Raw genomic sequence first — 56998 nt, 5'->3', positions numbered from 1 at the left:
CCGCATTGACGAAATGGCCATCATTGGCATCTCCAGCGCCGACAACCTCCCGGCCTCGGTGCTGTTTCTCAAAAACGGAGCCAACGACTACCTCGCAAAAGCGTTTCAGACAGAAGAATTCTACTGCCGGGTGTCATTAAACATCGACACCATCATCCAATTTCAGACCATCAAAAGCCTGGCCAATACCGATTTTCTGACCCGGCTCTCCAATCGGCGGCATTTGTTTGAATCGGCTGCGGCCGCAACCGAGGCCGCCCGCGACACCGGGGCACCCGTGTGCGTCGCCATGATCGACATAGACCATTTCAAGGGTATCAACGACACCTACGGCCACGCCGCAGGCGATCTGGTGCTGACCCGCCTGGCCGCCGACTTGGAGCAGACGTTTGATGACGGCCATATCATCGGCCGCATCGGCGGTGAGGAATTCTGCGTGGTCAGCCCCGGGCATGGCACGGCGCAAATAGGGGAGCGCTACGAAACGCTGCGCGCGGCCGTTGCGGCCACCAAGGTGGAATCGCCGGCCGGCGGCATTGGCTTTACCATCAGCATCGGCTTGCACGCCGGGTCGGCCGAGCCCTTTGAAACCATGCTCAAAGCAGCGGACAACAAACTTTATGCCGCCAAGGCCAGCGGCAGAAACAAAATCGTCGGCTAGGGTGTGCCGGGAGCGCCGGCAAAAGAAGCATCGGGCGAGGTAGGCCGCGCCTGGCGGCAACGGGCAGAGCGGACGGCTACAACGGCAGGCCGAGCTGTTTGGGACGGCGCTTTTCGGCAATGAGGCGTTTGAGCTTTTTGGGGGAGACGCCGATTCGATAGGACCAGACCGGACAGGTGCCTTTTTCGGTGCAACGCCGAATAGCCTCGCGGTCGCCCACGGTGCAGCGCAGGCAGAAACGCCGGATCACCCGCACCACCCGTACGCCGAAACCTTGCGGAATCTCCTTGTGGCGCAGCAGATAAAACGGGCAGTCCCGGTCGGTACAAGCCGTAACAAGGTTTCGCTGGCCGCCCATGCAGGCCGTCAGGCAATACCGTCGCACGGACTCGATGGCGGAACACAGTTTGACAGCCTCGCCCTGGCGCATGAAACCTCTTTAAACGGCGGCCGGGATACGGCTGCCGCGTTGATGTGGCCTTTCCATAGTCTGGTCAGGCAGCCCTGGCAACTGCTTGTCACGCCGTTTTTTTGCCGCAAATGGGGTCTACCAGCCGCCCAGACCGGGCAAAGCCTCCAGGACCACCAGCCCGCCGATGGCGGCGATAAGCCCCGCTCCCACCAACGGCAGCCACCGGACCAGCGAACCCAGTTCCTTTCGTCCATAAAGCACGTTGGCTCCCTTGAGACAGGCCAGTCCGACCAGCGTCAGCACCCCGGCCAGTCCCAGACCAAACGCCGCCACCAAGGCCAGCCCCAACTGTACCCGGCCCAGGGCAATGGCCCCGAGCATGAGCGCCAAGGCCGAAGGACACGGCACAAGCCCACCTGCCACGCCAAGGGTGAGCAAGGAGCGCCAGCCCAGATCCCCGGCAGCGGCCCCGCCATGGCTGTGGGCAAGGCCGCCGTGGCTGTGGGCGACTGCGCCATGGCTGTGTCCAGGGCCGCCGTGGCTGTGGTCGTGCCCGGCCCGGACCTGAGTCAGGCCGCGCCGCACGAGTATCCCGCCAAGGCCAAGCATACCCAGCCCCGAAGCCAGGGTCAGCCAGGGCAAAAGCCGATCCTGGGCCACCCGCCCGGCGGCCAGAAAAGCAACCATCCCCAAGACGAACACGCCAAGGGTGTGGGTGATCGTCACCGTGACCCCCAGCCAGACCGCCTGCCGCCACGTGCCCCGGGAACCGACCAGATAGGCCCCGACCAGGGCCTTGCCGTGGCCAGGAGTCAGGGCATGGGCCGCGCCCCAGGCCGCAGCCAGACCCAGGGCGGCCATTAAGGCCGCCGGAGACTGGAGCGGCTGCTGGAGAAATTCCCGCAAGACCGTCCCGTCGGGCAGTGCCGGCAGCCGCAGCCCCCCGCTGGTGTCGCCACGGGCCGCGACAAGAAGGACGCTGCCGTAGCCGGCAAACGCCGCCCCAAGAAGCGCCCGCCCCGCTCCCCGCCAGCCGCCGGCCAGACAGGGAAGCCAGGCGGCCGCCAAGGCTGTCAGGGCAAAGCCGGCCGCCGCCAGGCCGGGCACGAACTGCCAGCCGGCTTGGGACGCTGCCCAATCCCCGCCGCTGCGCCAGCCCAGGGCCAGTCCCACGGCCACGGCGCAGGCCGCAGTCAGGGCCGGGGCAACACGCGGCGAGACAATGATAAGCGCGCCCACCACCACCAGACCGCCTGCGTTGGCCAGGGCGGCGAGCCACGGCAGGGGCCAGCGCAGCCCGGCCAGACTGCCGGCGACCAGGGCCAGGGGAAGCAAAAGCACAGCCAGTCGGCCGGCGCGATTACCGCCCTGGGCGGCCAGAAAGGCCACCGCCAGCACCGCCCAAAAATGCTCGGCCGAGGACAGCGGATGGAGCAGCCCGGCATAGAAATCGCCCACGTCGCTGCTGACCATATGGGCCAGGGCCGGGTCCGGCAGGACGCCGCAGGCGAATATGGCAAGCACCAGTGGCGGGAGCAGGCCTTGGACCATGGCTATACCCCCAGGAGCACGGCGGTTCGGGCTATGGTAAAATAGGCGCCGGCCGAGCCGACCAGATAGGCCGGGGCGTAGCCCAGCCAGTGCGGCCAGCCCACGGCCAGCCGGGCCACCGAAGCACTTACGGCGAGCAAAACGCCCACAAAGGCAAGCTGACCGATCTCCACCCCAAGGTTAAAGCCGACAAGCATCGTGACCAGAGCGTCGCGGGACAGCCCCAGCCCGGTCAATCCCCCGGCAAAGCCCAGACCATGGAGCAGGCCAAAGGTAAAGGCGGCCAGATACGGCCGACGGATGGCCAGGCTGGTCTGGCCGCGCCGCATCCGCACGATTTCCGGGCCAAGGAAAAGAATACTGAGGCCCACCACGGCATTGACCGGCTCCACCGGCACAACGACCAGCCCCAGAGTGGCGGCGGCCAGGGTGAGGCTGTGGGCCAGGGTAAAGGCGGTGACGGTTTTAACGAGCATGAGCCGGGTTTGGGCCAGACAGAGCAGACCCAGGACAAAGAGCAGATGGTCGGGGCCGTAGAGAATGTGGCGCACGCCAAGCTGCACGGCATCGGCCAAATCGGCTCCGGCTGCCGTCTGGCCGCCAAGGACCAGCCGGTCATGGTTGGGCGTGACCACAGCACTCCATTCCGTCCCGTCCCGATTAAAAAGCCGCACCACCACGCCGGCCGTGGTGGCGTCGTGGCCGGCAACATATAGCGTTTTGCCGACCAGCCCGCCCGGGACCGCCACCCGCCAGGACTCCAGATGCCAGTCCGGCCACTGGATAAGCAGCGGTGGTGTCACTTGGCGCACGTCCTCGGGGAAGCGCAGGGCAAAAGGCAGACGCTGGCCCTCGAAAAGTGGTGTGCGCCACAGCACGTCGTAGCGCTCCGGGGCTGTCTCGCGCAGTTCCAGCACAGCCGGCCGGGTCTCATGGGCTACGGCTGCCGCTGGCCGGATCAAACAGAGGGCAGCCGCAACGACCAGAGCGAGCAGCCAGCCCGGCCGCACCCGCTTCATGGAGGGCTCCCGGCCAGTGAAGGCGGCAGTTCGACTGTGTAGTGCGCCCGCATGGCCGCATACGCCTGCTGTGCGTCTTGTTCCTGGCGAGCCAGTTTCCAGGCCTGCTCCACCTGCTCGCGCACGGCCGCAAACGGCGGTACCGGTCCGGTCGTTGCCGCTTCAATAAAAATGAGATGCCAGCCGCCCGGACCGGGCACCGGCCCCTGCCAGGAGCCGGCCGGCAGGCGGGTTGCGGCTGCGGCAAAGGGCTGGCCCAAAAGGGCCGCCACCTCGGGCGGCGTTTGCGCTTCCAGGCGGTCGGGACATTCACTCAAATCGCCAAGGCCCAGAGCGGCAGAATCGGCGCTCCCCCGGCCGGCCAGGGCGTCCCGGGCCAGGATGGCCTCTTCCTTGGCCCGGCCGGCGCGCACCCGGTCGGAAAAAAAGATCTGGCGAAAGGTCAGTTCCGACACCGGGGCGAAACTGTCCCGGTCAGATTCGTAAAATTCCTGCAACTGGGCCTCGGTCGGCGGCGCACCCGCCTCCCCGCCGCTTTGGGACGCGACAAGTGCGGCCAAGCGGCGGCGCACCAGGATGTCTTGCTGTTCCAGCCCGGCGCGCAACGCCTCGCGCACATAGATTTCCTCGCGCACCTGCGCATCCACCAGCCGACGCAGTTCCGTTGGCGTTGGCGCGCGGCCCCACTGCATCTGCCACAGCCCGGCAAGCTGGCGCAGATCGTCCTCGGTCAGGCTGATACGGCCCGAACCGGCGTCCGGCAGCGGCGCAGGCGGACCCTTGAGGCCGGCAAGGCAAAAGAGTGCTGCGCCCAGGATAAGAAAATGCACCAGGGGTTCGCGAAGCAGCCGGGCAAGCAAGGTGGCAACGGCGTTAGGACGGTCCATGGCCGACAGATGGCCCGGCAAAGGGCGCTTTGGCAAGCCCGGCCCGGATATCGGGCAGCCCGCCCCTCCCCGCCGCTGCCGGCGTCAGGAACAGACCGTTGCGTCTTCAGTCGCCAGAAAGGGTGTCACCCGGCACTGGAAAGAGAAGAAATAGGGGTAGTTGTCCTTGATGTGGTCCAGATAATGGAGCCATTGCAGCAGGATCTGGGCATAAATACGCTTTAAATCCAGGCGCAGATGTTCGCGGTCGCAATCCGGCACGGCGTCCAGATGAGGCCGGTGGGCCAGCTCCTCTTTGAGATGAAAGACGGCCTGCAACAGCGACGTGAAGGTTTCGTGCTCCAGGACATTGGGATTTTCCAACAGGCGCACCAGGAATTCCGAATTTTGCGCCAGCAACGTATTGAGCGCCGGCAGATCGATGGCAGCCATGTCCACATCGTAATGGTAGTTTTTAAGGGTCTCTTGGGCTTTCTTGAAATTCTCCTTGGTCCAGCGCAGGGACACGTCCAGGTTTTCGCGCAACACAGCAACGCCGCCGTCGGCGCGGATGAGCCGGCGCACCAGGGCGGAACCGACCTGACTGAAAAAAAGTCCGATGATCATGTCGAGCTTTTCGGCCCGCAGCCGTTTCTCCCGCCGCCCCAGAAACATTTCCACGGCCGCAGCGAGAATGCCGAAAAACGTGCCGCCGCCGGAGAGGATCAGTCCCATGGCCAAAAGCTTGCCCAGGGGCGTGACCGGATGGATGTCGCCGTAGCCGACGGTGGTGACCGTGACCACGCTAAAATAGAGCGCATCCAGGGCGCTTAGGCTCTCCACGCGCATAAAGGTCAAGGTGCCGACCAGCACCACGCCGAAAAAAACGCTGGCAAAGACGTAAAGGCGGGTGCGTTCCATGGTGCGTTGTCTCCGGGGGACTTCCTGAAGCGGGAGGAGGAGCCCCTCCCGCCGTGTCGTTAAGTCTGGTTATGGTTCGGCTACCCCGGTTCACTATCGGCCAGCCAGCCAACGCCTATAACACATTGAAATTTTTCTTATCAAGGGGGTCCGGGGGGGATTATCCCCCCCGGCCGCCGGAGGCATCTTCTGCCTTCTCTTCTCCACTCTACCCTTCTCTACTCGCGCTTCTCGCTATATCTCCCGGCTGGCGTCCTTGGCCCGGATCTCGGCGCGTTTGATCTTGCCGCTGATGGTCTTGGGCAATTCCGGCACGAAATCGATGATGCGCGGGTATTTATACGGCGCGGTTTCCTTTTTGACGTGGTTTTGCAGTTCCTTGACCAGTTCGGGCGAGCCTTCGTAGCCCTGGGCCAGGACAACGGTCGCTTTGACAGCCTGGCCGCGTACGGCGTCGGGCACGCCGGTCACCGCGGCTTCGACTACGGCCTTGTGGGTGATAAGGGCGCTTTCCACCTCAAAGGGTCCGATGCGGTAGCCGCTGGATTTGATGAGATCGTCGGTGCGTCCGAGGAACCAGTAATAGCCGTCTTCATCCATCCAGGCCTTGTCGCCGGTGTGGTAGTAGCCGTCCACCATGGCGTTGGCGGTCTTTTCCGGCTCCAGCAGATAACCGGTGAAAAGGCCGAGGTTCTTGCCCTCTTCGAGCTTCAAGCAGATTTCGCCCTCGACGCCGGCCGGGCAGACTTTGCCTTCTTCGTCCAGGATGGCCACGTTCCAGCCCGGGGTCGGCCGGCCGATGGAGCCGGGTTTGGGCTTCATGCAGGGGAAGGTGGCAATCTGCAGACAGGTCTCGGTCTGGCCGTAGCCCTCGTAGATGGGCAGGCCGGTGATTTCGAGCCAGGAGCTGAACACGCTGTCGTTTAACAGTTCGCCGGCGGTGGTGCAGTAGCGCAGGGCCGCGAGATCGTATTTCTTGAGATCCTCGCGGATGAGAAAGCGGTAGACCGTGGGCGGGGCGCAAAAGGTCGTGACCTTATGCTTGCTTATGATGTCCAGCAGCTCGGCCGGCACGAACTTGCCGCGAAAATCCCAGGTAAAGACCGTGGCCCCGGCCATCCACTGGCCGTAAAACTTGCCCCACACGGCCTTGCCCCAGCCGGTGTCGGCCAGGGTCAGATGCACGTCGCCCGGCTCCAGATTGTGCCAGTAGACGCCGGTGGTCAGATGCCCCAGCGGATAGCCGTGGTTGTGCTCCACCATCTTGGGCATGCCGGTGGTGCCTGAGGAAAAGAAAATGAGCAGGGGGTCGGCTCCGCCCGGGGTGTCGCCGGTGCGCGGGAAATCTTCGGCCGCCGCCGCCCGGATGGTTTCGTAGTCCAGCCAGCCGGCCGGCAGGGCGGACGCGCCCACCTGGACGCATACGGTCAGCGTCGGGCAGGCCGCCCGGGCAGCCTCCACCCGATCCACCACGGAATCTTCGGCCACAACGGCTTTGATGCCGGCGTAGTTGACCCGGAAATCAATGTCGTGGGGGGTGAGCAGGTTGGGCGAGGGCACGGGCACGGCCCCGAGCTTGTGCAGAGCCAGCATGGTCACCCACCACTCCACCCGGCGGTAGAGGATGACCATGACCTTATCGCCCTTCTCCAGGCCTGCGGCCTTGAAGGCATTGGCCATACGGGCGGATTCTTTGCTGAAATAGGCCAGATCGAAGTCGCGGCGGGTTCCGTCCGGGCCGATATGGATCATGGCCGGCCGGGTCGGATCGGCGGCGGCTTCGGCGTCGAGAAAATCAAAGGCGAAATTATAGTTCTCGGGCACGGAGACGGCAAAGGTCTCCAGCAGCTCACGGTAGGTCTTGGGTCGCAGTTTGGCGACGGGCATCGCGGTCTCCGGGTGGCAAGGGGTTTAGATGATGACGTCTAAAAACTCGGCCGGTTGATTATCCAGCCCGCGCATGGCGTGGGGGGTGCGGGAGGAAAAATAGAGGCTGTCGTGGGGGACAAGCGTCAGGACGTCGTCGCCCAGGCGCACTTCCAACCGACCGCGCAGCATATAAATGAATTCTTCGCCCAGATGCCGGTTGAATTCCAGCTCGGACTCTTCCTTGGGCGGCACCGTGACCAGAAACGGCTCCATGTGCGGCTTGTGGAAACGATAGGCCAGGGCCTGGTACTTGTACGCCTTGCGCCGGTCCACATTAAGCCCCTGGCCGTCCAGCACCAGGGAATAGGCCTGCAAATGGGCGTCGTCGCCGGTCAAAATCGCCGTCAGATCGGCCCCGCACACCTTGGCGACTTCATAAAGGTAGCTGACGGGAATTTCCTTGCCGCCGGTTTCATAATCCACGACGTCCTGGGGCGATACGCCGGTGGCCAGCGCCACGGCCTCGGCGGTCAGCCCTGTGGCCTCGCGCAGGCCGCGAAGGCGCATGGCGATCTCCTGAACCGGCCCGATCTCCTTGCTCATGGGGTTCCCCTTGCCTGGTGCGTTTGAGTTGTGAAATGGTTTCCCACGTCTTTTCGCATGGAAGGCGGCCTTGTCAAATGCTTCTTTCCGAGTTGGAGCGTCGGGAAAAACGGCTGGAATTCCGACCCGTCATATGCTAGGCGGTCACTTTTATCGGGGCTGTCATCTCTTTGGCCCCAACCCATCCTATTTTTTCACGAGGTAGCCATGAGCGTTCACAAGCTTGGGGATCGTATTCGCACCTATCGGGAACGGCAGGAACTCTCCCGGGAGGATCTTTCCGGGCGCACCGGCCTTTCCGTTGAGTTTCTCACCGCCCTGGAAGAAGAGGACGTCACCCCGTCGCTTGGCCCGCTCCTGAAAATTTCCCTGGCCCTGGGCCAGCGCCTGGGCACGTTTATGGACGATGCCGTGGACAGCGACATCTGCGTGACCTGCCAGGCAGAACGCGGCGAAGACGACGCCGTGTTACGCAAAGCCCGGGGCAAACGCGCGGCCTTTCGCTACCATTCCCTGGGCGCGGACAAGACCGACCGCCACATGGAGCCGTTTTTCATTGAAATCTATCCCGAGGACGAGCCGACCGACGAAAAACCGTTGTCCTCCCACGAGGGCGAGGAATTTATCGTGGTCGTCTCCGGCGAACTGGAAGTGATCGTCGGGCCGGACCGCCATGTCCTGGCTGCCGGCGATTCCGTCTATTTCAACTCGGTGGTGCCCCACTACGTGGGCTGTGGCAACGCGGCCAAGACCGACATTTACGCGGTCCTCTACATCCCGCAATAAATAAGGAGCCGCCCATGTCCTTCGTGCCTCCCTTGCGCGACCTCACCCTGGGGCAGCTCTTAAACGAGACGGCTTCCAAATTCCCGGACCAGGACGCCGTGGTCTATGTGGACCGCGACTATCGGCTCACCTGGCAGCAGTTCGACGAACTGACCGACGAGCTGGCCAAGGGGCTTATGGCCCTTGGCATTCAAAAGGGCGAAAAAGTCGGGGTCTGGGCCACCAACGTGCCCTTTTGGGTGGCGCTGATGTTTGCCACGGCCAAGATGGGAGCAATACTGCTTACCGTCAACACGGCGTACAAGCGCAATGAGCTGAAATATCTGCTCACCAACTCCGAAGCCGACAACATCTTTATCATCAACGGCTTCCGCGATTCCGATTATATCGAAATCCTCTACGATCTGGCCCCGGAACTGCGCTCCATGCAGCGCGGGGCGATCAAAAGCGAAACCTTCCCGCACTTAAAGCGCGTCTGTTTTCTGGGCGTGGAAAAGCATCGGGGCATGTACTCCATCCCCGAAATCATCGGGCTGGCCCGCACCGTCACCGATGCGGAGTATAAAGCCCGGCAGGACTCCATCTCCTGCCACGATGTGGTCAATATGCAGTACACCTCGGGAACGACCGGCTTTCCCAAAGGTGTTATGCTCAGTCACCACAACATCCTCAATAACGGCTATTCCATCGGCCAGCGCCAGCGCTTCACCAACAAGGACAAGCTGCTCATCCACGTGCCGCTGTTCCACTGCTTTGGCTGCGTGCTCGGTGTCATGGCCTGCCTCAACCACGGCACCACCATGGTTTTTACCGAGGTCTTCGATCCGGTCAAATCCATGATGTCCATTGAACAGGAAAAATGCACGGCCGTTTACGGCGTGCCCACCATGTTCATTGCCATGCTGGAGCATTCGCTGTTTCCGAAATTCGACTTCTCCTCGCTTCGCACCGGCATCATGGCCGGTTCGGTCTGCCCGGTGCAGACCATGCGGGCCGTGACCGAGAAGATGTACATGAAGCAGATCACAAGCGTGTACGGTCTGACCGAAAGCTCGCCCGGTATGACCCAGTCCGACGTGGACGACCCGTACCACTACCGGGTCGAGAGCGTGGGCAAGGCCTTCCCCCATGTCGAGGTCAAGGTGCTCGATCCCGAAACGAACGAGGAAGTGGCGCGCGGCAAGCAGGGCGAAGTCTGCTGCCGGGGGTATAACGCCATGAAGGGCTATTACAACAACCCCGAAGCCACGGCCAAGTGCATCGACGCGGGCGGCTGGCTGCATTCCGGCGATCTGGGCGTCATGGACGAGAACGGCTTCGTGGTCATCACCGGCCGCATCAAGGACATGATCATCCGGGGCGGCGAGAACATCTATCCGCGCGAAATCGAGGAATTCCTCTACACCATGCCGGGCATTGCCGACGTGCAGGTGGCGGGCATTCCCAGCCGCAAATACGGCGAGGAAGTGGGCGCGTTTATCATCCTGCGCAAAGACGTGGAGCTTGCTCCGGAAGACGTGCGCGACTTCTGCCGCGGCCAGATCGCCTGGCACAAGATTCCGAAATACATCGCTTTCGTCACTGAGTTTCCGCTGACCACCAGCGGCAAGGTGCAAAAATACAAGCTGCGGGAACTGGGCGGCAAGCTCTTCCCCGAAGCCATGCGTTAAGCGCTCCCGGGTCCAGGCGAGGCAATCGCCTGGACCCTTTTTTCTTCTGCGCCGCGCTCTCTTTCTCCGCCTGCCGCCGCCACGTCGCCCCACATCCCCCTGCCGCCCATCGCAGCAGTCCGGGATGACTCCGATGCACGTCTCCGTGCGCCGCCTTTGTGCCCCTTCTGGCCGTTCGACCGGCATTATTTCCCGCAGCCTTGATCCTGATCAATGCCGTCTGCCCCGCGTGGGGGCAAACTCGCAACTAAAGCAGGCGGCCCGTTCAATCCGTCCCGCACGCCGCCACCTTCCGACACCGGATGGAAGCCGATCATGCCGGCCGGCACTGCCATCCGGTCAAACAACGGAGAAAAGCCATGTGGAACATGCTGCAACGCATCTCAAAGAATCTGGTGCTGGCGATCCCGGCGGCCATGCTCGTCGGATTTGCCTGGGGGCTTTTGGGCGACACGTCCTGGATGCGCGCCCTCATTTTGCCGTTCACGTTTCTCATGGTCTATCCCATGATGGTAACGCTTAAGATTCGTGAGGTTTTTTCCGGCGGCGACGGCAAAGCACAATTTCTGAGGCAGTGCATCAATTTCGGTCTCATCCCTTTTTTGGCGTTCGGCGTGGCCCAATTGTTTTTCCCGGACCGCCCGACCCTGGTTCTCGGCCTGCTGCTGGCCGGACTGGTGCCCACCAGCGGCATGACCATCTCCTGGACAGGCTTTGCCGGCGGCAAGGTGGCGGCAGCGGTCAAGATGACGGTCATAGGCTTGATCTTAGGATCGCTGGCCACCCCGTTTTACGTCAAGGCCCTGCTTGGTGAGGCCATCACGGTCAATGTTTCCGGGGTCATGGGCCAGATTGCGCTAATCGTTTTTCTGCCCATGGCGGCCGGCTATGCCACCCAGCGTTTTTTGGTGGCCCGCCATGGCCAGCAGGCCTTTGCCACCCGCATCGGACCGCGTTTCCCGGCCCTGTCCACCCTGGGCGTCCTTGGCATCGTGCTGATTGCCCTGGCCATGAAGGCGCAAACCATTGTCCAGGCCCCTGGCCTGCTGGCTGAAATCCTGGTTCCCCTCTGTCTGCTCTACGGTGCCAATTACCTGATTTCCACCATCCTGGCCCGGTGGCTGCTGCCGCGCGGGGAAGCCATCGCCATGGTCTACGGCACGGTCATGCGCAACCTGTCCATTGCGCTGGCCGTGGCCATGAACGCTTTCGGGACCAGCGGCTCCGAGGCGGCGCTGGTGGTGGCCCTGGCCTATGTCATCCAAGTCCAATCAGCAGCCTGGTACGTCAAGCTGACGGATCGGGTTTTCGGGCAGGCGCCTCTGGCCGCACCCGCCCCGGCCGTTGTCGCCGAGGCGATTAGCCGATAACACCGCCCTATTGCGGGGGTCCGGGGGGATCATCCCCCCGGCGGGGTCCGGGGCAGCACCCCGGTTCCCCCCCCCCCGCCCCGGCGTTGACCACGCCACCGACCTTGGGTCATAACGCGGGCCATGCGCATCACCAATTCTGCCGGGGCCGCCTTGCCGGCGGTGCTCGTTTCGCTGGCCCCGTGCGTCGTCGCCGTCTCCGGCGGCGTGGACAGCCTCTTGCTGGCCGTGGTGGCCGGACGGACCCTTGGCCAGGACGTTATCATGGCCCATGCAGCCGGCCCGTCCGTGCCGCCCGAGGACTCGGCCCGGGTGGGCGAGACCGCTGCCGCCGAAGGCTGGAATCTACGTCTGGTCACAGCCGGCGAGATGGATGACCCCAACTACGTCAACAATCCTGTGGATCGTTGTTTTTATTGCAAAAGCAACCTCTACGGCGTGCTCGGCGGGCTGGCGGCCACGGCCTTTGCGGGCCGCGCGGCAACGGTCGTCTCCGGGGCCAATGCCGACGATCTGTCGGATTACCGGCCCGGCATGGAGGCGGCCAAACGGTTTGGCGTGCGCCACCCCATGCTCGAAGCCGGCATGGCCAAGGCCGATGTGCGGGCCGTTGCCCGGGAACTGGGTCTGCCCTTTGCCGATATTCCGGCCTCGCCGTGCCTTTCCAGCCGCATTTTCACCGGCACGCCGGTGACGGCCGCACGCCTTGCGGCCGTGGCCGCTGCCGAGGCCAGGATTCGCCGGGAGACGGGCTTCTCCCTGGTGCGCTGCCGGGTGGAAGGCTGCGCCATGCGGGTGGAGCTTGCCCCCGACGTCCTGGCCGATGCCGCCCTGCTCGCCGCCGTAGCGCCCGTCATCGCCGCCCTGAATCGGGACATCCCCAACCAGTGCCCGGACATAACCGGCGTCAGCCTTGACCCGCGCGGCTATCAGCGCGGCCGAGCCTTTACGAGAACCTGATGGACGTTTTATTCGATCATTGCCGCACGGAACGCATCGGCCTGCCCGAAACAGTTTTTTGCCAGGGTAAACCCCTGGAAACGCTCACCCGACTCATGCGTGAGCAGGCAGCACCGGGTGCCACGCCGCTCCTTTTTACGCGCCTTTTCCCAGATATTTTCGAGGCGTTGCCGGCGGACGCCCGGGATCTGGTGGATTACCACCCGCTGTCCAAAACAGCCCTCGGCGGCACATTGCCGCAGCGTGAGCGGGGACGCGTGGCCGTGGTCTCGGCCGGCACCTGCGACGGCCCGGTGGCCCATGAGGCGGCCCGCACCCTGGCCTATCTTGGCATCCAGCATACCATCTACGAAGACAGCGGCGTGGCCGGCGTGTGGCGGCTGGCCTCGCGGCTGGAGGCCATCAACACCCATGACGTCATTATCGTGGTGGCCGGCATGGACGCCGCCCTGGCCACGGTGCTCGGCGGGCTGACACCCAAGCCGGTGGTGGCCGTGCCCACCTCTGTGGGCTATGGCGTGGCCGAGGGCGGCCGGGCGGCACTTCATGCCATGCTTTCCAGCTGCGCCCCGGGCGTGTGTGTCCTTAATATCGACAACGGTTACGGCGCGGCCTGCGCCGCCGCCCGCATCATCGGAGCAATTTGTGGCTGACAACGTTTTGGTGCTGCGAACGCCCTCCGGGATCAGCGGCGACATGCTCGTGTCCGGGCTGGCCGTGTTGTGCGAACTTGACGCGGCTGCATTTGAAGAAGTGCTTTCGCGTCTTGGCGTGGCAGAGCTGTGCTGCGCGGCCCGGGTCGTGCCCCGCAGCCACGCCGGCATTGCCGGCGTGGGACTTGATGTCGTGCTGCCCCAGGTCCATGCGCACCGCCATCTTGGCGATATCCTGGAAATCATCGAAAAAAGCGCCCTGGCCGAACCGGCCAAGGACATGGCTGCCACGGCTTTTCGCCTCCTGGCCGCAGCCGAGGGGGCGGTGCATGGCACCAGTCCCGAAGACGTGCACTTTCACGAAGTCGGTGCCCTGGACAGCCTGCTTGACGTGTGTGTCGCCTGCGAACTCTTTGTGCGCCTGGCTCCGGCGCGCTTTATCTGCTCGCCCCTGCCGGTATGCGACGGCACGGTCCAGTGCGCCCACGGCATCCTGGCCACGCCGGCTCCGGCCGTGCTCCATCTGCTGGCCGGCCTGCCGGTCTACGGCATCCAAAGCCATGGCGAGACCGTCACCCCCACGGCAGCGGCGCTGTTACGGGCCATGGACGCGACCTTTGGCCTGTGGCCGGCGGTGACGCTGACCCGGCATGTCCGGGCCTACGGCGGCCGGGTGCTGCCTGGCGTCCCCAACGGCGCGCTTTTCGCCCTGGGCCGGGCCTTTGACCTGGCCGCAACGGTCTCACCCGAGCAAACCGCAACCGGAGCCGGTCACACGCCTCCCCACGACCCCCATGCGGTCGGAGACAATCCATGCCTGCATACCCACGAATAATCCTTGCCCTGCTGCTGGCGGCACTGGTTTTTCCGGGCTGCGCCAAGCGCCCGGCCAAGGCTCCGGCCGAGGCCGCCGCCCCGGAAGCTGCGGCGCCGTTGTCGCCCGAGGCCGCCATCAAGCCGGCACCGTCCGACAGCTTGCCGGCGGCCGTGCCGCCAACAGTGCCGGACAGCGAGGTCGCAGCCTCCCCGGCCACGCCACCCGCCCTGTCCGGCATGCCCGAACAGGCCACCAAGCAGGCCCTGGAACCCAAAATAGCCCGCACGGCCGCCCTGACCCCGCCCCGTTCGGAACCGGTCGCCCCGTCGCCCCAAGCGGCAACCCCTCCACCGGCCCCGACCAAGGGCACGGCGGCATCGGTCCCCCCGGCTCCCGAGGCCCAGACGGCCAAGGCAGCCAAAACCAAAACCGCTGGTCGATCCGTGGCCGTGGTCGGCGATTCGTTGGCCGTAGGCGTCGGCATGACCATGGAACAGCGCCTTCAAAAAACCGAAGGCCTTGGCTGCCTGCCCCTGGGCAAGGTTTCAACCGGCCTTATTTCCAAAAAATACGACTGGGACAAGGCTCTCGCCGAGCTGCTGGCCAAGGAGCCCATTAGCGCCGTGGTGGTGGTGCTGGGCGGCAACGACGCCAACAACGCCATCGCCGGCAAGGGTGCCGGCACGCCGGAATGGCACACCGCCTACGTCGCCAAAGCCGAACGCTTCTTGCGCATCGCCGAGGCGGCCCAGGTCAAGGTGCTGTGGGTGGGGCTGCCGGCCATGAAAGAGGCGGCCTATGCCAGGCGGGTGGAAGCGGTCAATGCGGCGGCAAAATCCGCCTGCTCAAAAGTGACCGGCTGCGTCTATATGGAGGCCGCAGACATTTTTACCGATGCTTCGGGCAACTACGTCCAGGCCAAGGACATTGGCGGCAAGACTGTGTCGCTTCGGGCCGGCGACGGCGTGCACATGACCATGACCGGCTACGATCTGCTCTGCCGCCGGGTGCTCGACAAGCTGGAACTGCCCGGTGCCCGGCCCCGGCAGGAGTAGGAACCTGTGCGCGGCGGTGGGGAGCGTCCCTTCCGCTTTGCCTGGAAAAAAACGGCTGGGAGTATTCCTGGGTGGCGACAGACCAGGAACGGAGGTTTGCGATGCAACGACGCATGCAGCAATCTGACATTTTGCGCGCCCTGGTGGAGGACATCCAGCAACAGCCGGATCAACCCATCACGTCGGTGGTCACGGGTTCCTGCTTAACGGCCGTGACCTCGCGAAATCTTGGTCTGGCCTCGCTGATTTCCCACTTCGCGCCGGGGCAGATCGGCTCCCAGGCAGCAACCGGCCCGGCCAGCGTCCACGCCGCAGCCAGGCTGCTCCTTGATGCGGCCACGACCAACACCGACGAAGCTTCCCTGGCCGTTGCCGCCGGCAACTCGTTGCTGCCCCTGCCGGCCGCAGCCACGTCCATGTCGGGCCAGGAGCTGCTGCTGACCTTCGGGCGCGGCCGAAACGTGGCCGTGGTCGGCCATTTCCCCTTCGTGGAAAAGCTGCGGGAGTCCTGTGCCGGATTCTGGGTGCTGGAAAAGCATCCCCGCCCGGGTGACACACCGGCCGAGGAGGCCGGCGGCGTTCTGCCCCGGGCCGATGTCGTGGCCATCACCGCCACCACGCTCTTAAACGGCTCCCTGGCCGGCCTGCTGGCCCTGTGCCGTCCCGACGCCCTGGTTATCCTGCTCGGCCCGACCACGCCCTTTGCCGCCAGTCTCTTTGATTGCGGCATCGATGTCCTGGCCGGCTGTGAAACGCCTGACCCCGAGGCCGCCCTGGCCGGCATCCGGGCCGGAAGCTGCTTTAAAAAACTGTCCGGCGTGCGCCAGCGCACCTGGATGCGCCCTGGGCTTTCGACCTGACCCCATCCAGCCCTGCCACTGCCGGTCAGCCGTCCCGGCTCGCCCGCCGCAAAATCACATAGCCCAACGCCCCGGCCAGAGTGGAAGTGACCAGAATCGCCACTTTGGCCTGGGCTTCGATGGCCGGTTGGTCGCCAAAGGCCAGACCGTCGATGAAGATGGACATGGTGAAGCCGATACCGGCCAGGACCGAGGCTCCGTAATAATGGGCCAGCCGCAAGTCCTGGGGCAAAGCGGCCAGTCCCAGCCGAAACATGGCGAAACAGGCCAGAAAAATACCTGCCTGCTTGCCGATAAAAAGTCCCAGAAAAATCCCCAGCGACACCGGTTCACCCAGTGACGCCCCGGCCTGTCCGGTGAACACCACCCCGGCATTGGCCAAGGCGAAAAGGGGCATGATGCCATAGGACACCCAGGGGTGCAGGGCGTGTTCGATGCGCGGCAAGGGGGCGCTGGCCCGGGAACAAGCCGTTTCCAGATCTTCCAACGCGCCCTGCATGGTTTTGTTCGCCAATAAGACCTGCCCCGGCTCCATGGAGGCGGCAAAGCAGTCCAGCAAACGGCGGGCCTTGTGCAGAAAGGCCCCGGCCGGGATGCGGGTGCGGGCCGGGATGGTCATGGCCGCCAGCACGCCGGCCACGGTGGCATGGACCCCGGATTTGAGAAAAGCCAGCCACATGATCGTGCCCAAAATGGTATACACAGCGGGATGGCGCGCGCCGACGGCATTGGCGATAAGCATGGCCGCAAACAGGCCGCCGCCCACCACCAAGGAAAGAAAGGAGATATCGCCGGAATAAAACAGGGCGATGACCAGCACGGCCCCGATGTCGTCCACTATGGCCACGGCCGCCAAAAAGACCTTAAGCCCCACCGGCACGCGATTGCCGAGTAACGACAGGATGCCCAAAGCAAAAGCGATGTCCGTGGCCATGGGCACGCCCCAACCGGCCATGGTCGGCTGGCCTTGGTTCACCAGGGCATAGAGCAGCGCCGGGACGACCATGCCGCCCACGGCAGCGGCCACTGGCAACACGGCCTGGCCCACGGTGTTGAGTTCGCCAACCAGGATTTCGCGCTTGATCTCAAGCCCCACCATGAAAAAAAACACCGCCATAAGACCGTCGTTGATCCAGTGGAGCAAGGTCTTTGATAGTGTCATGTCACCGAAACCGAAGCTGACCGGCGTCTCCCACAGGGCGAAATAGGCCGGGGCCAGGGGGGAATTAGCCCAGACGAGAGCAATGATGGTGCAGGCGATGAGCACCAGCCCCCCCGAGGCCTGGATGTGACTGAAACGCCGAAACGGCGAGAGGGCCTGCTCCAGCAGGGGGATAGGCCGGGAATCGTTTTGCATCTGATTCTCCATGCAGCTCCTCCGTATTCCAGACGACGCAAGGTCCGGCAAAGCTGTTTGTTGTACTTGAATCGGCAGGCTTCCCGAAGGGCTGTGCCGATACCGGTGTACGTCAAGGCACTTTCTGCGGCAAGACCATGTCGTCAAAACCATTTCCCAGTGAATATTGCCAGCCGCTCCAGCGCGGTATTGACGCTGCAGCATGACAAAGCGTAACTACGATTGGACAATCGACCGCCATAGCCAGGCCCGAGCGTTCCTTTCCCGCAGTGCCTGCCCGGGACAGCCTTGGCGCCAACCCTTGTCCGCTCCGAGGTGCGCCCATGACCTGTGTTGCGACATTTCGTGGTTTGGCGTTTGCAGGGTTCATCCTTGCCTGTCTCGCGCTTTGGGCCTTGCCTTGTCCGGCTGCGAGCATCAATATCGTTCTGGACGCCTCGGGCAGCATGGCCGCCCGATTGCCGTCTGGAGAACGCAAGATCGAGGCAGCCAAAAAAGCCGTGGCCGAGGTTTTAGCCGCTCTGCCTGACGCGGACGTCGTGGCCCTACGCGTTTACGGACACCAATCGGAAACCGCCCGACACGACTGCCAGGATGCGGCCGTTCTGGTGCCCTTCGGCCCTGCCTCCCAGACCAGACAGGCGGCGGCCAAAGCGTTGCCGGGTCTGGCCCCGCGCGGCTATACGCCCATTACCTTTGTCCTTGGTCTGGCTGCCGCCGATTTTTCAGCCCTTCCCGCCCCCTCCCGCCGCATTGTCCTGGTGTCCGACGGCAAGGAAACCTGCCCCGGCGATCCCTGCGCCCTGGCTACCGCCCTGGCCAAGGCCGACGCGAATCTGGTGATTCACGTCATTGGCTTTGACGTGGACGCCGCCGCCCGCTCCCAACTCCAGTGCATCGCCCAGGCAACGGGCGGTTCCTACTTCGCGGCCGGCAACGCTGCTGATCTGGCCGCCGCCCTGGCCAAGGCCGCCGTCGCAGATCCTTCCAAACCGACCGCAACCGCCCGGACCATCGCCCTGCCTCGCAACGATCCTGGTGTCCTGACCCTGGTCGGAGCCAATCTGTCCGGCCATGCCGTCAGCAACGCGACAACCGGGGAGCACGTCGCCACCCTGTCCCAGACAGGGTCATCGGTATCCCTCCCGCCCGGCATCTACGCCGTGACCGTTGGCAAAGCGGTCTGGAAAAGCGTCGCGGTCAAGCCGGGCCAGACCACCACCCTGCGTTTGGCCCGTCTCGGGGTGCAAGGGGCTTTGAGCGCAGGCCATCCCATCATTGACCCGGAAACCCTCGAAGAAGTGGCGGTGGTAAGCGCCACGACCTCCAGCACGGCGCTCATGCCCGGTCGCTACCAGGTGGGCTTTGGCCAGACGTTCTGGCCGGTGGAGCTTGAAGAGGGCCAACAGCTCACCCTCAACCCCGGGCGGGCGAGCGTGCCGGGTGCGCCGATTGGCGGCTGGGCCATTGTTGCGGCTAACGGCGCGCCGGTTGCCGTGGTCAGCGCCGTCCAGAGCACGGCGGCCCTGCCGCCGGGGGACTATATCCTGGAAACCCCGGCCGGCAAGGTGCCGTTTTCCCTCAAGGAAGGTGAAAAGCTGGAGTTGCGTTAGCTCCACCGCCCCGGCCCGGCGCGTCAGCCGAACCGACCATTGCGCCCGGCCCGAGCTTGGGCTATGGAACAGGGAGGAACACCTTAGCCCTATATGTCCCATCTCCCCATCGCTCCCGACGCCCCCTGGCTGGCTCCACTGGCCGGTTTTTCCGATTTGCCCTTTCGGCTGCTGTGCCGGGAACTCGGGGCAGCGGTCGCTGTCACTGAAATGGTGAGCGCCAAAGGGCTTTTCTACGATTCGCGCAACACCCGTCGCTTGCTGGACACCTGCCCGGCCGATAGTCCCCTGGTGGTGCAGCTTTTCGGTGCCGAACCAGACCCGCTTGCGCGGGCTGCGGCCTCCCTGGCCGGGACGGGATATACCTATTTTGATCTCAATTGCGGCTGTTCGGTGCGCAAGGTGGTCAAAACCAGGGCCGGGGCGGCCCTTCTGAGCGCGCCAGACCGGCTGGTGGCCTGTGCAGCGGCCATGGTCCAAGTGGCTGGTCCGGGACGGGTCGGGGTGAAGCTGCGTCTGGGGCCAAAGCCGCCGGCGCGGGTGGATCTGGAGGTGGCCGGACGGCTGGCCGAAGCCGGAGTCGCCTGGCTCACGCTCCACCCCCGCTACGCCAGCCAGGGGTTTGCCGGTGTCGCCGACCACGACGCCCTGGCCGCCTTTGTGGCCGCCTCGCCTGTGCCGGTCCTGGCCAGCGGCGACCTGATGTCTGCCGCCGATGGGCAGCGTGTCCTGGCGCATACGGGCGCATCCGGCGTCATGTACGCCCGGGGGGCCATGGCCGACCCGCGAATTTTTGCCCATCATGCGGCCCGTTATCCGGGTGCCGCCGCCCTCCCCGGGCCTGTGCCGCCGGTGTGCGAGGTTATCCGCCGCCACGCCGCCCTGTGCCGGGAATACGCCGACGACCGGCAGGCGCTCCTGCGTATGCGCACGGCCGTGCCGCGGTATCTGCGCGATCTGCCGGGCTGCCGGGCGCTGCGGGCCAGATTGTGCCGGGTGGACTCCTGGGAGGAACTTGGTCAGATCATCGACGAGGCCGAGGGTCTCTCTCATGCCCCGACCCCTGTCGCCGGAGAAATGTCATGAAACTGATGCGTGCCAAGACCGCCGGATTTTGCATGGGCGTGGACCTTGCGCTTAAAAAGCTCGCCGCCCTCATCGAAACACCGGGCGGCGCAAGGGCTGGCGAGACGTCCAGAACCATCGTCACCTTCGGCCCCATCATCCACAATCCGCAAGTGCTGGAGGAATACGCCGCCAAGGGCGTGCATGTGATCGACACCCCGGAGGCTATTCCGGCCAGCGCCACCGTGGTCATCCGCGCCCACGGTATCCCCGAACCGACGCGTCAGGCCATTGCCGCCCGGGGAGCCGAAATCATCGACGCCACCTGCCCCAAGGTGAAAAAGGCCCAGACCCTCATTTTCGCCCAGGCCCGCCATGGCAAGGTGCTGCTTCTTTTCGGCGAGGAGGATCATCCCGAAGTCAAGGGACTGCTCAGCTACGCCACGGCCGGCGCCTGCGTTTTTAACTCTATGGATGAACTGGATGAATTGAGTCTGCCCCACGGGCCGACTTATTTTCTGGCCGCCCAGACCACCCAGGATGAGCAGGAATTCCTGCGCATCCGCGATTATCTCAAAAACCGCTTCGGCTCGGAATTGACCGTTTTGGCCACCATCTGCAACGCCACCATGAATCGGCAACAGGAAGCCATGGATCTGGCTGCGGCCGTGGATTTTCTGGTGGTGATCGGCGGGCGCGAATCCGGCAACACCAGACGGCTGGCCCAGGTGGCCCGAACCGCCGGCACGCCCTGCGTGCATGTGGAAACTGCTGATGAGCTTTCCCCAGGAATGTTTGCAGACTATCACACAATCGGCTTGACAGCCGGGGCTTCAACACCGAAGAAAATAATTGACCGCATTCAGCAGGTGCTGGAATCATACTAGGATGCCGCCGCGAAGGCCCGGGATTTCCCGAGCCGCACCGGCCCCGTTGATCACGCGGATTTAACGTTGAACCCGTCCCGTCCCCTTTGGGGCGGGTCCGTGGCTCGACTTGCGGAGACCCCAATGGCCCAGACCAACATTCTCCTTGAAGCCGGCACCAACGAATTGGAAATCGTGGAGTTTTTCATTGATGAACCCTCGGTTTCCACGTTCACTGCCAATGCTCCCGAAGCCTCGGGCCACTATCGTGGCTATTATGGGGTCAACGTGGCCAAGGTTTTGGAGATCATCCGCCTGCCCAAGGTCACGGGCATGCCCGAAGTGTCGCACCCAAGCGTCATGGGCGCGTTTAATCTGCGCAACCACATCATCCCCCTGGTGGATTTGAGCATCTGGCTGGACAAGGTGCGCCAGGACACCGAGTCGCCCAAGGTCATCGTCACGGAATTTAACAACGTCACCACGTCCTTTCTCGTTTCCGGCGTCACCCGCATCCACCGCATGAGCTGGGAAGCCGTGGAACCGCCCAACCGCTACGTTTCCAAAATGAGCGGCGACTGCATCACCGGCGTGGTCAAGCTCGAAGACCGCATTGTCTTTTTGCTCGACCTGGAAAAAATCGTGGCCGACCTCAATCCCAGCCTCGGCCTGCGCCTGGATATGAGCATCGAATGGAACTCGGCCAGCCGCTACCGGGCGCTTGTGGCCGATGACTCCGTGCTGGTGCGCGAAATGCTCAAAGATCTGCTCAACAAGGCCGGGTTCGACGTCACCGCCGTGCAAAACGGCCGGGAAGCCTGGGATCTGCTGGCCCAGATCAAGGAAAAATCCGACACCGAGAACCAGCCGTTGTCAAATTTCGTCCACGTCATGGTGGCCGATATCGAAATGCCGGCCATGGACGGGCACAACCTGACCAAACGCATCAAGGACGACCCGGTGCTGCGCGAACTGCCGGTCATCCTGTTTTCCTCGCTCATTACCGACAAGCTGCGCCACAAGGGCGAAGCCGTCGGTGCCGACGACCAGATCTCCAAGCCCGACGTCAGCCAGCTCGCCATGCGGGCCAAGGTGCTCATCGAACGCAAGATCGGCGAACGCAGCGCGGCCTGAAGCCGGGACACGTCGCCGCCGGACGCCTGATGCTCCCCTGGGGGAGGTCCGGGCGTCCGGCGGCCGACGTTTTCCAGTGCCCTCCGACGCCCTATGAATGGGCAGCGACGACAAGACCCAAGCGTTGGGCGGCCGACGTTTTCCGGAGCCGCCCGGAATCTTTTCTCTTTCTCTGTAACCGTCAGTCAGGCACGGGAGACTTTCCCGGCATGCCCCTGGTCCCGACGCGGGCGGGCCGCGTTGCTGCGCCCGGCCCGCTTTGGCAAGCGGCCATATCTCTGGGGCGGACAAGGCGGTTTCCATGCCCCCCGCGACCTCCCCGACGCTTTTTGTCCCCAACCAGCCCATTTCCCCCTATATCACCGACTGGCACCAGGCCTTTGCCGCCCTGGACCCGGCCGTCTCGGCCCCGGCGGAAATCTGGTTTGACCGGGGGCCGTACCCGCCGGTGGTCGAACGCGTGCGCCTGCCTTGCTGCCCCGATGCCCGCGACCGGCGTCTTGTCGAATTGCATCTTTCGGCTCTGATCAACAACGTCTTGTGCACGGCCGGTGCAAAACGCGTCAGCATCCAGGCCCGGGCTGGGTTCGATGCCCGTCTCCTGGCCGCCGTTCGCGGGAATCTGCTCCTGCGCCCGGACACGTTTTCCAACATGTCCCTGTCTTTCCTCCACGGTCTGATTGAATCCGTTTTGGGTACAGCCCTGAGCATCGATGCCGAGAGCGAACAGATTCAAGCCTTGCGCCTTCTGGATCGAGCCGTTGCCCAAATCCCGAACCCGTCTGCCTCTGAGAAACCGCTGCGACCCGGCACGGCCCTGGCTGTGAATATCGGCCAGCACCTGACGCGTTGGGGACTGGTGCGTTTTGCGGCCGATGGCGGTGCCACTGTCCTTGGCCTGTCGCGCCGGGAAACCAGCCCCGACGGCACGCCGCGCTGCCTGACCGACGAAATCCGTGAGATTTTGGCCGCCATCCGCAGCAGTCTTGGCGCAGCAGCCGCGACGGTCTCGGCCGTGGGCATCAGCCTTGCGGTCACGGTGCTGGACGGGATCGTGCGGCCGGTGCCCGACTTCGGGCTCTTTGCCACCTGCCCGGAGTTGTCCTGCAATCAGGCGACGGACTTGCTGGTTGCGGCCGGTCAGGAGGCGTTTCCAGGACGCCCCGTGTCGGTCGTCAATGACGCCAAGGCCCAAGCCCTCTATGCCTTCCACGATGCCGGCGGAGGCCTGGCGGCTGGCGGCCGCCACCTTTTGGCCGTACGCCTGGGAGCCTGTCCCTGCGTCCATTGCCTGGACGGAAACGGTCATAGTGTCCCGGCCTTTGACGAATACGGCTGGCTGGTCACCGCTGCCTGCGCGCCGCAGTCCGGGGGACCGCTTTTTTCCACCCTGCGCTTTCCCCTTTCCCACTACGGCGTGGCTGCCGCCGCCCATGAACTGGGGCTGCTTGCCACACACCATCTCGACATCGAAGAAGCCATCCCGTTTTTCCATAAGCGCCTTCTCGGCAACGACCCTCTGGCCTGCCATGAGGCGGCCGCCGTGTACGGCATCCTCGGGGCGCATCTGGCCATGCTGGCCGCAGAAATCCATCGCCGCCGGCCCATCGGGGCGGTTGTGGTGCTCGGCTCCCAAACCAACCGCCTGGACGCGCCGGTTTTTGCGGCCATGCGCGACGGTTATGCCGCCTTTGCCGCCAAGCGCCCCCTGGTTCCCGACCAGGCCAGGCTCGTTCTGGTGAAGGACGCCTCGGCCCGGGCCGGACTGATCGGAGCGGCCCGGCTCGCCCTGGCGCGCGCGCAGACCGCCGCGGCGGCCTGATTCCGCTGCCGCCCTGGCGGCCCCTTGGCCGTCCCACCCCTGTTCCGTCACCACCCCCGCCCCACCACCTGGCCCATCGCCACCTTTTGACACGTCTCCCGGTTTGTGCTTAGGTGAACCCCCTTTTTCATGAAACTCGCACGCGCTTTGGAGGCGTATTGTATGACTGATTCCCCCACGCCGCAGCACGGCTCGGCCAAGGCTTCCGACATTCCCACGGTGTTGCGCGCCCCTGTGCAGTATTGGCGGCAATCCCTGGCTGCGGCTGCCGTCATCCTGGTGGCCGCCGGCGGCTACGCCCTGTATGGCGTCTATCAGAAAGGCCAGGTTGAAAAGGCCGAGGCTGCCCTTGGCGAAATCATCACCACCAAGACCGGGACTGACCGCATCGCCGCCCTGGACAGTCTGGCCAAAACCGCGCCGGCCGAAGCCAAAGCCGGCATCTATCTGGAAGTGGCCAAAACCGCCCAGGGGCTTGGCGACTTCGCCAAAGCCGCCAGCGCTTTTGAAGCCGTGGCCACCTCTGCCCCGGCAGGCATGAAGACCATCGCCGCCCTGGGGCAGGCCGCCGCCCTGTCGCGCGCCGGCCAGGACGCCAAAGCTGTGGATGTCCTCGATGCCCTGGCCGGTTCCGCCCCCAAGGCCTTTGCCATGACCATCGACCGCCAGTTGGCTGTCACCGCCGAAGCGGCCCAGCAGTGGCAAAAAGCCCTGGCTGCCTACGAGCGCATGAAGGCCAACGGCAATGTCCAAAATGCCAGCTTCATCGACGCTCGCATCGCCGACTTAAAGGCCAAGACTGCCGGCGCGACCAAGGCCAACGGCTAGAGCACCCCCGGGGCACACTGCCCCGGGATTCTACCGGACTGTACCCTCCCGCCCTGTCGGGAACGACGGACGCCGTCAACGGCGTCCATTGCGTGTTGGAGGTTTGAGACGTGGGCAAGGAACTCCTCAGTGCGGCAGCCGGTGAAACCCTGCTGCTGCTTGGCAACGAGGCTATCGCCCGAGGCGCGCTGGAAGGCGGCGTCCGGTTTGTGACCTGCTACCCGGGCACCCCGTCCTCGGAAGTCCCGGATACGTTTTTCCGTTTAAGCCAGGGTGCGCCGTACTATTTCGAGTATTCGGTCAACGAAAAAGTCGCCCTGGAAGTGGGCGGCGGCGCGGCCCTGGCCGGGCTGCCCACACTGGTGACCATGAAGCACGTCGGCGTCAACGTGGCCGCCGACCCGCTGATGACCCTGGCCTATGTTTCGGCTCCGGGCGGTTTGGTGCTGCTTTCGGCCGACGATCCGGGCTGCCATTCCTCGCAAAACGAGCAGGACAACCGCATATACGCCCGTTTGGGCGGCCTGCCCTGCTTTGAGCCGGCAACCGCCCAGGAATGCAAGGACATGGCCCGGGACGCACTGCTGTTGTCCCGCCGCATCGAAAACCCGGTGCTCCTGCGCACCACCACCCGGGTCAACCATGTGCGCGGTCCGGTCGTTGTGGGCGAGATGCCGACCACCCCGGCCGAAAAACCCTTCCACAAAGATCCGGCCCGGTTCGTGCCGCTGCCGGCCTCGGCCCGGGTCATGCACACCCGGCTGCGCGCGCTCTTGGACGGGCTGGTCGCCGAAGCCGACGCCTCCCCCTATAACGTTACCTCCGGCGCTGGCGACGTGGGCTTTATCACCTCGGGCGTCAGCCGCAACTACTTGGCCGACGTCCTTGCCGAAGACGGCCTGACCGGCACGGTGCAGGTGCTGGAACTGGGGATGACCTATCCCCTGCCCGAAAACCGCATCGCCGATTTTTTAGCCTCTTGCAAAAAAGTGCTCATTGTCGAGGAACTCGAACCGGTGCTGGAAACCGAGATCCGCGCCCTGGCCCAGACCCGCGGCATTGCCGTGGAAATCTGCGGCAAAAGCGCCCATCTGCCCCGGCGCGGCGAGTTCTCCACGGCCAATGTCCGCCAAGCCGTGCGCGCCTTCCTCGGCCGCCCCGCCGCCGTGGTCGATACCCTGACCGTGCCGGCCGATCTGCCCCGGCGTCCGCCCAACCTCTGCGCCGGCTGCCCCCACCGGGCCGCCTATTACGCCGTGCGCGAAGTCTATGGCGACACGGCAGTCTATTCCTCGGACATCGGCTGCTACACCCTGGGTTTTCTGCCGCCCTTTCGGGCCGCCGACTTCCTGCTGTGCATGGGCTCGTCGATTTCCACCGGAGCCGGCTTCGCCCGGGCCTCGGGCAAACCGGTCGTGGCCTTTATTGGCGACTCGACCTTTTTCCATTCCGGCATCACCGGGCTTATTGACGCCGTGGCCTATAACCACGACATCCTCATCGTCATTTTGGACAACCGCACCACGGCCATGACCGGGCATCAGCCCAATCCGGGTGTTGATACCACCATCTTTGGCGAAAACCCCAATCCGGTGGATCTTATGGCGCTGATTCGGGCCTGCGGCGTGGAGCCGGTCAAGGTCAATCCGCTCAACCACAAGGCCACGCTTGCCGCCCTCACCGCGCTGTCCCAGCAGCATGGCCCGCGCGTGCTGGTGGCGGAATATCCCTGCCCCATCCACGCCCGGCGCGTGGGACAGGCCAAAAAGACCCTGCCCGCCCGGGTGGCCGGCGATCCCGCCGCCTGCCTGGCCGTGCGCGACAATCTGGCCTGCCCGGCCTTTGCCATGGTGGACGGAGCCTTTACCATCAATGCCGAGCAGTGCGACGGCTGCATGTTCTGCGTCCAGCTCTCACCGGATATTAAGCCCGGCAAGAAGGAGGCGAAATGATTCGCGCCCGCATCTTTTTCACCGGCGTCGGCGGCCAGGGAACCCTGACCGCCACCACCCTGCTGGCCCGCACCGCCCTGGATGCCGGCCTGCCCGTGACCTCGGGCGAGATCCACGGCATGGCCCAGCGCGGCGGCGTGGTCGAATCGACCCTGCTTGTCGGCGGCTACAAAAGCGCCATCATCGCCCCGGGCGAGGCCGACGTGATCCTGGGCTTTGAACTGCTCGAAACCCTGCGGGCGCTGCCCATGCTCAAACGCGGCGGCTTTGTGGTTGGCAACAGCGAGTCGCTCCAGCCTGTTGGCGTGTGCCTGGGCCGGGAATGTTATCCGCCGCTCACGCAGGTTCTCGACACTGCCAAGGGCTTTGCCGCCCGGGTGGTCATGGTGCCCTGCATCAGCCTGGCTGAACAGGCCGGCACAGCCAAGGCCGCCAACACCGTCCTGCTGGGCGCGGCGGCTGCCTGCGGAGCCTTGCCGTTTTCCCTCGACGCCCTCACCCGCTCCATCGAAAAATACCTCAAGCCCAAACTCGTTGAGGTCAACCGCAAGGCCCTGGCTCTGGGGGCCCAAGCGGCTGCAGCGAGTCAGGCCGCGTGATCGACGCGCTTACGTCCTTTGACGGGGCCGGACCGGCCTTTTACGGCGCACTGGCGCGCATCGTGGCCGTCACCGGCCCGGGGCGGGCCGTGCGCCGGGGCCTGGAAAACGCCCTGGCCGTGCTGGTCGAAGCCCTGGGCTATCGCCGGGTCTGCCTGGAACTGCACGATCTGCCCCAGCCCGGTGCCCGCATCGTCCTGTCCCACGGCCGCCAGCAGGGGTTGGACCATCTCTATGGCCCGGCCCCCATCACCATGGGACAGGTCATCGGGTCCAAGCGGTCGCTGATTCTCCAGGACGTCAAGGACCACCCGGACTTTATCGGCCGCCCGCCAGAGGAACTCTCGCATCTCTCCCACATCTGCGTGCCGGTGACCGTGCCAACCCCGGACGGCCATGTGGAAGGCTTTGCCCCGGTTGCCGCCTCGGGCGTGGTCGGGGCGCTCAGCATCGACCTGCCCAAGGCCCCCATGGTTTTTTTGGAGGCCCATCGGGAATTTTTAAGCGTTGTCGGCGGCATCCTCGGCAACGCCGCCCTACGCCTGCGCGACGAACTCGACACCTCGCGCCGGGCCGCCCCGGCCGTCCCCCTGTCCATTGAGGACGCCACGGAGCAGGAAGCGCCCTGCCAGCCCGTGGCCGTGTCCAAAAGCATCCGGCTGGTGCTGCGCCAGATCGCCCAGGCCGCTGATTCCGATGATCCGGTCCTTTTTCGGGGCGAGGAAGGCACTGGCAAGGAATTGCTGGCCCGCTGCCTGCACAGCCAGGGCAACCGTCGCCACCGCCCTTTTTTGCGCCTGGGCTGCAGCGAGATGCCCCAGGAAGCGGTGATGGAACACCTTTTCGGTGTTCAAAAGGGCGAACGCTCCAAGGCCTCGCGTTCCAAACGCGGCCTTTTTGAACTGGCCCAGGGCGGCATTGTCTTTCTGGACGCCATTGAGGCCCTGACCCCAAGCGCCCAGGCCAGGGTGCTGCAAGTCATCCAGGAAGGCACCGTGGCCCGCCTGGGCAGCGATACGCCGGTGGCCGTGGATGCCCGGGTGGTGGCAGCCAGCACCGCCTCCCTGGAAGACGCCATGGCCCAGGGGGAGTTTTCGGAAGATCTCTTCTACGCCCTGGGTGTTTTCGCCCTCTATGTGCCGCCGCTTCGCGACCGCATGGGCGACATACTGCCCCTGGCCGAACACTTTTTAAACGACTTTTCCCAACGCACCGGCAAGAGCGTGCGACGCATCTCCACGCCGGCCATCGATCTCTTAAATCAGTACCACTGGCCGGGAAACGTCAGGGAACTGGCCAACTGCATGGAACGGGCGGCCACGTTGTGCGACGAGGCCGTTGTGCGCACCTACCATCTGCCCCCGACCCTGCAAACCGGGGAATCCTCCGACACGGAACCCTCGTTGTCCTTTGGCGAGGCCGTGGCCAAGTTCGAGCAGGAACTGCTGGTGGAGGCGCTTAAAAAAGCCCGGGGCAACATGTATCAGGCCGCCCGCGATCTGCGCGAGAGTTACCGCGTGGTCAATTACAAAGTCAAAAAATACAACATCGATCCCAAACGCTTCACACCCGGACGACGCGGCTGAAAAGCCGGAAATAACGGTTTACCCTAACGGCCCAACCGCGTAATACCCAACGCCAATTCATCTCCCAATGGAGGTTTCATGGCCAGCCTCGCCAGCCACGACTACTACCGCGACGACATGACCAAAATGCCGGCGCTTCGGTCCATTGCCCAGACCCTTTGCCTGGACAAGCGCGTTCGCAAAGTGACGGCGGCCGAGGCCTACGCGCTGGCCAAAAGCCAGCACGACGTCATGGACACCGATCTGCCCATCTATCCGGCGGCGGCCAGACGGCTGGGACTCCCTGAGGGAGCCACCGTCCTCAACAATTGCCACGGCCGCATTGTCGGTCGCACGGCCTTGGCCCGGCGCTTTTACACCCGTATGAAACCGGTGGAACGGCGCAAGGTCGAAGCGGATCTGCGCGAAGCCATGTACGGGATGCAGCGGTATCCGCTGATCAAGGCCGAAGCCATTTTGGGCCTGGACACCGACCTCATGATCAAGGCCACGCTTGTTGCCACCGAAGACGATGCCGTCAACGTCTTTAACTGGCTGGCGAATTTCACCCCCTACGAAGAACTGGCCGAGGCGTACGAAAAAAGCCCCAGACTCCCTATCCCCGATATCCTCGTGGTGGGGTTTAACCACTGGTCCACCACCGACCCCTATTACCACAACGCCGGCGGCTCCCAACTCGCCCTGGTCGATGAAGACGCCAATGTCATCTTTAACCTTGGCATGCGCTATTTCGGCGAACGCAAAAAAGGCACCCTGACCCTGGCCTGGACCTCGGGCATGCGCCTGGGCATGGCCGCCTGCCACGGCGGCATCAAGGAAATCGATTTTACCGGTTGCGCCGAAGCTGACGCCAAGGCCAAGGGCAAACGCTCCATCGCCTTTTTCGGCCTCTCCGGTACGGGCAAGTCCTCCCACACCAATTCCCACGACAACGGCGGCACCCTGCCGGCCGGCTTTTCCAAGGTCGTGCTCCACGACGACGCCTTTCAGATCGATTGCCAGAACAAGGTCTGCCGGGTCTGGGAACCCACCCTGTTCGACAAGACCGATTCGCGCCCCACAGGCCATGGCGACTGGCGCTACATGATCTCCACCATGAACCTGGGCCTGACCAACGCCGACGGCAAGGTGTTGCCCTTGGGCCAGGACGTGCGCAATCCCAACGGCCGGGCGCTCATTGACCGCGATCTGCTCGGGGCCTACGTCAACCGCTGTTCCTTCCCGGATATCATGGTCTGGCTCATGAAGGACACCTGCCTGCCGCCGGTGGTGCGCTTCGCAGACAAGCACCTGGCCGTGGCCATGGGCGCTTCGCTTATGACCCGGCGCAATCTGGCCGAAAATGTCAGCGAAGAGGAACTCAAGAAACTCGTTTTCGAGCCCTTTGCCAACCCCTTTAGGGTCTATGAGTTGTGGAAGGACGTGGAAGCGTTTCTGCAAGTCTTTGAGACCGGGGCCATGGGCTATTCCTTTAACTCCATCGGCTTTTGGAAGACCTCCGATCAGGAGCTCCAAAAGATTGCGCTGCAAAGCTCGCTGACCCTGCAATCGTGTCTGCTGCTGGAACGCCTGGAATGGGAAGACTGGGATCTTTTGCCCGGGGCGCAACTGCCCAAGGCCGAAAGCATTGAGAAGCTGCTGCCCGGTTATACCGCACTCTATGATCCCTCCCTGGTGGGCAATCGCGAGCGCTATGTGGCGACGCTTAAAGACCGCTTCCACCAGCGTCGGGTCTTTCTGCAGAATTCCGATCTGCACAACCGGCCGGAACTGCTCATGCGCCTGGTCAATGCGCTCATGGTGCGGGCCTAGGCGATTGTTGCCACTGGCGGCGATGCATATGGGTTTCGGCAGGACGGGTGAGATGATGACCGGCGACACCCCTCTTCCCCTGGCGAAGAAGCCGGGGCGTTTCCTTGGGAAACGCCCCGGCAGCCACAGGCGGCGGCCATGAGCCTGCGTGCTGCCCTGGCCCTTATCGGGCTGGTCGTTTCCCTGCCGTTTTTGGGCTTTCTGGTCTATTTGAGCCAGGCCAAGACGACCTCGCCCGAACAGATCATTTTCCTGGCCTTTGCCTTTTCCGTCACCTTTCCGACGTTGATTCTTTTGTCCCTGGTCCTTTTTCGCAGCCTGATCATCCTGGCCGTGTCGTTGCCGGTCTATGCCGCCTGCGTCATCGCCGGCTATGCCCGCACGTTTATGGCCTTCCAGATCACCTGCAACGGCAAACCCGCCGAAAGCTTCCGGGATTGCCTGTATTTCAGCGTGTCCCAGTTCACCAACACCGGCTGCGCCGACTGCGCCCCAACAGCCCAATTGCGCCTGCTCGCCGCCTCGGAAGCCTTTTTCGGCTACCTGTCCCTGGGCGTTTTCACCGCCTGCCTCATCGTCATCCTCATTCGCATGATCACCGCCGACAAGCTGCGCCAATAGGCACCGCCACAGCGTCGGCAAGACTGCCGCCGAGGCCGGGCCGGGGTCGCCAGCACCGCGCCGACCGTGGCAAAGCGGATCAGGCCGGCCAGACGGGTCATCTTCTGACCGATTCCGTCACCACTGTGCGACAGCCCAGCGTGCGGCGCACCGGGCAGACCCGGGCCGCCCGCAGGATCTTTTGGCGCTGGGCGTTCGTGAGATTGCCTTCCAGAGACACCTCGCAGCCATAGGCCGCCACGTCAGGGTCGGAGCGATCCAGGGTCACTGTCACCGTGGCCCAGGCCAGTGGCAGGCCGTGGGCGGCAGCGTATTTGGTCATCACCATAACCAGACACGATCCCAGCGCCGCCTCCAGCAGTTCATGGGGTCGAAAGCCCTCCCCGGCACCACCTTTGTCGGTTGTCGCGTCGCAGACCCCGGTAAAACTCCCGTTGCCAAACGCCACTTGCAGCGGCTTTTTTAATCCGTGGCAAACCATCATGACCTTGCCCCCTTTTCAGCCAGATGGCCCAAACGGGCGGCAATTGCCAGAAAAAACGCCCCTGGCAGGAAGTTTTCCTGCCAGGGGCGTCGGTGCAGCCGGTGGGCCGAGGTGAATTTACGGTTTGACGGTCAGAAAGTAGGCATTTTCCGGGCGCAAGTACTTGCCGGCCAGTTCCTGGAGCGTCTGGGCCGTGACCGCCTGGGCTGCCTCAATGACCTGCCGGTCGTAATCCAGGGGCAGGCCGGCAGCCAGGGCCTGGGCCGCTTCGCCACTTCGGGCCGAAAGGCTTTGCTGCGCGCGGTAATAATCGCCGGCCATGACGCTTTTCGCCCGGAGCATGAGATCTTCAGGCAGCGGCGTATCCCGAAGCTGCTCGGCCACCCGGCGAAAGCCGTCCAGGGCGGCGTCGGTCTTCTCCGGCGAAGTCCCGATGTAAAAGGCCAAAAAGCCGGCATGGAGCGACTGCCATAAAAACGAGGTCACGGAATAGCCCAGGCTCTCGCCGTCGCGAAGCCGGGTAAAGAGCAGGCCGCTTTGTCCGGCCAGCACGTCGTTTAAAAGGCTTAAAGCCGGGACATCCGGGGAGTTAAGACCCGGCACGGGGAAAATCATGAACAGATGCGTCTGTTTGCGTTCAGGCATGGTGGCAACAGCCTGGCGCGTGGTTCCCCACTGGGGCGTGGCAAAGGCAAAGGGTTTGGCCGGCCCGCTGGATTTGGCCACAGCTTCGGCCAACCGGCGCACCGCTGCCGGGTCAAAATCGCCGCTCACGGCCAGCACCCAAGGCATGGCCCGCTGGGTGCTCCAGAAGGCGGCCACGTCCTTTGGCCCAAAGCCCGCAACCGTGGCTGCATCGCCCAGGCGGGTATAGGCGTAGGCGGTGTCGGTAAAGACAAACGGGAAGAGCTTGCGAAAGGCCAGCCCCATGGGCTCGTCTTCTTTGCTCTTGATGGCGGCGAGCTGGTCCTTGACCTCCCGGGCCACCTCGGTCTTTAAAAAGGCCGGAGCAGCCAGCATGTCGGCCAAAAGACCGTACAGGTCGTTTTGGAAGCGGCTGGGGAAGCGCGCTTTCACAGCAAACGAGTCGCGCCCGGAAGCGGCCCCAAGCGAGGCGGCCCGGTCGGCCAGGAAGTCTTCCAGGGCGTTGGCCGAGAGCTTGGCCGTGCCCGTGGTCAGGCTGCCGGCGGCCAGTTCCGCCAGCCCCTGGCGATCCTTGGCCAGCAGCGCATCGCCGCCATTGTAGACTAGGGACACGGAAACATAGGGCAGGGTCGCATCGGGAATAAGGACCAAGGTCCGGCCCTTGCCGAGTTCGATGGTTTCCGTGGCGGCTTTGCCAGCGCTGGCGTCCTTGGCAGCGGTGCTGCTTTTGGGAACGGGCCACAGGGTGGCCGCCGCCTCGGCCAGCTTGGCGGCCGTGACCGTGGCCTCGTCAGCCTTGGGGGCCAGCACGGCGGTCAGCATGCGCTCGGGTTGAAAGGTCGCGGCAATGACGGCATCCAGGGCCTTTTGATCCACCAGACGCACCGAGCGCAGATAATTGGCCTCGCCGTCGGGCTCATAGCCGTAGAACCGAAAATACCCGGCCTTCATGGCCAGTCCGGCCAGGGTTTCCTTGGCGTTGTACAGGCCGTCCTCGACGCCAAGCTTCACCCGTTCAATCGCCTTGTCGCTAAACGACGTGCCCTTGAGCTTGCCAAGCTCAGTCAGCAACCCGTGCCAGAACGCGGCCAGATTCCTGGCATCCAGGGTTGCGTCGATGCTGAAAAGCCCGGTCCGTTCCAAGGTCATCGACGAACAGACAATATCGTCCACCAACTGTTTTTCGTATTTAAAGGTCCGGTAGAGGCGGCTGGTTTCGTCGCTGGCCAAGAGCCTGGCCAGGACTTCCAGGGCCGGCTCATCAGCGCTGCGCAGCCCCGATGTGGGGAACGAGACCTGCAAGCGCACCTTGCCCCACGGGCCGTATTCGACCCGCACTGCCGGCTGGGCCGTAGCTGCAGGCAGGGAATAAGTGGCCGGCGGCGGCACGGGCCGGTCGTTGGCCAGGGAGCCGAAAAGCGTCTCGGCCTCTTGCTCAACCTCAGTGGCGCGCACCTTGCCCACCACCACCAGCAGCATGGATTGCGGCTGGTAATGTTCGGCCACGTAATTGCGCAAATCCGCTTCGCCAAACTGCCCCACGGTCTCGGGAAAGCCGATGATGGGCCAGCCATAGGCCTGACCGGGCCAGGCCATGGCCTGGGTGACCTGGAAGAGGCGATTGTCGGGAGCGTCCTTGCCCCGGGCCAGCTCGGAGAGCACCACTTGCTTCTCGCCGTCAAGTTCCGTCGGATCAAACTTGGCACCGAAAATCATGTCTTTGATAACGTCCAGGCCCAGACGCCAGCGTTCGGCCGGCAGATCCACCCGGTAGACGGTGCTGTCAAAACTCGTGGCAGCGTTGAGCTCACCACCCGCCCCCTCGATATCCGAAGCCACCTGCCCGGCCGGGCGTTTGGCCGTGGATTTAAAGACCATGTGCTCGAGCAGATGGCTGATGCCGGCCTGCTTGGCGGTTTCGTAGCCCGAGCCGGCATGGACGAAAAGGCGCACCGCCACCAAGGGGAAACGGTCGTCTTCAATGGTCATGACCGTCAGGCCGTTTTGCAGCCGGACCACCTTGGGGGCCTCGGCTGCGCCAACCGCAGAAACGCCCAGGCCAAGGACGACCAGGGCCAGACACACAACAGATGGCCAACGCATAGGGGGGATACTCCTTTGGAACTGGGGCCGACCCTCCGTCAGGACGACGCAGGGCCGGCAAAAAGACAGGATGCGGGCTTTTGCGCGGAAACGATACTGAACAATCGTTTAACTTGGTGGCCAGCCCCCACCCTCGGCAAAGGCCACCCCGGTCTTGGCCAGCCCATAGGCCCCCCGGACAAGCTCCGGGCACACGGCCTCGGCCAGGCGCAAGGGGCTTAAATAGGTGTCACCGAAATCGCAGACAAAGCGCACCGTGGCCGGGCCGACCACGGCCACATCCGTCACCAGGGTCTTGGCGTCGAGGCTGCGCGGCCCTTTTTTCGATTCCCAGGCCACGGGAAAAGCCTCGGTCCGGGTAAAATCCTGCCAGTGTTGCAGGCAAATGGCGGCCACAGCCTCGGGCACGGTCAGCTCAAAGGTTTCCAGCACCGGATGGGCCACCTTGCGCCCGCCGGCCAGTTCCTCAACCCCGACCACAACCAAGCCCTCGGGCAGATTGGGGTTGAGCTGGGTAGTAAAATCGTCAGGGGAAACGGCCTCGCGCAAAAAGATGCCCAGCCACTCGGCCTGACTCGATACGCCCACCGGCAAGGCCCGGCCGAAGGAAATGAGCGGCATCGGGTGATAGCCGGCGGAAAAACCCGGTTTGAGCCCGGCCCGACGCAGGGACCGTTCGATGACCCGGCCAAGCTCCAACTGGCTCAAATACACGGCACTGCCATTTTTGGCGTACCAGACCCGGAAATGGACCGCCTTGCGGGTGAGGTCTTCCTTGGGCGGCGGCGGGGGCGCAGCCACGGCCTCACTCTCGGGGGTGGGTCTATTCAGGCGCGGCATGATGGGGGCCTTTGCAGCAAGCGGGCTTTTGCGGCCGCCCTCGTTGCACACGCCGCAGCCCGTGCACTCCCCGTAGCGGCAGTCGCCGGTGACGGTCCCTTCCAGGGCGCGGCGGCGTTCCAGGCGCAGATAGGCCGCAGAGACGCCGCAGGACAGATGATCCCAGGGAAGAGGCTTGTCCGGGTCGCGCCCGGCCAGCCAGTCGGCGGGATCAAGGCCGGCCTCGGCAAAGACTTCCAGCCACGGGGCCAGATCGAAGCGGTCGAGCCAGGAGCAAAAAAGCGCCCCTTTGCGCCAACCAGCCTCGACGATGGGAGCCAGTTCCCGGCCGCCCCGGGCAAAAACGCCTTCGAGAAAACTCATCTCCGGCTCGTGCCAGCGAAGGGTCAACCGGCGCTCGGTGGCAAACAGCTCGCGCAAAAAGTTCACCCGGCCGCGAATCTGCTCCAGGGTGATTTGGGCGTCCCACTGAAACGGCGTATGCGGCTTGGGCACAAAGGGCGAAATGGCGGCCGTGACCTGCAAGCGCTTGGCCCCGCGCGGGGCCTGGGCCAGCACACGCTGGGCCAGTTCGAAAATGCCGCGCACATCGTCTTCTGTTTCCGTGGGCAGGCCGATCATGAAATAGAGCTTCACCTGCTGCCAGCCGTGCTCAAAAAGCCGCTTGGTATGCGAGAGGATGTCCTCCTCGGTGATGCCCTTATTGATCACGTCGCGCAGGCGCTGGGTGGCGGCCTCCGGGGCCAGCGTCGCCCCGGTGCGCCGGATGCCGGCCATCATGGTCAGGATGGAATCGGACAGCGTGCCGGCCCGCAGGGACGGCAGCGACACCGCGATCTGATCGCGGCGGCAGCGGTCGATGCTCTGGGCGAATAGGCTTTCCAGGGCGGAAAAATCGCCAGTGGATAGGGATAGGAAGGACAGTTCTTCGTAGCCGGTGCGGCCCAGCCCCTCACCCACCAGCTTGTCCAGCGTTTCCAGGCTGCGTTCGCGCACCGGCCGATAGACCATGCCGGCATGGCAGAAGCGGCAGCCCCGGGTGCAGCCCCGGGCGATCTCCACCGAAAGCCGGTCGTGGACGGCCTGGGCAAAGGGCACCACCTGGCAGGACGGGAACGGGGCCGTGTCCAGATCGGCCACCACGGCCTTGACCACCTGCTCGTAGCCGGCCACCAGCGGTTTGACGCCGGTTTCGGGGTCGTAATCGAAAAATTCCGGGATATAGACGCCGGGAATGGCGGTCAGTTTGTGCAAAAGCTCCAACCGGGTCAACCCCGCTTTCCGGGCCTGGGCCACGGCCTCCATAATATCGATCAGGGCCGTTTCACCGTCGCCGATGACCATGGCATCGAAAAAAGGAGCCATGGGCTCGGCGTTAAAGGCGCAGCCGCCGCCGGCAATGACCAGGGGCCAGGTTCCGCTGGCGGCCCGGTCGGCCGAGCGAAAGGGAATGCCGGCCAGATCGAGCATGTGCAGCACGCTGGTATAACACAGCTCGTGGGTGAGGTGAAAAGCCACCACGTCGCAGGCTGCAAGCGGCGTGTCGGTTTCAAGGGTAGCCAGCGGCGTGCCAGCCTCGCGCATAACGGCTACGGCCTCATCGGCCGGGGCAAAGACGCGCTCGGCCGCAAGTCCTTCGACGCGGTTGACGGCCTCGTAGAGGATGCGTCCGCCGACATAGGACATGCCGACTTCATAGAAATCGGGAAAAGCCAGGGCCACCCGGGCGCGCACGGTGGCCGGTGCCTTGGCTATGCGGCCCCACTCGCCGCCGAGGTACTGGGTGGGCTTTTGCAACCGGTAAACGAGCTCGCGCATGGGAAATCTCCGGCCGCCGCAGTGGGCCGGGGCGGTCTTTGGGAAGGAGGAAACAAATGCGCCGCCGCCCGAAGTGTTCGGGCGGCGGCTTGGGGCCGTGGCTTATTTCTTGAGCAGATTGGAGATGTTGCCACCCTTGCCGGCCAGGGAGGACAGATTCTTGAGATCGCCGGTGGTGGACAGGGTCAGGTTGCTGGTGGCTTCAAGATACCGGGTCTGCAGTTCGTCGGGGAACTTTTTAAACTGGTACAGAATATGGGCACCGGCGATCTCGCCGCCGATTTCGGTCTCAAAGGGATAGCCGAAGGGCAGCAGCATCATCTGCACGCCCTGCTGGGAGGGAATGGTCTGCAGCATGGCCACTTCGGTCAGTTTGCCCTCGGCCTCGTCCCATTTGCCGAGGACGGTTTCGCCGTTTATGAGTTTCACGAGACGGATGTCGTAAGCCATGTGTCGTTCTCCTTGGTGTTTGGCGTCCAGGCGCCGAAGTATTGAGCTAGATACGGCCAGGGGCCGTGTCAAGCCAGGCGGCTATTCGTTGCCGTCGAAAACGGTATATCCTTCGCTTTTGCACAGGGCGTCGCGCTGGGCGTCGCGCAAATCGCACCGCACCATCTCGGCCACCATCTCCTCAAGGGTGATGCGCGGCTGCCAGCCCAGGCGCTCCCGGGCCTTGGTGGGATCGCCCAAGAGCGTCTCCACTTCCGTGGGCCGGAAATAGCGGGAATCCACAGCCACCAGACACTGGCCGGTATTGGCGTCGTAGCCTTTCTCATCGGCCCCGGTACCCTCGAAGCGGACGGTGATGCCCAGCTCGGCCGCAGCCATGGTCACGAAATCGCGCACAGAGTGCTGCCGGCCGGTGGCGATGACGAAATCGTCAGGCGCGTCCTGCTGGAGCATGAGCCACTGCATTTCCACGTAGTCCTTGGCATGGCCCCAGTCGCGAAGGGCTGAAAGGTTGCCCAGATACAGGCAGTCCTGGAGTCCCAGCTTGATGCGCGCCATGGCCCGGGTGATCTTGCGGGTGACGAAGGTCTCGCCCCGAATGGGCGACTCGTGGTTAAACAAAATGCCGTTGCAGGCGTACATGCCATAGGCTTCACGGTAATTGACCGTGATCCAGTAGGCGTACATCTTGGCCACGGCATAGGGGCTTCGGGGATAAAACGGGGTCCGTTCGGTCTGCGGTGTTTCCACCACCTGGCCGAACAACTCCGAAGTGGAGGCCTGATAGAACCGGGTGTGCTTTTCCAGCCCCAAAATACGCACGGCTTCAAGCAGGCGCAGCGTTCCCAGGGCATCCACATCAGCGGTGTATTCCGGGGACTCAAACGATACCTTGACGTGGCTCTGGGCGGCCAGATTATACAGTTCGTCCGGCCGGACCTGCTGGATGATGCGGATTAAATTGGTGGAATCAGACAAGTCGCCGTAGTGCAGGACGAACTTGCGGCCGGTGTCGTGGGGGTCGCGGTACAGGTGATCAATGCGCTGGGTATTAAAAAGCGAGGCCCGGCGTTTGATGCCGTGGACTTCATAGCCTTTTTGCAGCAGCAGTTCGGCCAGATATGCCCCATCCTGGCCGGTAATACCGGTGATCAGCGCAACTTTGCGTTTCATTTCGAGGCTATCTCCTGTTGTTCGTGGGCGGCCATGGCCCGGGCCACGTCGGCCGGGGACATGGTAGCCTTCCAGCCGAGTTCGCGGGCGGCCTTGGCCGGATTGGCCCGGCTGACGGCAATGTCGGCAGGCCGGAAAAGTTCGGGATCGACAACGACATGCGCGCGCCAGTCCAGGCCCAGGGCGGCAAAGGCCTCGGCCACAAACTCCTGCAAGGTGATGGTCGTCCCGGTTGCGATAACGAAATCCTCGGGAACCTCGCGCTGGAGCATGTGCCACATGGCCTCGACGTACTGCGGGGCGTAGCCCCAGTCCCGGGCCACGTCGATGTTGCCCAGGCGCAAGGTTTCGCCGGAACCGGCGGCGATGCGGGCGGCGGCGGCCACGATCTTGCGGGTGACGAAACGCTTGGGGCGCAGCGGCGACTCGTGGTTGAAAAGGATGCCGTTGCAGGCATACAGGCTGTAGGCGTCGCGGTAGTTGACCACCTCGAAATGGGCGGCCGCCTTGGCCACGGCATAGGGGCTTCGCGGGGCAAAGGGGGTCTGCTCGTTGGCAGGTTCACCGCCGGTGTCGCCGAAGCAGTCGCTGGAGGAGGCGTGGTAGAGCCTGGCCGGGGCACCGAGAAAGCGCACGGCTTCCAGCAGATTGAGCGTCCCGACGCCGATGGACATGAAGGTTTCCACGGGCTGGTCAAAGGACAGCCCAACCGAAGACTGCCCGGCCAGATGGTAGATCTCGTCAGGCTTGACCTTGGCCAGTACGGTCAGGACACTGCGGAAATCGGTCAGCGTCACGGAATGGACGTCCACCCGCTCCCGGATGCCCAGGGCGTCGAGGCTGGCAAAAGACGCCATTTGGGCGTCGCGGGACGTGCCGGCCACTTGATAGCCCTTATCCAGCAGCAATTGCGCCAGATAGGCACCGTCCTGGCCTGAAACGCCAAAAATGAGGGCTTGTTTCATAAATAATGGGTAAGGCATCCAGAGGGGAGCGGTCAACGCGTACGTTCTGCCTTTAAGAGTTTCCAGACCCGGCGTCAACAGGCGTCTCGGGTACAGAGGGCTTTCGACGGCAGGCGGCGCAAACGCCGTCGATGCGCACCTCCACCGCCACCACCTCCATGGCCAGGGCCGGCCCCAAAGCGGCCATATCCACCACGCCCTCGACGCCCGGCAGACACTCCATGCGCCCGCAGCGCAGACAGTAGGCATGGCAATGAGGCCGCCCGGCACTTCCCGGCTCCAGACAGTAGCGCAAGGCCCGGTCGCCGGAACTGTGCCGTCGGGCCAGCCCCTTTTCCACAAAGAGATCCAGGATGCGGTACAACGTCACCTTGTTGGCCCGGTGCTGGTCCTGGACCAGGGCCAGGATATCGCCGGCCGGCAGCGCCCGCCCTTCCCGGGCCAACACCTGGATCACGGCCAGCCGCAATGGTGTCGGATCGATGCCGGCACGCTTAAGCACCGTTTCGGTGCTGGCATGGTTTGCCGCCTCCGGCGTCGTTGGCAGTTCATCCATAACGCTTGCGAGCCAACCCTGGAGCCAGGGAGATGAAAAAGACGCCCGCTGCCACGGCAATAATGGCCGCGCCCGAGGTCAGATTGAATTGGTAGGCCAGGACCAGCCCGGACAGGCAGAAGACAACGTTGAGCGCTGCGGCCCAGACCATGGCCCATCCCAGCGACGCCGCCCGGCGCACGGCCAGACTCGGGGCCACGGAAAGAAGCGCTATGACCAAAATAAGCCCGGCCACCCGGATAAGGAGCACCACCGACACCGCCGCCAGGGCCGTCAGCAGACAATGGAGCAACCCCACCGGCACGCCGCGCACGGCTGCAAATTCCCGGTCAAAGGCCATGGCCACAAAGCCGTTGTAATAGCGCAAGGTGGCGGCCAGGAGCACGACGTCCAGGCCGGCCAGGGCGTAGAGGTCGGCGGTCGGCACCGTTATAATGCTGCCGAAAAGATAGCTCATGAGATCCGGCTTATAGCCCGGGGTGAGGTCGAGCAGGATGATGCCAAAGGCCATGCCGGCGGCCCAAAGGACACCGATGACCGTGTCGGTGTCCTCAATGCGGCGCAGGGTGATGGCGGCCATGGCCAGGGCGGCAACCACGGTGAAGCCCACGGTGACAGGCAGGACTGGCAACGCCAGAAAATAGGCCAGTCCCACCCCGCCGTAGGCGGCATGGGCCGCCCCGCCGGCCAGAAAGACCATGCGGTTGGCAACAACCAGCGTGCCGATCAGCCCGCAGCACACGGCGGCCAACAAGGCCGCCAGCACGGCGTTTTGCATAAACGGCAGGGACAAATCGGCAATCATCGCGTCTCCAAAGGCGTCAATCCGGCCAGATCGGGCGGCATGCGGCGCAAAAAGGCGTCCATGGGACAGGTATGGCTGTGCACGCCGTAGAGCAGATCCAGCATGTCCTGGTTCAGTCTTGGCTCGGGGGCATAGGACAGCCGACCGTTGATGCAGGCGGCCGCCGTGACTCCGGCGGCCAGGATGCTCAAGTCATGGCTGACCACCAGCGAGGTGACGCCTTCGCCGATGCGGGCCAGCACCTCGTAAAGACAAAACTTCCCCTGGGGATCAATGTTGGCCGTGGGTTCATCGAGAATGAGCAGGCCCGGCTCGGCTACCAAGGCCCGGGCAATGAGTGTGCGCTGCTTCTGGCCGCCCGAGAGTTCGCAAAACCGCTTGTCGGCAAGGCCGGGCATCTCCACCCGGGCCAGGGCCGCATCGGCCCTGGCCACTTCTTCGGCCGTGTAGCGAAAGCCGTTGCGCCCCGGGCGCAGCAGTCCCATAAGCACCACTTCGCGCACCCGCACCGGCAGGTCGCGCCGCTCGGCCACGCCGTCCAGGCGCTGGGGCACATAGCCGATGCGGGCACTCTGGCGGCCCGGAACATCCCCAAAGACCGTGATGGTCCCCGAGGTCGGCGTCAGGATGCCAAGAATGAGCTTTAAAAGCGTGGTCTTGCCGCCGCCGTTGGGGCCAAGCACGGCCAGACGCTGGCCCGAGGCCACCGTAAGGCTTATATCCGAAAGCACGTCCTGACCGTTATAGGCAAAGGTCAGGTCGCGAATTTCGACGACGGGTTCGGTCACTTGGCCTCCGTTTTGCCGGCAATACCCTGGCGCAGGGCCGTGGCTGCAGCCGTGAGACCGCCCGGCCAGTCCTCGGCCAGCGGATCAATGGCTGCGGTGGTGCCGCCGATACCCTTGGCAATGGTTTCGGCCTGGGCAGCGCTCATCTGCGGCTGGATGAAAACAACTTTGATGCCATCAGCCTTGGCTTCTTTCATAACCGCAGCCAGGGCCTTGGGCCCGGGTTCGCGGCCGAGTTGTTCGATGGGCTCTTGGGTGAGCCCGTAGTCCCGGGCGAAATACCCCCAGGACGGATGAAACACCATAAATTTATGCTCGCCCGGGGGCAGATCGGCAAAGGTCTTGCGGATGTCGGCATCCAGGGCGTCACAGGCGGCGGCAAAACGGTCGTAGCCGGCGGCGTAGTCGGCCGCGCCCTCGGGATCGGCCTTAACCAGGGCGTCGCGCATGGAAGCGCCAAGCGTTTTGGCCAGTTTCGGCGACAGCCAGACATGGGGATCAGGCTCGCCGTCGTGGTGGTCGTGGCCTTCCTCGGCTTTGGCCTTGTCGTGGCCATGCTTGTCGGCTGTTTTCGCCTTGTCGTGCCCGTGACCCTTTGCGTCCTTGGCCTGAGGCTCGTGGTCGTCATGGTCGTGGGCGGTCATGGGCATCTTCTCGATGCCGGCATCGGTGGCAACGATGGCCATCTTCGGATTGACTGCGGCAAACCGGGGCAACCAGGCCTTTTCGAAATCCATGCCGATGGCGAAGTAGACGGCCGCCTTGCCCAGATCAGCCAGTTGGCGGGGTTTGGGTTCGTAGGTGTGGGCATCGGCCCCGGCCGGGACCATGACCACGACGTCGGCCCGCTCCCCGGCGATCTGCTTGAGGAAATACGCTTGGGGGGCGATGCTGACCGCCGCCAGGAGTTTGGCCTGGACTGGGGCGACAGACATGAAAATGAATCCCAGGATCAAAAGTGTTGCGCGTTGCATCGGAATACTCCTTGCCATTGTTTGGGACGTTGCCACGGGCAATGCAACAAAGTTGCACGACGAAGTCAAGAGACGATTCCGCGCGGCCCGCCGTGCCGGTTGTGTCGCAACCGGGTTGGGGGTAGGTTGCTGCGACATATAATCTGGCCCCAGTGTGGTAACGGGGCCGTCAGGAGCAATCGCACCATGAGCATGGCGATTTCCGGCTTGACCACCGGTCAAGCAGTCACACTGCTTCCCCTCTGAGTTCCCTGCCCTGCGTCGGGTGCGGCTGGTGCTGCCTGTCCGACCCGTGCGTGGAATCCCATATCCGGCATGGCTACCAGAAACGCTGCCCGGACCTTTATTGGGACGGCGGGACCAACTGCTACCGCTGCCGTTTGGCCGAAGATCCCGTCCACGGTGAGCGCTTCCGGTTCCTGCTCGGCGTCGGCCACGGCTGTTGCGCACCGCTGGTCGCCTGGCGCGACGACGTCCGGCAACGCGACCAACCGGACCCGTCCGATTGAGCGGAGCGCGCCACGCCACTTGCCGCCGCGCCAAAAACATTCTAGGAATTGACGGGGTTTCTATCCCAAGGAGGATCGTATGGAGTTTCGCGGCGCAATCACGGCGTTGGTGACGCCATTTCGAAACGGCGAAGTCGATGAAGAGGCCTTTCGCGCGTTTATCGAATGGCAGATCGAGCAGGGCATCCACGGCCTTGTCCCTTGCGGTACCACGGGCGAATCCGCCACGTTGTCCCATGAGGAGCACAAACGGGTCATCCGCATCTGCGTCGATCAGGTCAAAGGCCGTGTGCCTGTCCTGGCCGGGGCCGGCTCCAACAACACCCGCGAGGCCATCGAACTGACCCAGGACGCCAAGGACGCCAAAGCCGACGGCGCGCTGCTCATAACGCCCTATTATAATAAGCCCACGCAAACCGGACTGGTGGCCCATTTCAAGGCCATTGCCGACCGGGTGGACATGCCCTTTATCGTTTATAACGTGCCCAGCCGCACGGCGGTCAATCTGCTCCCCGAGACGCTGGCCATCCTTAAAAAAGAGATCCGCCAGGTCATCGGCGTCAAGGAAGCCACCGGCGACCTCAATCAGGTCTCGCGCGTGCTGGAATTTTGCGGCGAGGACTTTCAAGTGCTCTCCGGCGACGACTTCACCGCCCTGCCTTCCATGACCATCGGCGGTTGCGGCGTCATCTCAGTCGTGTCCAACTTCGTGCCGAAAATGATGTCGGACATGTGCGCAGCGGCTTTAGCCGGCGACCTGAAAACGGCCAAAGCGCTCCATTACACCATGAGTCCGCTCTACCGAGTTGCCTTCATTGAGACCAACCCCGTGCCGGCCAAGACGGCGCTGGACATGATGGGCCGCTTCCCCTTCGAGGTGCGCCTGCCCATGGTCCCCCTGGAGCCGGCCAACAAGGCCAAGCTGCAGGCTGTGCTCGCCACCGCCGGCCTCGTCTGATCCGACCGGCCACAGTGTTTCGACTCGCGGGCCTTCCGATTGGAAGGCCCGTCCTTTTTGGCAACGCCCCCAACCCCGGCAGACCACTTCCCATGCGCATCACCCTTGACCATGTCAGCGTCACCTTGGGTGGCACGCCCGCCCTGACCGACGTCTCGCTTCGCCTGGACCAGGGCGAAACACTGCTCGTGCTTGGCAGCAACGGGTCGGGCAAATCCACGCTGCTGCGCGTGCTTCGCGGCGATCTCTGGCCAGACGACGACGGCCGGGGCAGCCGCGCCTACAGCAGCGGCGACGGACCGGGCCGGGCCTCACCCATCGGCGTGCGCCACCGCTTCGGCATCGTTTCCCCGGAAATCCAGCGCAGCGTCAAACGTGTGTGGGGGCATCTGCGCGCCGAGACCGTGATCCTCTCCGGTCCCCGCGACGCCATGTACGTCCAGGGCGGACCGAATCCGGCAGAGCTGGCCGTTGCAACCGATGTCCTTTCCCGTCTTGGCCTCGCGCATCTACGCCAGGCAACGGTCGCATCGCTCTCCAACGGGCAGTTGCGGGCGGTGCTCCTGGCCCGGGCCTTGGCCTGCCGGCCGGCCATGCTTTTTCTGGATGAATTTCTCGACGGCCTCGATGCGGCCGCAACCGTGGTCGCGGCCCGGGCCATGGCCGAAGCGGCGGCCGGGGGCGCGGGGATTGTTCTGACCAGCCACCGGGGCGCGGCCCTGCCGGCGGGCGAAGCCCGGGGCATCGTCCTGGACGCCGGCCGGCTCGTCTTTGCCGGCACGGCCGAAGCGGCCCGGCAGCACGCGCACCGGCCCCAGGCCTCGCCAGCCCGGCAGACAGGGCCGTCCCCCCTGCCCCGCCCCGCGCTGCCGGGATTTACCGGCAAGGCCCCGTCCGAGCTGCCGCTGGTGGTGCTGGAGCAGGCTTCGGTCTATCTGGCGCGGCGAAAAATCCTGGACAGCCTCAACCTGACCGTGTCCCCGGGCCGGCATCTGGCTGTTTTGGGGGCTAACGGGTCGGGCAAAACCACGCTTTTTAAGCTCTTAGCCGGGGAACACCATCCGGCCCTGGGCGGCCGGGCGCTGCGGCCGGGGCTGGCCGCGCCCGAGGGACTGACCGATCTGCGCGACATCCGCCGGCGCATTGGTATGGCGTCCTTTGAGCTGGAGGCAGACTACGACAAGACGCTGCCCGCCCTGGAGCTGGTGGTCTCGGGCATCCAGGCCAGCATCGGACTCTATGCCGCGCCGTCAGACCGGGATGTGGCTGCGGCCCGGCGCTGGATGGATTTTTTTGGTGTGGCCGATCTGGCCGCGCGGCGGCTTGGGGCGTTGTCCGCTGGCCAGACGCGGCGGTTATTCCTGGCCCGGGCCATGGTGGCCGAGCCGAGGCTGCTGCTGCTGGACGAGCCTTTTTCCGGGCTGGATGCGGCCTCGCGCGTTCTCGCCATGGAAGCGGTGTCGGCAGCGGCCCGATCCGGGGCCACGGTGGTCTGCGCCGTCCACCATCTCGGGGATATCATACCGGAAATTCAGACGGTCGCCCGCCTTGCCAACGGCCGGCTCAGCTTCGATCCGCCCGCTTGCCCGTGTCCTTGACCGCAGCCTTCGTTTTCGCCTTGGCTACCACCACGATTTCGCCGGCCGCTTTGGCGTTGGGCACGAGCACCGTCTCCCCGGCCTCGGACCGGATGGCCACGTAACAGCCGCCGATGGTCTCCACCCGACCGACGATGCCGGCCAATAGGACCGCATCACCTGGCCGAAACGGCCGCAGCAGCCGCAGCATCACGCCGGCGACCACATTGGCAAAGACCCCCTGCAGGGCCAGCGCCACGATAAGCGCCCCACCGACGACTCCGGCCAGCACCCAGACCGCACCCATGGACCAGTTCCCGGCCGGTGCAGCCGGGCCGGGCACCGTCGTGTCCGTGCTCCTGGGAGCCTGACGCTGCGGCGTCGCAACGACGGTCTCCGCCACCTGGGGCGCATCGGTCGGACCGGCCTCTTTTCCCCCGGCCGGGGCCGTTGGTTTGGCCACGGCATCGGGCAGATCATGGCTTTTGATGCCGCTGCCGGGCAGGGGTGTGGCTTGCGGCACTTTCCCCGGCCGCAGTTCGATGCCCTGGCCCCCCGAGGCTACCGCCGGGGCGGCCGCTACGGCAGGCGTCGGCACAGCCGCCGGGACAGCCGGGGCAGAGGCTTCGGAACCGGCCTTGGTGGCGGCAGGAATGATGATTTCCTTGCCGAGCGGCAGACGGGCGGGATTAAGCCCCGGATTGGCCCGCAAAATGGCTGCGGCCGGCACGCCGTGCCGCAGCGCCAGCACGTTGATGGTATCCCCGGCTTTGATGACATATTTACCCGGTCCGGCGGCCAGGACGATGACCGGTGCCGGCTCGCCTGGGCGCGAGTGGCAGGGACCGGCCTGGGCAGTCAGCAGGCAGGCCGCCAACACGAGGGTCAGGGCCAAAAACTTCGCTGCGTCGCCGGTCATGGTCACCTCCCGATGTCCCGTGCCCCGCGTGGGGCAGATAGCCCAAGCAGGCTAGCACAACCCGGCCCGAAACGCCAAGGGCGGCTTTGTGTTACGCTTTAACGACACCGGGGCGTCAACGGGCGGTCCGGCGGGCCGTCAGCACGCCCGATCCGATGGGAACCACCACCGCGTCGAACCTGGGATCGGCCAGAATGCGTTCCAACACCCCCGGGATTTCGGCGGCGTGGCTGATAACGTTATCCACGGCAACAAGCCCCCCAGGCACGAGTCGGTCGGCCAGAAGTTCCACGCAGGCCAGCAACACGTCACGGTTGGCATCGACAAAAGCAAAGGCCACGCCCGCCATTGCGGCCACAATGTCCAGGGCGTCGCCGGAAACCAGCCGCACGACGTCGCTGCTGCCGGTCAGGTCGAGCGTTTGCCGGGCCAGGACCAGCTTGTCGGGATCGCGGTCAATGGAAGTCAGGACGTCGCCCCGCTGCCGGCAGGCCAATGACAGCCACAGGGCGGAATAGCCGGCGCTGGTCCCCACCTCGACCATCTGCCCGGCTGGAGCGCTGGCGGCCAGGATGGCCAGATAGCGTCCGGTATTCGGGGGTATCTGGCGCAGCCGTTGGTTATGCGGCGTGCCGTCGGCGCGGTCGGCGGCATCGATGGCTTCAAGTTCGGTCATACGCGCCAGCATGGCCGGCGAAAGATCGTGAAACATCCCCCCTCCCTGAGACGAACTGCCCCTTTGGCCTACTGAAAAACGAATTCCGCGAAATAGAGGTTTTTCACCTTATCCGGGCCGGTGTATTTGGAAAAAAGATCAATGAGTTCCTTGCGCAGGATCATTTTTCCTGAATTGGCGAGCAAATTGTCGGCCACTTTGTTCGACAGCATAAGGATGAGCTCTTCCTTGGCATCAGCTTTGACCAGCCGCTCAGCCGCCTCGTTGTCCGCGCATTCCACGATCATTTCCAGACGCAAGAAACGGTAGCCCTTGTTGCTCAAAATATTGACCACCAGCGGCCCGATGGTGATGACGCCGTTTTCAGCCTTGCCGGCTTCTTTTTTATCGCCCTTTTCCTTTTTTTCACTCTTCTCTTTTTTCTTGGAATCCCCGCCGCCGTGGCCGCCTTCCGAGGAGGCAGACACAGACGCCGGCACGGCCAAGACCAGAACCAGGAAAACGAGGAGCAGTTGCACGCCATGCCGCATGGACGATCTCCTTGCACCAGCCAACGGTTGCAACGACCAAGCGTCGCAACCGGACCGGCGAAGTGAAGCAATCAGTTTGCAGCGCATACCCGCCATGCGCCTTGTGACTAAAACTATATGACGCCCTGCGGGGACGATCCAGCCGGTGCCACAGCCTCTTCGCCCCGTGCCTTGGCCTGGCGGCGTCTGGCCGTCAGGACCGGTTCCGTATAGCCGTTGGGCTGTTCCCTGCCCAGGAAAATCAAATCCCTGGCCGCGGCAAAGGTAATGGAGGCGTCATAATCCGGGGCCATGGGCCGGTAGGCCGGGTCCAGGGCGTTTTGGCGGTCCACCACTGCCGCCATGCGCGTGAGGACAGCCCTGACCTCGGCCTCGCTGCATAGGCCGTGGCGCAGCCAATTGGCGATATGCTGGCTGGAAATGCGCAACGTTGCCCGGTCTTCCATAAGGCCCACGTCGTTTAAATCCGGCACCTTGGAACAGCCGATACCCTGGTCCACCCAGCGCGAGACATAGCCCAGGATACTTTGACAGTTGGTTTCAAGCTCCCGGGTTATGGCCTCGGGCGTTGGCCGGGACTGCCCCAGAAGCGGCAGCGTCAGCAAAATTTCCCGATTGGCCTTGTGGCGACCAGCCAGTTCGTGCTGGCGGGCGAAGACATCCACGGCGTGGTAGTGCATGGCGTGCAGCGTCGCAGCCGTGGGCGAAGGCACCCAGGCGCAATTGGCCCCGGCCCGGGGATGCTCGATCTTTACCTCCACCATCTCGGCCATGCGGTCCGGCTTGGCCCACATGCCCTTGCCGATCTGCGCTTTTCCCGAAAAACCGCACGCCAGCCCCACATCCACGTTGCCGTCCTCGTAGGCGGCCATCCAGGGCTGGGCGCGCATGTCGTTTTTGCCGACCACCGGCCCGGCTTCCATGACGGTGTGGATTTCATCGCCCGTGCGGTCGAGAAAGCCGGTATTGATAAAGATGATGCGGTCCTTGGCGGCGCGCACGCATTCCTTGAGATTGAGCGAAGTGCGCCGCTCTTCGTCCATGACGCCGATTTTAAGGGTCAGGGGCGGCAGGGCGAGCGCCTGTTCCACCCGGCCAAACAAGGCGCAGGCAAAGGCCACTTCGTCCGGGCCGTGCATCTTGGGTTTGACGATATACACGCTGCCGGTCCGGGAATTGGGCTTTGTCCCCAACCCCCGCACGTCATGCAGGCCCACCAGCCCCGTGACCAGGGCGTCGAGCATGCCTTCGGGGATTTCGTTGCCGGAAGCGTCCAAAACCGCGTCGGTGGTCATCAGGTGGCCGACGGTGCGCACCAGCAGGAGGCTGCGGCCGGGCAGGATCACGGGTGCGCCATCCGGGGCAGTAAAGACCCTGTCCTCGGCCAGCCCGCGCGACACCGTGCGCCCTCCTTTGTCAAACGAAGCGGTAAGGTCGCCCCGAAAAAGTCCCAGCAGATTGCGATAGGCCTGGGCCTTGTCCGGGCCGTCCACCACGGCCACGGAATCCTCGCAGTCGAGGATGGTGGTGAGCGCCGCTTCCAGGACCACGTCTTTGAGGCCCGAAGGACTGGCCGCACCCACGGGATGGTTGCGATCAAACAGCAATGCGACGTGCAGACCGTTGTGGCGCAGACACACTGCCGTGGGTGCCTCGGCCGCACCGGCAAAGCCCACGCATTGCTCCGGTTGGGCGAGGCCGATAGTCCGGCCATCGGCCAGGGTTGCGCGCAAACCGCCGTCCGAGACGGCGTAGGCGGCCACGTCGCTGTGGCGACCTGCGGCCAGGGGCAGGGTTTGGTCGAGAAATGAAGCGGCATACGCCACGACTGCCGCGCCGCGCACCGGATTATAACCCGGCCCCTTGGCCGCGCCGTTGGTTTCCGGGATGACGTCCGTGCCGTAGAGGGCGTCGTACAGGCTGCCCCAGCGGGAATTGGCAGCGTTTAGGGCGTAGCGGGCGTTGGTGATGGGCACGACAAGTTGCGGCCCGGCCACGGCAGCGATTTCCGGGTCAACGCCGGCGGTTTCGATGGTGAAATCCGGGCCTTCGGGCAGCAGATAGCCGATGCCGGCCAGAAAGCACTTGTAGGCCTCGGCGTCGTGGGGCGTCTCCCGCCGCTCGTTGTGCCAGACATCGATGGCGGCCTGCAGGGCGTCGCGCTTGGCGAGCAGTTCGCGGTTGCGGGGGCCAAGATCAGCAACCAACCTGGCCAGGGCGGCGAAAAAAGCTTCTGCTCCAAGGCCGGTTGCCGGCAGGATTTCGTTGGTGATGACGTCGTAGAGGTGTTTTTCAACGGACAGGCCGGCGACGGCGATACGCTGCGACATGGCGGCACTCCTTGGGACGTATGGCGCTTCCCGCCAGGCGGGTAAACAGAAAAATTTCTCAAAAAAACTGCTCCAATCGCATCAAGGCCTATCATTTGATGCCAGAGGAAAGCAATCGCTGCCAAGCGCAGCCCCATAAATCAATTCACACAGGCCAAGGTGGCTGCACAAAAATAATTATCCAGTGTACAAGAGTACTTCACGGCTGGGCATACGGGCTGCAATTGACGCAAACCGGGGCTTTCTCCCGCCGCGTGCGGCCACCTGCCGGGTGATCCCAAAAAAGTGGCCGGGAGCCAAAGCCCCCGGCCACTTTCCACGAGCGAGAAACAAGAAACTTGTGTCGCGTTCTCATAAAAAATTACTTTTTACGAGAATAGAACAATGATGACGGCAGCCTGCCGTGTCAAACCGCGTGAGGCGTGTCCAGGACGCGCCTAGGCCGCGCTGACCGTGACGACATCCTCGAATTCGGCTGTCACCTTAAAGGTCTTGCCGCCGGCTTCGACAAAAAAGTCGTTGCCAGGGAAGAGTTGGGTATTGGCCGTAAACGAATCGCCCACGTAAATGTCTTTGGCCTCGCCGTTGGTTTCAAAACGGATGGTCGTGCCGTCGCCAAGCGTTACCATTTGTTCGTGGTCGATGCTGACCGGCAGATCGGCTTCGGTAAAATTGCTCACGGTCTCCTCCAGGTTTGGCGGTTTCCTGCATACAAGCACCCGCGCCGTGCGGATTGTAACCAGAGGGATGCGGCCTTTTTCTACGCCCGATCCTCCCGAAAGCAAAGACTTTTATCGGTTTTACCAGCCCAGCACGTAGGCAAAAATCAGCGGTGCCACAATGGAGGCGTCGGAATTGATCATAAACCGGGGCGTATCGATATCGAGCTTGCCCCAGGTGATCTTTTCATTGGGGACCGCGCCGGAATAGGAGCCGTAGGAGGTGGTGGAATCACCGATCTGGGCGAAATAGGCCCAAAACGGCGTGTCTTCGCGTTCCAGGTCCTGAATGAGCATGGGCACCACGCAGATGGGAAAATCCGCTGCGATGCCGCCGCCGATCTGGAAAAAGCCGATGGGCGTGCCGGCCTTGCCCTGCTCGGTGTACCACTGGGCCAACACTTCCATCTGCTCGGTGCCGGTGCGGATGGCGCTGTGGCTCTTGACGTGGCCGAGGATCACTTCGGCGCAAAAGATATTGCCCAGCGTGCTGTCTTCAAAACCCGGCGAATAGATGGTCAGGCCCTTTTCCTTGGCCGCCAGCACCCAGGAATGCTCCTTGGGAACCTGAAAAAACTGCTCGATATCGGGCTGATCCAACAGCGCGTACATGTATTCGTAGGGGAACATGGGCTTGCCGGAATCGGCAGCGGCGGCCCACAACTTGGAGATACGGCGCTGCACCTGACGCAGCACCCCTTCGGGAATGCAGGTATCGGTGACACGATTAAATCCCTGGTCGTACAGCGCCTTTTCCGCTTCGGGCGAAAGGTCGCGGTATTCGGGGACCATCTTGTATTCGTTGTGATTGAAGAGATTAAACAGATCCTCTTCAAGGTTGGCGGCGGTGCAGCTGATGGCGTGGACCTTGTCCTGGCGGATCATCTCGGCCAGGGAAATGCCCAGTTCGCAGGTGCTCATGGCCCCGGCCATGGTGAGAAACATCTTGCCGCCCCGGCCCAGCAGGTCGTTCCAGGCCTTGGCTGCGTCAAGGGTCTCGCGGGCGTTGAAGTGACGGAAATTGGTTTCCATGAAACGGGATATGGAAGACATTGTAACTCCTTGGGTTAATCCTCGGCAGTGCCGCCCCCGCAATGGCCGGCCTGCTCCTTGATGGCGTCCGGGAAACCGGGCAAAAAGCCCTCAAAAACAGTCGTGTTCCCCTGGCGCAAGGCTTTGACCATATCCTCTCAGGCCCGCACCGTCCAGACAGAACAGGCCGTCCAGGCCAACGGCCAACGCACCGGGCACTGCGCCCCACATGTCCGGCTACAGCCCAAGCAGGCGCAAAAGGGCTGCCTTGATGCCGCTCTGGTCGATGCCGCACAGCGCCCGCAGGGCCTTTTGCGCGCCGTGCTCCACAAAGGCGTCAGGCAGGCCCAGACGCGTGATGGTGAGGCCGGAGAGCGCCCCGGCGTCGGAAAGCAGCTCCACCACGGCCGAACCGAAACCGCCCTGGAGCACATTTTCCTCCACCGTCAGCCACAACGGATAGCGGCCGGCCAGTTCCAAAAGCTGGTCCTTGGGCAAGGGCTTTATAAAGCGGGCGTTAAAGACCGCCACTTCCCTGCCTGTTTCGCGCGCCAGGGCATCGGCTGCGGCCACGGCCGGCATAACCCGGCTGCCGATGGCCACGACCAGGGCATCGGTCCCCTGGCGCACCAAAACGCCCTGGCCAAGCGGCAACGGTTCGGCCGTCTGGGGCACAGGCAGGCCCACGCCGGCTCCCCGGGGATAGCGGATGGCGACCGGGCCGGGATGGGCCAGGGCGGTGGCCAGCATGGCTGGCAGTTCGGCTTCGCTGCCCGGAGCCATGAAAACGAGGTTGGGAATGTGGCGCAGAAAGGAAATGTCAAAGGCCCCGTGATGGGTGGCCCCGTCCTCGCCCACAAGGCCGCCCCGGTCGAGGCAAAAGGTCACGGGCAGCTCCTGCAGGCAGACATCGTGGACGATCTGGTCGTAGGAGCGCTGCATGAAGGTGGAATAGATGGCCACCACCGGCTTGAACCCGGCTATAGCCAGACCGGCGGCAAAGGTGACGGCGTGCTGTTCGCATATGCCGACATCGACAAAGCGCTCGGGCAGCTCGGTGGCGAAACGGGACAGGCCCGTGCCCTCGGGCATGGCAGCGGTGATGGCCATGACCCGGGGATCGGCCTTGGCCGCCGCCAGCAAGGCCTCGCCAAAGACCTGCGTATAGCTTGGCGCACACACCCCGGGCTTTTCCACCAAGCCGGTTTCCGGCTCAAAACAGCCCACGCCATGGAAATAGGTGGGATTGCTCTCGGCCGGTTCGTAGCCCCGGCCCTTTTTGGTGAGCACATGGACCAGCACCGGACCTTCGATCCCTTTGATTTCCTTGAAAACTTCGATGAGCCGTTCGGTGTTGTGGCCGTCGATGGGACCGAGGTAATTAAAGCGAAAGGCCTCAAACAGCATGCCGGGCGTAAAAAAGCTTTTAAACGATTCCTCGCCGCGCCGGACATAGCCCATCAGGTCGCCGCCATAGGGCAGCGAGCCGATCCAGCTTTCCATGTCCTTTTTCAGCCGCTTGACCCAGCGCTGGTTGAGTTTGCGGCTCAAAAACAGCGAGAGCGCCCCGACGTTTTTGGAAATCGACATCTCGTTGTCGTTTAAAACGACGATAAGCCGCCCGCCCCAGCCCCCAGCCTGATTGAGCCCCTCATAGGCCAGACCGGCGGTCATGGAGCCGTCGCCGATGATGGCCACCACGTCGTGGTCCTCGCCCTTGCGGTCCCGGGCCATGGCCAGCCCCAGGGCCGCCGAGATGGAGGTGCTGGAGTGGCCGACGCCGAAATGATCGTAGGGGCTTTCGGCCGGGCGCGGGAAGCCGCTTATGCCGCCCATGGTGCGCAAGGTGTGAAATTCTTCCTGGCGGCCGGTGAGGATCTTGTAGGCATAGGCCTGATGCCCCACGTCCCAGACCAGCTTGTCGCGGCCGGGATCAAAGGCGGCGAGCAAAGCCACGGTCAGCTCCACGACGCCCAGCGACGGGGCCAGATGGCCGCCGTTCATGGACACCGTGCCAATAATGACCTGCCGGATTTCCTCGGCCAGTACGGTCCGCTCTTCAGCGGAAAGATCGGCCACGTCATGCGGATGCCTGATGCGCGGGAGGATGCGAAGGGCCGTATCGCTCATTGCCGTCATTGCGTCTGTTCCTTGTCCCTGCCCGGGCGTACTGGCGTTACTGCACCCGCACCACGATGTAGCGGGCCAAATCCCGCAAAAATTCGGACGCCTCGCCACGGTACGGTTCGATGGCGGCCACGGCAGCGGCCACGCGTTCCTCGGCCAGCCGGCGGCTTTCGTCAAGGCCGATCATGCTGGGATAGGTATTTTTACCCTGCTCCCGGTCGCTGCCCACAGGCTTGCCAAGGGTCGCGGCGTCGCCGATCTCATCGAGAATGTCGTCAACGATCTGAAAGGCCGCGCCCACGGCCTCGCCGTATTCCCGCGCCCGGGCCACACCCTCTTCGCCAGCCCCGGCCAGGATCGCCCCGCACACGCAGGAGGCGGTAATGAGCGCTCCGGTTTTAAGGGTCTGCATCCGGGCCAGCTCGGCCAGGGTCAGGCCATCCCGGGCGGTGTAGTCCATGTCGAGGACCTGCCCGCCCACCATGCCGGCCGCTCCAGCCGCTTTGGCCGCCTCGGACAAGGCCGGCAGAACCAGCTCGGCCGCCACTCCCGGCCAGGTCCGGCCCATGCAGCCAAAGGCTTCGGTCAAAAGGGCATCGCCGGCTAAAATGGCCCCGGCCTCGCCAAAAACTTTGTGATTGGACGGCCGGCCGCGACGCAGATCGTCGTCGTCCATGGCCGGCAGATCATCGTGGACCAGCGAATAGGTGTGGATCAACTCAAACCCGGCGGCAAAGGGCATGACGCGACCCCGCTGGGCCTCAAACAGCTCGGCAAAGGTCAGACACAAGACCGGCCGCAGCCGCTTGCCGCCGGCCAGGAGCGAATATTCCATGGCGGCAAGCAGATTCTCCGGCACGCCGCGCTCACGCAGGCGCACCCCGAACCGCTCCCGCAGATAGACCTCGACCTCGGCCGCCAGCGCAGCCAACCTTTCTTTTACCGTCACGACTCCTCCCCGGCAGCACCGGCCAGACCGGCGGCCTCGTCGTCTGTCACCGCAAACGGCCGCAGCGTCCCGTCTTCGCCGGCCAGGGCGATTTCCATGCGGGCGGCTTCCAACCGTTTGCGACAGGTTCCCACCAGCCCCATGCCCTCTTTATACAGGGCCACGCCCTTTTCCAGCGGCACGTCGCCGGCTTCCAGGCGCACGGCTATTCGCTCCAACCGTTCCAAGGCCTTCTCGAAGGATTCTTCTTTCACGCTCACGACTTGTCTCCAGCATCCGGCTCGCCGTCCGTCACCACGGCCCGGACGCGGCCTTCATACACCATGATGTCCAGCTTGTCGCCAGGGCGCACGTCAGCCTGCCGACGCAAAAATTTCCCCGTACGCGCCACCGTGGTCAGGCTGTAGCCCCGGGCCAGCGGTGCGGCCGGATCAAGGCCGGTGAGATGCGCCCCGGCCAGTACCAGCCGTTGCTGCTGCTCGGCCACAAACAGCTTCGCCGCTGCGGCCAAGCGCTCGACACGCCGGGCCAAAGCCTCCTGCCTGGCGTCCAGGCTCTGGGCATCAAAGCGCCGGGACACCCGGGCCGTAAGGCCATCCAACCGCCGGTCCAGCCCGTCCAGATAGCCGGTCCCGGCCCTGGTCAAGCGCTGGTTCGCACCGTCAAAGGATTGCGTCAGCCGATCCAGCCGGCGCGACGGCGACAGCCAGGCCAGCCCCCGGGCCAGCACGGCCAGTTCCCGCTCGCGGCTGGCCAGCAGCGCACCAATGATGCGCTTGACGGCCAGTTCGGCGTCGTCCACCCGCTGGGCCAGCATCCCCCGCTCGGGCCACAGCAGTTGGGCGGCATGGGAGGGCGTGGCGGCGCGCACATCGGCCACCATGTCGGCGATGGTGACATCAACCTCGTGGCCGACACCGGTCAAGACCGGCACCGGCGAAGCGAAAATGGCCCGGGCCACATCCGACGTATTAAAGGCCCACAAATCTTCCAGGGAACCGCCGCCGCGAAGAAGGACCAGCACCTCGGCCCAGTCGTCGGCCACGGCCCGCAGCATGGCCCGCACAATGCCGGCCGGGGCGGCCTCGCCCTGGACCAGGGTCGGATAGACGCGCACTTGACTCCCGTGCCCCCGCTCGCGGCCGATGCGGATAAAATCGCGCACTGCAGCACCGGTCGGGGCCGTTATGACCGCCACCCGGGTCGCATGGGGCGGCAGTTGCCGCTTTCTGCCCGCGTCGAAATAGCCTTTAGCCGCCAGATCTTTTTTAAGGGCCTCAAATTCCAGCCACAACCGCCCGGCCCCGACCTCCTGCACCACCTCGGCCACGAGCTGGTACACGCCGCGCGGCGCATAAACCGTCAGCCGCCCGGCCACCATGACTTCCATGCCGTCAGTGATCGACTCGGCCAGCGGCCGGTCCAAAACCTCGCCGGTCAGCGGATCATAACGCTCGCCGCCAGCCGACACTTTCCCGGCCTGGGCACCGCGAAACCACACCACGGACAACGAAGCCTCGGCGTCACGCAAGGAAAAATACAAATGCCCCGAACCCGGACGCGACAGGTTCACCACCTGCCCGCGCACCCAGACAAACGGGAACTCGGACTCGACCACGTCCTTTAAAGACCGCGTCAACTCACCGACTTCAAATATATGGGGCATGCGTGCGTCCGGGGGGGGAGAGGAAGACTGGGGGAGGGAACCCCTTTTTGAAAAAAGGGGTTCCCTCCCCCAGACCC

At 64.1% G+C, this 56998-nt stretch carries 51 protein-coding genes (1 of these 51 cut by a window edge); 23 read left to right on the top strand and 28 right to left on the bottom strand.

The window, feature by feature from the left end:
• On the top strand, nt 1-661 hold the 3' portion of the coding sequence (locus GTA51_RS03030; RefSeq protein ID WP_160958573.1) for a GGDEF domain-containing response regulator. It extends 611 nt beyond the left edge of the window; only the last 661 of its 1272 coding nucleotides appear in the window; the start codon falls outside the window, past its left edge; it ends in the stop codon at nt 659-661.
• Nucleotides 662-737: 76 nt separating this feature from the next.
• On the opposite strand, the gene GTA51_RS03025 is transcribed toward GTA51_RS03030, so the two are convergent.
• The 7 genes from GTA51_RS03025 to GTA51_RS02995 all read right to left on the bottom strand — a co-directional run bounded on the left by GTA51_RS03025 (nt 738) and on the right by GTA51_RS02995 (nt 7902).
• Nucleotides 738-1091 (bottom strand): hypothetical protein, encoded by a 354-nt coding sequence (locus tag GTA51_RS03025; protein WP_160958571.1) that lies wholly within the window; start codon nt 1089-1091, stop codon nt 738-740.
• Nucleotides 1092-1208: 117 nt separating this feature from the next.
• Nucleotides 1209-2624, bottom strand: a complete 1416-nt coding sequence (locus GTA51_RS03020) for a HoxN/HupN/NixA family nickel/cobalt transporter (protein WP_160958570.1) — start codon at nt 2622-2624, stop codon at nt 1209-1211.
• Between the two features lie 2 nt (nt 2625-2626).
• Entirely contained in the window at nt 2627-3643 is a 1017-nt protein-coding gene (locus GTA51_RS03015; RefSeq protein WP_160958568.1) for a HupE/UreJ family protein, read from the bottom strand.
• Nucleotides 3640-4530 carry a peptidylprolyl isomerase gene (locus tag GTA51_RS03010; RefSeq protein WP_160958566.1) on the bottom strand — a complete coding sequence of 297 codons (891 nt, stop codon included), beginning with the start codon at nt 4528-4530 and terminating at the stop codon, nt 3640-3642. The genes GTA51_RS03015 and GTA51_RS03010 overlap by 4 nt, the downstream gene beginning before the upstream one ends.
• 84 nt (nt 4531-4614) lie before the next feature.
• Entirely contained in the window at nt 4615-5430 is an 816-nt protein-coding gene (locus GTA51_RS03005; RefSeq protein WP_160958565.1) for a potassium channel family protein, read from the bottom strand.
• 234 nt (nt 5431-5664) lie between these two features.
• Entirely contained in the window at nt 5665-7317 is a 1653-nt protein-coding gene (locus GTA51_RS03000) for an AMP-binding protein (RefSeq protein ID WP_160958563.1), read from the bottom strand.
• Nucleotides 7318-7341: 24 nt separating this feature from the next.
• Complete coding sequence (locus GTA51_RS02995) at nt 7342-7902, bottom strand: helix-turn-helix domain-containing protein (protein WP_160958561.1); 561 nt, start codon at nt 7900-7902, stop codon at nt 7342-7344.
• A 207-nt stretch (nt 7903-8109) separates the two neighbouring features.
• Between GTA51_RS02995 and GTA51_RS02990 the strand changes: the two genes are divergently transcribed.
• The 8 genes from GTA51_RS02990 (at nt 8110) to GTA51_RS02955 (ending at nt 16073) form a co-directional block, all read left to right on the top strand.
• Nucleotides 8110-8688 (top strand): helix-turn-helix domain-containing protein, encoded by a 579-nt coding sequence (locus GTA51_RS02990; RefSeq protein WP_160958560.1) that lies wholly within the window; start codon nt 8110-8112, stop codon nt 8686-8688.
• A 14-nt stretch (nt 8689-8702) separates the two neighbouring features.
• Entirely contained in the window at nt 8703-10358 is a 1656-nt protein-coding gene (locus GTA51_RS02985; protein WP_160958558.1) for an AMP-binding protein, read from the top strand.
• A gap of 359 nt (nt 10359-10717) precedes the next feature.
• Nucleotides 10718-11728 (top strand): arsenic resistance protein, encoded by a 1011-nt coding sequence (locus GTA51_RS02980; protein ID WP_160958557.1) that lies wholly within the window; start codon nt 10718-10720, stop codon nt 11726-11728.
• Between the two features lie 123 nt (nt 11729-11851).
• Nucleotides 11852-12688 (top strand): ATP-dependent sacrificial sulfur transferase LarE, encoded by an 837-nt coding sequence (gene larE, locus GTA51_RS02975; RefSeq protein ID WP_211922406.1) that lies wholly within the window; start codon nt 11852-11854, stop codon nt 12686-12688.
• Nucleotides 12688-13341, top strand: coding sequence for a nickel pincer cofactor biosynthesis protein LarB (gene larB, locus GTA51_RS02970; protein WP_160958555.1), 654 nt, complete (start codon nt 12688-12690; stop codon nt 13339-13341). The genes larE and larB overlap by 1 nt, the downstream gene beginning before the upstream one ends.
• Nucleotides 13334-14176 carry a nickel pincer cofactor biosynthesis protein LarC gene (gene larC / locus GTA51_RS02965; RefSeq protein WP_160958553.1) on the top strand — a complete coding sequence of 281 codons (843 nt, stop codon included), beginning with the start codon at nt 13334-13336 and terminating at the stop codon, nt 14174-14176. Before larB ends, larC begins: the two co-directional genes overlap by 8 nt.
• Nucleotides 14155-15213 (top strand): SGNH/GDSL hydrolase family protein, encoded by a 1059-nt coding sequence (locus GTA51_RS02960; protein WP_160958552.1) that lies wholly within the window; start codon nt 14155-14157, stop codon nt 15211-15213. The genes larC and GTA51_RS02960 overlap by 22 nt, the downstream gene beginning before the upstream one ends.
• Before the next feature lie 101 nt (nt 15214-15314).
• Complete coding sequence (locus GTA51_RS02955; protein ID WP_160958550.1) at nt 15315-16073, top strand: Rossmann-like domain-containing protein; 759 nt, start codon at nt 15315-15317, stop codon at nt 16071-16073.
• Between the two features lie 25 nt (nt 16074-16098).
• Here the strand turns inward: GTA51_RS02955 and nhaA are convergent, their stop codons facing one another.
• A complete protein-coding gene (gene nhaA, locus GTA51_RS02950; RefSeq protein ID WP_160958549.1) occupies nt 16099-17442 on the bottom strand; it encodes a Na+/H+ antiporter NhaA in 1344 nt (447 codons plus the stop codon).
• Nucleotides 17443-17753: 311 nt separating this feature from the next.
• Between nhaA and GTA51_RS02945 the strand changes: the two genes are divergently transcribed.
• From GTA51_RS02945 to GTA51_RS02895, 11 genes are all read left to right on the top strand, one after another.
• Nucleotides 17754-19043 (top strand): vWA domain-containing protein, encoded by a 1290-nt coding sequence (locus GTA51_RS02945; protein ID WP_281353930.1) that lies wholly within the window; start codon nt 17754-17756, stop codon nt 19041-19043.
• A 93-nt stretch (nt 19044-19136) separates the two neighbouring features.
• Nucleotides 19137-20129, top strand: a complete 993-nt coding sequence (locus GTA51_RS02940) for a tRNA dihydrouridine synthase (RefSeq protein WP_160958546.1) — start codon at nt 19137-19139, stop codon at nt 20127-20129.
• A complete protein-coding gene (gene ispH, locus GTA51_RS02935) occupies nt 20126-20995 on the top strand; it encodes a 4-hydroxy-3-methylbut-2-enyl diphosphate reductase (protein ID WP_160958544.1) in 870 nt (289 codons plus the stop codon). The genes GTA51_RS02940 and ispH overlap by 4 nt, the downstream gene beginning before the upstream one ends.
• A 123-nt stretch (nt 20996-21118) precedes the next feature.
• Nucleotides 21119-22108, top strand: coding sequence for a chemotaxis protein (locus GTA51_RS02930; protein WP_160958543.1), 990 nt, complete (start codon nt 21119-21121; stop codon nt 22106-22108).
• A 301-nt stretch (nt 22109-22409) separates the two neighbouring features.
• Nucleotides 22410-23930, top strand: coding sequence for a hypothetical protein (locus GTA51_RS02925; RefSeq protein ID WP_160958541.1), 1521 nt, complete (start codon nt 22410-22412; stop codon nt 23928-23930).
• A 162-nt stretch (nt 23931-24092) separates the two neighbouring features.
• A complete protein-coding gene (locus GTA51_RS02920; RefSeq protein ID WP_160958539.1) occupies nt 24093-24758 on the top strand; it encodes a YfgM family protein in 666 nt (221 codons plus the stop codon).
• Between the two features lie 110 nt (nt 24759-24868).
• Entirely contained in the window at nt 24869-26710 is a 1842-nt protein-coding gene (gene iorA, locus GTA51_RS02915; protein ID WP_160958538.1) for an indolepyruvate ferredoxin oxidoreductase subunit alpha, read from the top strand.
• Complete coding sequence (locus GTA51_RS02910; RefSeq protein ID WP_160958536.1) at nt 26707-27309, top strand: indolepyruvate oxidoreductase subunit beta; 603 nt, start codon at nt 26707-26709, stop codon at nt 27307-27309. The genes iorA and GTA51_RS02910 overlap by 4 nt, the downstream gene beginning before the upstream one ends.
• Nucleotides 27306-28895: a sigma 54-interacting transcriptional regulator gene (locus GTA51_RS02905; protein ID WP_160958534.1), complete on the top strand. Its 1590-nt coding sequence runs from the start codon at nt 27306-27308 to the stop codon at nt 28893-28895. The genes GTA51_RS02910 and GTA51_RS02905 overlap by 4 nt, the downstream gene beginning before the upstream one ends.
• Before the next feature lie 78 nt (nt 28896-28973).
• A complete protein-coding gene (locus GTA51_RS02900) occupies nt 28974-30707 on the top strand; it encodes a phosphoenolpyruvate carboxykinase (ATP) (protein WP_160958533.1) in 1734 nt (577 codons plus the stop codon).
• Nucleotides 30708-30845: 138 nt separating this feature from the next.
• Nucleotides 30846-31328 (top strand): ion channel, encoded by a 483-nt coding sequence (locus GTA51_RS02895; RefSeq protein WP_160958531.1) that lies wholly within the window; start codon nt 30846-30848, stop codon nt 31326-31328.
• 97 nt (nt 31329-31425) lie between these two features.
• Here the strand turns inward: GTA51_RS02895 and GTA51_RS02890 are convergent, their stop codons facing one another.
• The 10 genes from GTA51_RS02890 to GTA51_RS02845 form a co-directional block, all read right to left on the bottom strand.
• Entirely contained in the window at nt 31426-31812 is a 387-nt protein-coding gene (locus GTA51_RS02890) for an OsmC family protein (RefSeq protein ID WP_160958530.1), read from the bottom strand.
• Nucleotides 31813-31929: 117 nt separating this feature from the next.
• Complete coding sequence (locus GTA51_RS02885) at nt 31930-34560, bottom strand: M16 family metallopeptidase (RefSeq protein WP_160958528.1); 2631 nt, start codon at nt 34558-34560, stop codon at nt 31930-31932.
• Nucleotides 34561-34668: 108 nt separating this feature from the next.
• Nucleotides 34669-37218: a TIGR03960 family B12-binding radical SAM protein gene (locus tag GTA51_RS02880; RefSeq protein WP_160958527.1), complete on the bottom strand. Its 2550-nt coding sequence runs from the start codon at nt 37216-37218 to the stop codon at nt 34669-34671.
• Nucleotides 37219-37320: 102 nt separating this feature from the next.
• The gene (locus tag GTA51_RS02875; protein ID WP_075355397.1) at nt 37321-37668 is read right to left on the bottom strand and encodes a hypothetical protein; all 348 of its coding nucleotides are present in this window, start codon (nt 37666-37668) and stop codon (nt 37321-37323) included.
• Between the two features lie 81 nt (nt 37669-37749).
• Entirely contained in the window at nt 37750-38841 is a 1092-nt protein-coding gene (gmd, locus tag GTA51_RS02870; protein WP_160958526.1) for a GDP-mannose 4,6-dehydratase, read from the bottom strand.
• Nucleotides 38838-39806, bottom strand: coding sequence for a GDP-mannose 4,6-dehydratase (locus GTA51_RS02865; RefSeq protein WP_160958524.1), 969 nt, complete (start codon nt 39804-39806; stop codon nt 38838-38840). The genes gmd and GTA51_RS02865 overlap by 4 nt, the downstream gene beginning before the upstream one ends.
• A 52-nt stretch (nt 39807-39858) precedes the next feature.
• Entirely contained in the window at nt 39859-40362 is a 504-nt protein-coding gene (locus tag GTA51_RS02860) for a Fur family transcriptional regulator (protein ID WP_160958523.1), read from the bottom strand.
• Complete coding sequence (locus GTA51_RS02855; RefSeq protein WP_160958522.1) at nt 40355-41167, bottom strand: metal ABC transporter permease; 813 nt, start codon at nt 41165-41167, stop codon at nt 40355-40357. Before GTA51_RS02855 ends, GTA51_RS02860 begins: the two co-directional genes overlap by 8 nt.
• Complete coding sequence (locus tag GTA51_RS02850; protein WP_160958520.1) at nt 41164-41955, bottom strand: ATP-binding cassette domain-containing protein; 792 nt, start codon at nt 41953-41955, stop codon at nt 41164-41166. Before GTA51_RS02850 ends, GTA51_RS02855 begins: the two co-directional genes overlap by 4 nt.
• The gene (locus GTA51_RS02845) at nt 41952-42929 is read right to left on the bottom strand and encodes a metal ABC transporter solute-binding protein, Zn/Mn family (RefSeq protein ID WP_246197931.1); all 978 of its coding nucleotides are present in this window, start codon (nt 42927-42929) and stop codon (nt 41952-41954) included. The genes GTA51_RS02850 and GTA51_RS02845 overlap by 4 nt, the downstream gene beginning before the upstream one ends.
• 242 nt (nt 42930-43171) lie before the next feature.
• Between GTA51_RS02845 and GTA51_RS02840 the strand changes: the two genes are divergently transcribed.
• From GTA51_RS02840 to GTA51_RS02830, 3 genes are all read left to right on the top strand, one after another.
• The gene (locus tag GTA51_RS02840) at nt 43172-43438 is read left to right on the top strand and encodes a hypothetical protein (RefSeq protein WP_160958796.1); all 267 of its coding nucleotides are present in this window, start codon (nt 43172-43174) and stop codon (nt 43436-43438) included.
• A gap of 79 nt (nt 43439-43517) precedes the next feature.
• The gene (gene dapA, locus GTA51_RS02835; RefSeq protein WP_160958517.1) at nt 43518-44396 is read left to right on the top strand and encodes a 4-hydroxy-tetrahydrodipicolinate synthase; all 879 of its coding nucleotides are present in this window, start codon (nt 43518-43520) and stop codon (nt 44394-44396) included.
• Between the two features lie 92 nt (nt 44397-44488).
• Nucleotides 44489-45994 carry an ATP-binding cassette domain-containing protein gene (locus GTA51_RS02830; protein ID WP_160958515.1) on the top strand — a complete coding sequence of 502 codons (1506 nt, stop codon included), beginning with the start codon at nt 44489-44491 and terminating at the stop codon, nt 45992-45994.
• On the opposite strand, the gene GTA51_RS02825 is transcribed toward GTA51_RS02830, so the two are convergent.
• From GTA51_RS02825 to xseA, 10 genes are all read right to left on the bottom strand, one after another.
• Nucleotides 45960-46892 (bottom strand): mechanosensitive ion channel domain-containing protein, encoded by a 933-nt coding sequence (locus GTA51_RS02825; RefSeq protein WP_160958513.1) that lies wholly within the window; start codon nt 46890-46892, stop codon nt 45960-45962. The genes GTA51_RS02830 and GTA51_RS02825 overlap by 35 nt on opposite strands.
• A gap of 115 nt (nt 46893-47007) precedes the next feature.
• Nucleotides 47008-47604, bottom strand: coding sequence for an O-methyltransferase (locus tag GTA51_RS02820; RefSeq protein ID WP_160958511.1), 597 nt, complete (start codon nt 47602-47604; stop codon nt 47008-47010).
• Between the two features lie 32 nt (nt 47605-47636).
• Entirely contained in the window at nt 47637-48098 is a 462-nt protein-coding gene (locus GTA51_RS02815; protein WP_160958510.1) for a flagellar basal body-associated FliL family protein, read from the bottom strand.
• Between the two features lie 113 nt (nt 48099-48211).
• Nucleotides 48212-50428, bottom strand: a complete 2217-nt coding sequence (locus GTA51_RS02810; protein WP_160958508.1) for a malate synthase G — start codon at nt 50426-50428, stop codon at nt 48212-48214.
• 437 nt (nt 50429-50865) lie between these two features.
• A complete protein-coding gene (locus tag GTA51_RS02805; RefSeq protein ID WP_160958506.1) occupies nt 50866-51108 on the bottom strand; it encodes a hypothetical protein in 243 nt (80 codons plus the stop codon).
• Between the two features lie 120 nt (nt 51109-51228).
• Nucleotides 51229-52200, bottom strand: coding sequence for a deoxyhypusine synthase family protein (locus GTA51_RS02800; RefSeq protein WP_160958504.1), 972 nt, complete (start codon nt 52198-52200; stop codon nt 51229-51231).
• A gap of 216 nt (nt 52201-52416) precedes the next feature.
• Complete coding sequence (gene dxs, locus GTA51_RS02795) at nt 52417-54318, bottom strand: 1-deoxy-D-xylulose-5-phosphate synthase (RefSeq protein WP_160958502.1); 1902 nt, start codon at nt 54316-54318, stop codon at nt 52417-52419.
• A gap of 37 nt (nt 54319-54355) precedes the next feature.
• Complete coding sequence (locus GTA51_RS02790; RefSeq protein ID WP_160958500.1) at nt 54356-55255, bottom strand: farnesyl diphosphate synthase; 900 nt, start codon at nt 55253-55255, stop codon at nt 54356-54358.
• Nucleotides 55252-55515, bottom strand: coding sequence for an exodeoxyribonuclease VII small subunit (xseB, locus tag GTA51_RS02785; protein WP_160958498.1), 264 nt, complete (start codon nt 55513-55515; stop codon nt 55252-55254). Before xseB ends, GTA51_RS02790 begins: the two co-directional genes overlap by 4 nt.
• Entirely contained in the window at nt 55512-56921 is a 1410-nt protein-coding gene (gene xseA, locus GTA51_RS02780) for an exodeoxyribonuclease VII large subunit (RefSeq protein WP_160958496.1), read from the bottom strand. The genes xseB and xseA overlap by 4 nt, the downstream gene beginning before the upstream one ends.
• Between the last annotated feature and the right edge of the window lie 77 nt (nt 56922-56998).

This window comes from Solidesulfovibrio aerotolerans, from assembly GCF_009856865.1.
GTDB lineage: Bacteria > Desulfobacterota > Desulfovibrionia > Desulfovibrionales > Desulfovibrionaceae > Solidesulfovibrio > Solidesulfovibrio aerotolerans.
This window is presented reverse-complemented; position numbering and strand designations above follow the sequence as displayed.

Excerpts from the sequence above, each read along its gene's own strand:
- GTA51_RS03025 (WP_160958571.1), bottom strand. The coding sequence starts at position 1,091 with ATGCGCCAGGGCGAGGCTGTCAAACTGTGTTCCGCCATCGAGTCCGTG.
- GTA51_RS03020 (WP_160958570.1), bottom strand. The coding sequence starts at position 2,624 with ATGGTCCAAGGCCTGCTCCCGCCACTGGTGCTTGCCATATTCGCCTGC.
- GTA51_RS03015 (WP_160958568.1), bottom strand. The coding sequence starts at position 3,643 with ATGAAGCGGGTGCGGCCGGGCTGGCTGCTCGCTCTGGTCGTTGCGGCT.
- GTA51_RS03010 (WP_160958566.1), bottom strand. The coding sequence starts at position 4,530 with ATGGACCGTCCTAACGCCGTTGCCACCTTGCTTGCCCGGCTGCTTCGC.
- GTA51_RS03005 (WP_160958565.1), bottom strand. The coding sequence starts at position 5,430 with ATGGAACGCACCCGCCTTTACGTCTTTGCCAGCGTTTTTTTCGGCGTG.
- GTA51_RS03000 (WP_160958563.1), bottom strand. The coding sequence starts at position 7,317 with ATGCCCGTCGCCAAACTGCGACCCAAGACCTACCGTGAGCTGCTGGAG.
- GTA51_RS02995 (WP_160958561.1), bottom strand. The coding sequence starts at position 7,902 with ATGAGCAAGGAGATCGGGCCGGTTCAGGAGATCGCCATGCGCCTTCGC.
- GTA51_RS02990 (WP_160958560.1), top strand. The coding sequence starts at position 8,110 with ATGAGCGTTCACAAGCTTGGGGATCGTATTCGCACCTATCGGGAACGG.
- GTA51_RS02985 (WP_160958558.1), top strand. The coding sequence starts at position 8,703 with ATGTCCTTCGTGCCTCCCTTGCGCGACCTCACCCTGGGGCAGCTCTTA.
- GTA51_RS02980 (WP_160958557.1), top strand. The coding sequence starts at position 10,718 with ATGTGGAACATGCTGCAACGCATCTCAAAGAATCTGGTGCTGGCGATC.
- larE (WP_211922406.1), top strand. The coding sequence starts at position 11,852 with ATGCGCATCACCAATTCTGCCGGGGCCGCCTTGCCGGCGGTGCTCGTT.
- larB (WP_160958555.1), top strand. The coding sequence starts at position 12,688 with ATGGACGTTTTATTCGATCATTGCCGCACGGAACGCATCGGCCTGCCC.
- GTA51_RS02960 (WP_160958552.1), top strand. The coding sequence starts at position 14,155 with ATGCCTGCATACCCACGAATAATCCTTGCCCTGCTGCTGGCGGCACTG.
- GTA51_RS02955 (WP_160958550.1), top strand. The coding sequence starts at position 15,315 with ATGCAACGACGCATGCAGCAATCTGACATTTTGCGCGCCCTGGTGGAG.
- nhaA (WP_160958549.1), bottom strand. The coding sequence starts at position 17,442 with ATGGAGAATCAGATGCAAAACGATTCCCGGCCTATCCCCCTGCTGGAG.
- GTA51_RS02945 (WP_281353930.1), top strand. The coding sequence starts at position 17,754 with ATGACCTGTGTTGCGACATTTCGTGGTTTGGCGTTTGCAGGGTTCATC.
- GTA51_RS02940 (WP_160958546.1), top strand. The coding sequence starts at position 19,137 with ATGTCCCATCTCCCCATCGCTCCCGACGCCCCCTGGCTGGCTCCACTG.
- ispH (WP_160958544.1), top strand. The coding sequence starts at position 20,126 with ATGAAACTGATGCGTGCCAAGACCGCCGGATTTTGCATGGGCGTGGAC.
- GTA51_RS02930 (WP_160958543.1), top strand. The coding sequence starts at position 21,119 with ATGGCCCAGACCAACATTCTCCTTGAAGCCGGCACCAACGAATTGGAA.
- GTA51_RS02925 (WP_160958541.1), top strand. The coding sequence starts at position 22,410 with ATGCCCCCCGCGACCTCCCCGACGCTTTTTGTCCCCAACCAGCCCATT.
- GTA51_RS02920 (WP_160958539.1), top strand. The coding sequence starts at position 24,093 with ATGACTGATTCCCCCACGCCGCAGCACGGCTCGGCCAAGGCTTCCGAC.
- GTA51_RS02910 (WP_160958536.1), top strand. The coding sequence starts at position 26,707 with ATGATTCGCGCCCGCATCTTTTTCACCGGCGTCGGCGGCCAGGGAACC.
- GTA51_RS02900 (WP_160958533.1), top strand. The coding sequence starts at position 28,974 with ATGGCCAGCCTCGCCAGCCACGACTACTACCGCGACGACATGACCAAA.
- GTA51_RS02895 (WP_160958531.1), top strand. The coding sequence starts at position 30,846 with ATGAGCCTGCGTGCTGCCCTGGCCCTTATCGGGCTGGTCGTTTCCCTG.
- GTA51_RS02890 (WP_160958530.1), bottom strand. The coding sequence starts at position 31,812 with ATGATGGTTTGCCACGGATTAAAAAAGCCGCTGCAAGTGGCGTTTGGC.
- GTA51_RS02885 (WP_160958528.1), bottom strand. The coding sequence starts at position 34,560 with ATGCGTTGGCCATCTGTTGTGTGTCTGGCCCTGGTCGTCCTTGGCCTG.
- GTA51_RS02880 (WP_160958527.1), bottom strand. The coding sequence starts at position 37,218 with ATGCGCGAGCTCGTTTACCGGTTGCAAAAGCCCACCCAGTACCTCGGC.
- GTA51_RS02875 (WP_075355397.1), bottom strand. The coding sequence starts at position 37,668 with ATGGCTTACGACATCCGTCTCGTGAAACTCATAAACGGCGAAACCGTC.
- gmd (WP_160958526.1), bottom strand. The coding sequence starts at position 38,841 with ATGAAACGCAAAGTTGCGCTGATCACCGGTATTACCGGCCAGGATGGG.
- GTA51_RS02865 (WP_160958524.1), bottom strand. The coding sequence starts at position 39,806 with ATGAAACAAGCCCTCATTTTTGGCGTTTCAGGCCAGGACGGTGCCTAT.
- GTA51_RS02860 (WP_160958523.1), bottom strand. The coding sequence starts at position 40,362 with ATGGATGAACTGCCAACGACGCCGGAGGCGGCAAACCATGCCAGCACC.
- GTA51_RS02855 (WP_160958522.1), bottom strand. The coding sequence starts at position 41,167 with ATGATTGCCGATTTGTCCCTGCCGTTTATGCAAAACGCCGTGCTGGCG.
- GTA51_RS02845 (WP_246197931.1), bottom strand. The coding sequence starts at position 42,929 with ATGCAACGCGCAACACTTTTGATCCTGGGATTCATTTTCATGTCTGTC.
- dapA (WP_160958517.1), top strand. The coding sequence starts at position 43,518 with ATGGAGTTTCGCGGCGCAATCACGGCGTTGGTGACGCCATTTCGAAAC.
- GTA51_RS02830 (WP_160958515.1), top strand. The coding sequence starts at position 44,489 with ATGCGCATCACCCTTGACCATGTCAGCGTCACCTTGGGTGGCACGCCC.
- GTA51_RS02825 (WP_160958513.1), bottom strand. The coding sequence starts at position 46,892 with ATGACCGGCGACGCAGCGAAGTTTTTGGCCCTGACCCTCGTGTTGGCG.
- GTA51_RS02820 (WP_160958511.1), bottom strand. The coding sequence starts at position 47,604 with ATGTTTCACGATCTTTCGCCGGCCATGCTGGCGCGTATGACCGAACTT.
- GTA51_RS02815 (WP_160958510.1), bottom strand. The coding sequence starts at position 48,098 with ATGCGGCATGGCGTGCAACTGCTCCTCGTTTTCCTGGTTCTGGTCTTG.
- GTA51_RS02810 (WP_160958508.1), bottom strand. The coding sequence starts at position 50,428 with ATGTCGCAGCGTATCGCCGTCGCCGGCCTGTCCGTTGAAAAACACCTC.
- GTA51_RS02800 (WP_160958504.1), bottom strand. The coding sequence starts at position 52,200 with ATGTCTTCCATATCCCGTTTCATGGAAACCAATTTCCGTCACTTCAAC.
- dxs (WP_160958502.1), bottom strand. The coding sequence starts at position 54,318 with ATGACGGCAATGAGCGATACGGCCCTTCGCATCCTCCCGCGCATCAGG.
- xseA (WP_160958496.1), bottom strand. The coding sequence starts at position 56,921 with ATGCCCCATATATTTGAAGTCGGTGAGTTGACGCGGTCTTTAAAGGAC.